Source organism: Pseudomonas sp. MS15a(2019), from assembly GCF_013277805.1.
Taxonomy (GTDB): domain Bacteria; phylum Pseudomonadota; class Gammaproteobacteria; order Pseudomonadales; family Pseudomonadaceae; genus Chryseomonas; species Chryseomonas benzopyrenica.
Genome location: NZ_VBTN01000011.1, coordinates 112,243 through 165,791, shown reverse-complemented (window position 1 = coordinate 165,791; position 53,549 = coordinate 112,243). Strand labels below are relative to the sequence as shown.

Here is a 53,549-nt window from a genome sequence, read left to right as displayed (position 1 = left end):
GCCCGAAGGCATCCGGCGGCGGTTGGAGAAGGGGCAGGGGCGATAGGGCTTGCCGCCCCGATGGTCAGCTGAACGCCCTTAGTTTGACGAAGCGTCCGGCAGCATGCCGGCGCTACGCATGAGGTCCGGCAGTCCTTGCTCTTCGATGGCGTAAACGCCGCGCTCAGCTTTCCAGATCAATGCCTTTTCCTGCAAAGCAGCCAGGGCCTGCTGTACGTTCTGCGCGTAGGCGGCCTCTTGGGCCTGGGCCTCGCTCATACCGGCGAGCTGTAGCATTTCTGCGTACTTGCCAAGAGTTGCCAATTCGAAAGGCGCATAGTCCTTGCCCTGGACCGCCATCACCTTCAGTACGGCCGCTTGAATCGGTGTGAGGCTGCGAATCACGGCGAGAGCGCTCTCGGACATCTCTCGCACGTGCTCGTCGACGGCTTCAGCAAAAGCGACATTGCCCACTGCAGCATCATCGATCATTGAGTACTCGAGTAACTCACGGGCCGCTTGCAATGCCTCGGGGCGATAGCCCGCTTCGACGAATTTACTCCAGACTACTTCTGGATCAAGGGTGAAATCGAGCCTGGACTGCGCGCAGAACCAGTCCACATAGCCTCTGTCGAGATGGGGGAAGTTGACCAGGGGCGCATTGAAGAAGGCTTGGTCGCGGCTGTTTCTGAGCATTGCCAGCTTGTCCCGGCTGGAACCGGCGCAGATAAGTCTCAGGCCGTGATGGTGTGAGCCGTTCAATTCGTCGCGAGCCGCCTTGAGGGCGAAGAGCGTGTTGCTGCCAGCCGCGGTGGTCACGGCATGCTGAGCTTCGTCGATAATGAGCGCTATCGGCTTGCCGAGACTGTCGGACAGCGCTGCCAGCGCAGCGGCCAGGGTTACGCCCTTGGCTTTGCCAATGCTGCCGGTATCTATCTCGACCCCACCCACCTTGAGTTTCACCACGCCGCTTTGCTTGGTCAGCTTGGCGATCAGACCAAGATTGCGCTCGATGGCAACCTGAACCGCTTGATTGATCAACTCAGCCGGATCAGTCTGTCGATTCGACCAGAGATCGACGTAGATCACCTCGGCACCTGCGAGCTGGAGTGCGGGCGCCAGATCTTCCCGCATGAAGGTGGTCTTGCCGGTTCGCCGTGGCGCCGCCAAAAACAGACCGGGATGCAGCGGGTCTGCCATGATCTTGGCGGCATAGGTAGTAGCCATGGCGTGTCGGTGATAGAAACGCTCGGGCATCGACAACTCCCAATTCAAGGCGATTAAAGTCGATTATAGATCTTTATAGATCTTTATAGATCGCTGCCCTGAAGCCTACTTTAGTGCTGGTCATGTCCGTGCCGATAGAGCTTGAGCTCCACCATCAGGTCGTCGGTGAGGGTTTCCAGATGGGCCTGCAGGGTTTCGAGGGCCAGGTCCGCCGGCAGTGCCAGCAGGGCGGTGGCATGGAACAGCACCTCGCTGCTCATGGGGGCCGGGCGCGTCTCGGTGGACAGCCGTTCGACGTTGACCCCGACCTGATGCAGCGCCCGGGTGATGTCGCGGACGATGCCGACGCGGTCGTTGCCCAGGAGGTCGAGCTGCACCAGCGGCGCACCCACCGCAGCCGGCTGGCCGGGTTCGCCGACCAGGATGCGCAGACCGGGAATGGCCAGCTGTTGCAGGGCCTCCACCAGGCCATTGCGCAATTCCGGCTCCACTTCCACCGAAAGGATCCCGGCGAACTGGCCGGCCAGATGGGCCATGCGGCTTTCCAGCCAGTTACCGCCCTGGGCGGCCACGCAGTCGGCCAGGGCTTCCACCAGACCGGGGCGATCGGGGGCGATGACGGTCAGGACCAGGTGTTCCATGGTGGGCTCCAGGGCAGTCAGAGAGAGCCCCGAGTCTAGCCCGCCCTGGAGCGCGGGCCTACTGGATGTCTTCGGGTTTGACGATCACCCAGTGCTGGTCGGCGTTGACCGCTACGCTGGCCTTGGCCTGGCCCTCGGCGTTGCTCTTCATCATCGCCTCGATCTGGGTGCGGTACTTGGCCTTGCGGTCGATCCACAGGTGGATGCCGTTCTTGGCGGCGTCCACGCCCTGGAACAGCATGGGACCGTCGCTGACCGGGGTGTCGCCGCCGACCAGGATGGGCTTCTTCCAGGGATCGATGTAGGTGAGGATGGCCGCGTACTTGCCGGCGAACCAGGTGGCCGGGGTCCAGAGGTAGGGGGTGACCTGCAGCCTCAGGTTGGCCTGGGGATCGTACTTGCCTTCGGCGATCTGCTTGCGGGCGGTGGTCAGGGCGCCGGTGGCCGGGTCCTTGAGCAGGGTGGTGACGCCAATGACATTTTCCGGCTTGACGCCATAGCCGTAGCGCGGATCGGCGGCCACCATGCGCACCAGCTCTTCGTGGGCGGCGCTGATCACATAGACCTCGATACCGTTCTCCATCAGCTTGCGATAGAGCTCCTGCTGGCCGGTGAAGGGCTTGGGTGGATTGATCTCCACCGTCTCGACCTTATCGTCCTTGCCGTAGTAGGTGGCGGGGATCGGCTTGCCGTAGGCCATCAGCTCGTCGACATAGCCCTTGAGCTGCTGCAGGGTGAAACCGGAAAACACCTGGGCGACCCAGGGATAGCAGACCAGGTCATCGATCTCGCAGAGCCGGTAGTAGTAGCTGTTGAGGCTTTCCTGGTGGCCGCCGACGTCCTTGAAGGGGATCAGCTTGAGCGAAGGATCAAGGGTCTCGCGGGTCAGCACGCCCTTCATTTCCAGGAAGGGCAGCAGGGCTTCCTCCAGGTCGTAGCGATAGCTGGTGTTGTCCATGTCGAACACCGCGTAGTTGCCCTTATTGGCATTGGCGGCGATCAGGGCATCGAGTTGGCGGGCGGCGTCGGCTGGCCAATGGGTCAGCTCGGTGGCAGCGGCGGTCAGCGACAGCAGACCACCGGCCAGACCGGCGAGAAGGCGAGGAAGGATGGGCATCGGCGGGCTCCGGCACAGCGACCGCCCAGTGCGGTCGCCTGCCGCAACCCTAGCAAAAAGCTGTTACAGATCAGGGTGAGGGACGACCTGTCCGGATGCGAGAGCGGCACAACGTGCCGCTCTGCGACAACCTCCTCAGGCGGTAGCGGCCTTGAAGCGCGGCTGGGCGTTGCCCTTGAACAGGGTCAGGGTCGCGACCAGGCCGAGCACGGCGGCCAGGGTCAGCCACATGCCGGGGGCGGCCTTGTTGCCGGTCTCCTGGATCAGCCAGGTGCAGACCATGGGGGTGAAGCCGCCGAAGGTCGCGGTGGCCAAGCTGTAGGCCAGGGAGAAGCCGGTGGTGCGCACATGGGCCGGCATCACCTCGGTCAGGGCTACCACCATGCCACCGTTGTAGGTGCCATAGAGGAAGGACAACCACAGCTCGACCATCAGCAGGCGCGAGAAGCCCGGGGCGTGGGTCAGCCAGATCATCGCCGGGTAGGCGGTGAGGATGGCCAACACAGTGGCGAAGATCAGCAGCGGACGCCGGCCGACGCGATCGCTCAGGGCGCCCATCACCGGCAGCCAGATGAAGTTGGACACGCCCACGCAGGCGGTCACGATGAGGCTGTCCAGGGCGGTCAGGTTCAGCTCGTGCTTGCCGAAGGTCGGGGTGTAGGCGGTGATCAGGTAGAAGGAGGCGGTGGTCATGGAGACCATGGCCACACCGGCCAGCACCACGCCGAAGTTCTGGCGGATGGAGGTCATGGTCTCGCGGAAGGTCGGGCGATGCTTGCGCGCCTCGAATTCCGGGCTCTCTTCCAGGGAGCGGCGGATCATGAACAGGAAGGGCACGATCAGGCAGCCGATCAGGAAGGGAATGCGCCAGCCCCATTCACCCATCTCGGCGGGCGACAGCCAGTGGTTGAGCAGCGCGCCCAGCACGCCGGCGAAGACCACCGCGACCTGCTGACTGGCGGATTGCCAGGAAACGAAGAAGCCCTTGCGGCCCGGAGTGGCGATTTCCGACAGGTAGACGGACACGCCGCCCAGTTCGACGCCAGCGGAGAAGCCTTGCAGCAGGCGGCCGAGCAGCACCAGCAGCGGGGCGGCGACGCCGAGGGTGGCATAGCCCGGCACCACGGCGATCAGCAGGGTACCCAGGGCCATCAGCGCCAGGGTGACGATCAGGCCGTGACGCCGACCGTGCCGGTCGATGTAGGCGCCGAGGAAGATGGCCCCCAGGGGACGCATCAGGAAGCCGGCGCCAAAGGTGGCCAGCGACAGCATCAGGGAGGCGAGTTCGTTATCGCCGGGAAAGAAGGTCTTGGCGATGGCCGTGGCATAGAAGCCATAGACCATGAAGTCGTACATTTCGAGGAAGTTTCCGCTGACGACGCGGAACACGGATTTGGCTTTCGAGGTGGTGGCCATGACTGCTAGCTCGGATTGGGTTTGTTATGGAGACAGCTCGCGCAAGGCGCCCAGACCTCTCATGGGTGGGTCGCACTATTTGTAACCTTATGTGTTGCAAAAGCGCGCTGGCAAGCTGAATCGGACCGCAACTCCCGAATTTCATGGGTTTGAAAGGTTATTGAAAGCTTCGCGACATTACGTCTGGAAATTATTGTCCAGTTGACAAGATGTCGCAGTTCAAGATGAGAGCATCTGCCAGAAGGCCGCCCCGACACCGGCCAGGCTTTCCCCGGCGATGAGTCCCGCCGCGGCCGCCAGGGCGAAGCGCTCGGCTAGGCGCGGCGCCCGCCAGCGCACCAGGGCGGTGAGCAGGGCGCCGAGGGTCATCATCAGCGACACCGAGGCCGGCAGGATGAAGGCCAGGCCCAGGGCCGCCGAGCTGGGCAGCCAGTGCGCGCGTCTTGCAGGCAGCAGGGCTTCGGCCAGGCCCAGCAGCACGCCGGCCAGGGCACCCAGGACGATGCCCAGGCGCATGGCGTCATCCAGGGCGCCCAGGCCCTGGGTCAGGGTTTCCGCCACCGCCTTCCACTGGGCCACCGCCGGTGCCGGCCAGGCGGCACTGAGCAGGAGTGCCTGGGGGTCGGGAATCAGCAGCCGATAGGTAAGCACCCCGGTCACCGCGCCCAGGGCGATGCCCAGGCACTGAGCCACCACCTGCTTGGCGGGCGTGGCGCCGATGGCCTGGCCGACCTTGAAATCGTTCATCAGGTCGGTGCTCTGGCCAGCCGCGCCACCGGCGGTGTTGGCGCCCATCAGGTTGATGTTGACCTGGCCAGGGGCAGCCAGGCCAAAGGTCAGCTGCGACAGCTGGCCGATGGCGCCGATGGGGGGAATGCCGGTGGCGCCCACCACCCGCGCGGCCATGGCGGCGAGAAACAGCGCCAGGGGCAGGGCGAGCAGGGCCAGCCAGGGATCGATGCCGAACAGCCGCACCTGCAGCACCACCACCAGCAGAGCCGCCACCAGCAACAGCGCCAGTGGCCAGGCACGGGGTCGCTGCCAGCCCTGGCGCTGCCGTTCGCCGCGCGGCAGGGTGATCAGCCGTACCGCCAGGGAAGCCAGGGTGGCGCTGACCATCAGGCTCACTCCCGGCCAGAGCAGCCATTGCACCAGGAAGGCGTATTGCGGGCCGCTGGCGTCCGCCGGTAGCGCGGCGACGCCGCTGGCCAGCAGCCAGGGCGCTACACCGCCCCAGGCCAGCAAGGTGCCGAGCAGCAGCGACAGTCCGACCCTCAGGCCGATGATGCCGCCAAAGCCGAGCAGCAGCAGCGAGGGATCGAAGCTGAAGGTCAGCCGCTCCAGGGCGGGCGAAGGCGCCGCTCGCGGGAGCATCCAGGCGAAGGTGTCCACCAGTTTGACCGCCGCCGACAGCGTCAGGGCGCCCAGGAGCACCCGCAGCCGGGCCAGGGCCTCGGCGCCGCTGGCATAGACCTGGCGCAGCGCCTCCAGGGTGGCCAGGCCCTCAGGGAATCTCAGACTGGCATCGGCCAGCAGCAGGGGGCGCAGATACCAGGCCACCCAGATGCCGAGAAAGCTCACCGCGAACACCCAGCCCATCAGCGGCAGGGTCGGCAGTTCCTGGCCGGTCAGCAGCGTATAGGCGGGGATGGGCGCCACCAGCCCGCCGGAGACGATGCTGGCGGCCGCCGAGGCCACGGTCTGATTGATGTTGCTCTCGTGCAGCGTCCAGCCCGGTTGCTGCAGGCGGCGACCCAGGCGGTGCCAGAGGCCGTAGCTCACCAGCAGGGCGATGATCGACATGTTGAACGACCAACCGATCTTGAGCCCGGCATAGACGTTGGCCGGGGTCAGCAGGATGCCCAGCAGCGCGCCGGTGAGCAGCGCCCGCGGACTGAGTTCGCGTTCCACGGGCAGCGGCAGGTCGGATGCGGCGGCGTTGGCAGCGGGCAAGGGGGCCTCCTCGGTCAGGCGATCACGGCGTGGTCAGGGGACCTCTCTCCGCGCCGGTTGGTTCGCCCGTTCAGGGATGCCGCTCGATCCAGGTCTGCCGCACCGCCTCGATCAACTGGCGCAGCCCTGGTGGGGGCTGGCGCCGACTCGGGTAGTAGATGCACAGGGGCGCACCGGGCGAGGCCCAGTCCGGTAGTACCTGCTCCAGGCGGCCGTCGCGCAGCTCCGTGGCCACCCGCCATTCCAGACAGTAGGCCAGGGCCAGGCCATCGAGGGCGGCCTGGATCGAGGTCTCGGTCTCGTTGACCGTGAGCGGGCCTGGCACGTCCAGCGTGCGGGTCGTGGCGCCGCTGCCCAGTTCCCAGCGATAGAGGGCGCCATTGCCCAGCCGCAGCCGCACGCAGCGGTGCTCGACGAGATCGTCCGGCCGCTGCGGCCGACCGTGGCGGGCCAGGTAGTCAGGGGCGCCCACCACGATCCAGCGCAACTCGTCGGTGAGCGGCAGGGCGACCATGTCCTGGGGCACGGTGTCGCCATAGCGGATGCCGGCATCGAGGCCGTCGGCGACGATGTCCACCGGACGATCCTCGACGCTGATGTCCAGCTGCAGTTGCGGATAGGCCGCTAGTAGCCGAGGCAGGGTCGGGGTCACCAGCAGGCGCGCCGCATCCCGCGGCACGCTCAGGCGCAGGCGGCCGACCGGGGCGTCGCGGTGCTGGTCCAGCTCGCCCAGGGCCTCGCCGATGAGGGTGAAACCCTGTTCGAGCTTTTCCGCCAAGGCCGCGCCGGCCAGGGTCGGCACCACCGAGCGGCTGGTGCGATTGAGCAGCTTGACCCCCAGGCGGGTCTCTAGTTGGCGCAGGGCATGGCTCAGCGCCGACGTGGTGACGCCCAGTTCGATGGCGGCCTGGCGAAAGCTGCGCCGGCGCACCAGGGCGACGAAGACGTTGAGATCGGCCAGTTCGCCGCGATTCAGCGTTGGCATGCACAACCCTCACGCGATAAGGATCAAGAGTTCGTTGAGCCCCATTCAACGCCTTTTGAATTAGCCTCACAAGGCTAACCCTTCCGACTGGCGTCTTCGCCTGGAGCTCCCTATGACTGAAACCCTGCGCATCCCCGGTATCGATACCCCTGTTTCCCGTATCGGCCTCGGCACCTGGGCCATTGGCGGCTGGATGTGGGGCGGTACCGACGAGGCCCGCTCCATCGAGACCATCCGTGGCGCCGTCCAAGGCGGCATCAACCTGATCGACACCGCCCCGGTGTACGGCTTCGGTCGTTCCGAGGAGATCGTCGGCAAGGCCCTGGAAGGTATCCGCGACCAGGCGGTGATCGCCACCAAGGTGGCCTTGGAATGGCCGAACGAAGAGGTGCGTCGCAACGCCAGCGCCGCGCGCATCCGCCAGGAGGTGGAGGATTCCCTGCGGCGCCTGCGCACCGATCGTATCGACCTCTATCAGGTGCACTGGCCCGATCCCCAGGTACCCCACGAAGAAACCGCGCGTGAACTTGAGCGCCTGCGCCAGGAGGGCAAGATCCTCGCCATTGGCGTGAGCAACTATTCGCCCGAGCAGCTGGAAGCCTTCCGCCAGTTCGCCAACCTGTCCACCGTGCAGCCGCCCTACAATCTCTTCGAGCGCGCCATCGAGACCGATGTACTGCCCTATGCTCAGCGTCACGGTCTGGTGGTGCTGGCCTATGGCGCCCTGTGTCGCGGGCTGCTGTCCGGACGCATGAACGCCGAGACCCGCTTCGACGGCGACGACCTGCGTCAGGGCGATCCTAAGTTCCAGGCCCCGCGCTTCGCCCAGTACCTGACCGCGGTGGAGGCCCTGACCGCCTTCGCCCGCGAGCGTCATGGCAAGTCGGTGCTGGCCCTGGCGGTGCGCTGGATCCTCGATCAGGGGCCGACCATCGCCCTCTGGGGTGCGCGCAAGCCCGAGCAGCTGCAGGGGTTGGACGAGGCCTTTGGCTGGCAGCTGTCCGCCGAGGACCTGGCGGCCATCGACGCCCTCCTCGCCGAACACGTCAAGGATCCGGTGGGCCCGGAATTCATGGCGCCGCCCTTACGTTGATCTGCTGGCGCGGGCACCCTAGCCCCGCGCCGTTGCCTAACCTACTCAGCCACAAGAGGTGAGCATCATGGCCAAGCGCGACGATCTCGACCATAAGCCGGAAAACGCCGGCAAGGTCGGCGAGACCCACAAGGAACTCAATCAGGGCGGTGAAGAACAGCGCCCGCAGAACGACAAGCGGCCCGAGCAGCCCAAGGAAAATCCGGATCCGGGTTACTGAGGCGGGTACTGAAACAAGCAAAGGCGCACGGGCCAGACCTGTGCGCCTTTGCTGTTTGTGGCCGGGGTCCTTTGCTGACCCCGGCAGTCTTGCCGGGTTAGACGCTGCGCGGCGGGGTGGCCATGCCGGTCTCGTCGCCCACGGCACCAGGCGTATTGCCGTGGGCAGCGGTACGACCGACGTTCATGCCCGCGGTCGCCTGAGTGGCTCCCAGGGTACTGCCGGTGCCAGCGGTTGGGGAGCCCGCCATGGACTCGACGCCTGCGTCGGGATCGTTACCCAGGTGGCTGGACGACGGTCCTGTACTGGCGTGCTGATCCCGGTCATGACGGGTCTGGCGCGCATCGCTCGCCACGTCGCGCCCCGCTGCCTTGACCTGCTCATAGCCGCTGCTCGCCGCCTGCTTGGCCTTGGCGGTCAGCTTGTCGCTGTGCTTGCCTAAGGCGCGATCCTCGGTCTCGGTGCGCGGCAGCGAGGCTCCCAGCAGCGCACCGAGGGCGATGCCCAGTGCTCCTACCACCAGCGGCTGTTCGCGCAGCAGGGTATCGAAGGTGCCCTTGAGCTGTTGCGCCTGGGCGCCCAGGGCGTCCTTGGTCTGAGCCGCGGTATCGCTCAAGCGCTCACCCGTCTGAGAGGCCTTGGCCGATACGCTTTCGCCCAGGCCGGTCACCTTGTCGCGTACGTCGTGACTGCCGCGGTTCAGAGAATCGCGGGTATGGCCGGCACTGCTGGCCACTGAATCCATGGCCCCCGTCAGCTTGTCCTTGAGCGGGGTGCCCGGCGTAGCCGGCGCCGGGGCGCGGTTCTGGCCCAGGGCCAGCCACAGCAGACCCACCGAGGTCAGCACCGCCGGGACCGGATTGGCCTTGAGAGTATTGCCCAGATTATGGGCGAACTCCCCGCTGTGCCCCTTGGTGTAGGACAGCGCCTGGTCGAACAGCTGGCCCGGCGACAGGCGGCTTTCCAGGGCGCCCACCAGGTCTTCGATGTGTCCGCGCTTCTGGTCGATCTCGCGTTCGAGTTCCTCGGGATTCTTGCGGGATTCCTGATCGATATGATCGGTGATGCTCATTGTGCGGCCCTCCGTACGGCGTCCTTGTCCTTCTGCAGGCTGTTGACGGTGCGATCAGGGGTGAAGTGGGACGGTTCGAACTGCTTCTTGCCCGACTGCAGCATGATGAAGCCGATCACCATGACCACGGCGCCCACCAGCAGGGCGGCGGCCCAGGGCGTGAGGTACTGGGAGAGGAAGTAGACGACACCCATCAGCAGCACGATGAAGCCGGCCAGCAGCACGATGGCACCCGCGGCGACCCCGGCCACACCGGCCTTGGTGGTGCGCAGGGATTCGCCCAGTTCGGCCTTGGCCAGCGCCAGTTCCTTGGTGAACAGCGCCGGGACCTCATGGACCAGCTGCTTGACTAGGCCGACGACCGAGGTATCGCCTTCGGTGGGGCGCGGAGTGGGATTCTCGTTGATCATGGCTGCTTGCCTCCGCTCAGGGTGGGTCGATCCAGCTGGCTGGACGAGGTACCGGTGTTCAGGCTGCTGTCGCTGCGCGCTGGATTGATCGCCGCGCCGCCGATGGGGTCGCCGCCACGGGTCGTGGTCGGGGTATGGAGGTCAGGACCCTTGGGAATGTTGTTGGTGTGGATGACATCGGCACCCGCCGCCGGCTCCGCCAGTTCGTTTTCCGCCGCGACCGAGGGCGTGGTCAGCGAAGGCACCTCGTCGGGGCCGCTGACGCGCGAGCTGCTGCCGGTATCCGGCTGGCTGGAAGCCTTGAGAAAACGCGACAGTCCAAAGCCGATGGCGATGCTGCTGGTGAGGAACAGGGCCGGATTGTCCCGCGCCAGGGTGCCGGCCTGGTGCAGCAGCTGCTCGGCGCTCTTGCCGCGCAGGTCCTCGGCCAGGCCGGTCAGGCTTTGCGCCATGTCGCTGACATAGTGCGCCAGGCCCAGGGTGTCCTTGTCTTCCAGTTCGTCGGCGGCCGCCTGGGCGCTCTGGGCGATGGCGCCGAGCTGGTCGGCCGCGCTATCGCGATAGTGTTCGTAATGCGCAGCGCCTTCTTGCTTGGCGTCTTGCACCGTGTCCCGAGCGACCTCCTTGAGGTCGTGCAGATGGGCTTCTGCCGTAGAGCCGTCCTTGGCCTGCGAGGGGTGTCCCTGAGCGGAATCGAGAGGCGTCGTCATACGCTGGTACCTATGTGCAGAACCTTGTCTTGGCCGGCAGAGAACTCTCGGCGACCGTTCGTGTGCCTTGCCTTTAGGTGACCGGGTAGAAGGAGTGACGGTTCTCCCACAGCGCCGGTTTGATGGCGGAGCTGACAAACGGTTTTGCCTACAGAGCAAGCTACAAGCGCAACGGCAGCGGTGGCGGGCGGGCTCTAGGGCGGGCAATGAAACGCAGTCGCAACAGCGGCAACCATTCGTCATGCCCATGGTGGCGATATGCAAATTCGATGAACGAATTTTCGCCTGGCGCGGTCGATTTCTGCAGACGTTGATGTTCGCGCCAACCTAAGCGAACCCCTTTTTTCTCTCACGTCCTGACAGGAGATCTCTCATGGCCGTTGCCAATGCCAAGCAAGAACTCAAGACCGTTTCCAGCGTCAAGCAGAAAGCCCATCAAGGCGAAGACGCCACCCTGCAGAACCAGCAGGCCGTAGGCGAAGCCCTGGCCGTGCTGCTGTCCGATGTCTTCGCGCTGTACATCAAGACAAAGAACTACCACTGGCACATGAAGGGCTCGCATTTCCGCGACTACCATCTGCTGCTGGAAGAGCAGGCCACCCAGCTGTATGGCATCACCGACCTGATCGCCGAGCGTGCGCGCAAGATCGGTCAGCCCACCGTGCGCTCCCTGGAGCAGATGGTGCAGCTCAAGCGTCTGGCCAGCAGCGATGCCACCGATCTGTCGGCGGATCAGATGCTGACCGAGCTGCACGACGACAACCAGTCGCTGGCCGCCTACATGCGCACCACCCACACCCTGACCGACGACGCCAATGACGTCTCCACCACCAGCCTGCTGGAAGAGTGGATCGACCAGGCTGAAGAGCGCGCCTGGTTCCTGGGTCAGACCGTCGGCAAATAAGCCGCGGTCGCTTCCCGAAAGCCCGTCTCCGGACGGGCTTTTTCATGGGCGTTCGCCAGCATGCGGGGTTGCTGCTGGTACTGGCGCGGAGTGCAACCGAACTCGCGCCGGAATACCGCGTGCAGGTACTGCGCCGAGGTGAAGCCGCAACGCTTGGCGACTTCCGCCAGGCTCGGCGCCTCTTCCTGCAGCGCCACGGCTGCCGCGGCCAGCTTGAAGCCGAGGATCTCATCGTGGACGCTGCGCCCCAGTTCGCGGCGAAAGGACGTCTCCAGCGCCGACCGGGAGATGCCCACGTAGCTGGCGACCTGCTCGGTCTTGATGCCCTGGCAGGCGTACTGGCGGATGAAGTGCAGGGCGCGCATCACCTGGGGATGGCGCACCGCCTGGTGGCGACTGGAGGCCTGGACATTGATGCCCTCCGGCGGGATCAGCACCCGCGGGGCGCCCAGCTCGACGCCATGCAGCCGCTGATGCAGCAGGCGCGCTGCCTCGCGACCGATGGCCTCAGTGCCCTGGATCACCGAGGTCAGGGGGACGCGGGTCAGGGTGCGCGCCAGGGGATCGTTGTCGATCCCCACCAGCGCCACCTGTTCCGGCACTGGGATGCCGGCGGTGAGGCAGGCCTGCAGGAGTTGCCGCGCCCGGGCGTCGGTGACGGCCAGGATGCCCACCGGCTTGGGCAGCGCCTCCAGCCAGGCGATCAGCTGTTCCACGGCCGTGTCCCATAGCGGCGCGCTGGTCTCCAGGCCGCGATAGATTTCCACCGGCAGGCCATCGCGGCGGAGCAGGGCGGCAAAGGCCGCCTCGCGCTCGCCGGCCCAGCGATTGGTCTCGGCGGCCGGCAGGCTGAAGCAGGCGAAGCGGGTCAGCCCGGATTCGATCAGGTGGTCATAGGCCAGGCGTACCAGGGCGGCATTGTCGGTGGCCACATAGGGGATGCCGGGCGGGTAGTCCCCAGGGGTCGCGTAGGAGCCGCCGACGGCCACCACCGGCAGGGTGCTGTGAGCCAGGGCGGCGCTCACCGCCGGATCGTCGAAGTCGGCGATGATGCCGTCCCCCTGCCAGCGCTCGATGCCCTTGAGTCGACAGAGGAAATCCTCTTCCAGGAACAGATCCCAGCGCGCCCGGGTGCCGCTCAGGTAGTTGCCGATGCCGGCCAGGATGCCGCGATCATAGATCTTGCTGCCGTTGAACAGCAGGGCGACGCGGTGGACGGGCGGCTGGCTGGGCATGGCGGATTTCCGGCGGGAAGCGCGGGTGGGGCTCCAGACTACGACCGGCGCCTGGACTCCTCAAGCGGCAAAATCGCACCTGGCTCTGGTGATTTTCACAATAGGCAGTCCAGGTGGCGGCGCTACCATCGAGACAAACCGGTACGCCGTATCGGGTGCGACAGATAAGAACAAGGACAACGTCATGGCTTATTTCCCCAATGTCGAAAAGGTCCGCTACGCCGGGCCCGACAGCGATTCCCCGCTTGCCTTCCGCCACTACGAGGCCGATCGCCTGGTCATGGGCAAGCCCATGCGCGAGCACCTGCGGATGGCGGTCTGCTACTGGCACACCTTCGTCTGGCCAGGTAGCGATGTCTTTGGTCAGGGCACCTTCCAGCGGCCCTGGCAGGCGGCGGGTTCGCCCCTGGAACAGGCACGCGCCAAGGCCGCCGCAGCCTTCGAATTCTTCAGCAAGCTGGGCGTGGACTACTACTGCTTCCACGACACCGACGTCGCCCCCGAAGGCGCCAGCTTCACCGAGTACCGCGAGAACTTCGCCCGCCTGGTGGACGAGCTGGAGCGGCACCAGAGCGAGTCCGGCCTCAAGCTGCTGTGGGGCACCGCCAACTGCTTCAGCCATCCGCGTTACGCCGCCGGCGCCGCCAGCAATCCCGATCCGGAAGTCTTCGCCTGCGCGGCTACCCAGGTCTGCACCGCGATGAACGCCACCCACCGCCTGGGCGGCGAGAACTATGTACTGTGGGGCGGTCGCGAAGGCTACGAGACCCTACTCAACACCGACCTCAAACGCGAGCGCGAGCAACTCGGCCGCTTCATGCAGATGGTGGTGGAACACAAGCACCGCATCGGCTTCCAGGGCGATCTGCTGATCGAGCCCAAGCCCCAGGAGCCGACCAAGCACCAGTACGACTATGACGTGGCCACCGTCTTCGGTTTCCTGCAGCAATTCGGGCTTGAAAAGGAGATCAAGGTCAACATCGAGGCCAACCACGCCACCCTGGCTGGGCACAGCTTCCAGCACGAGATCGCCAGCGCCGTGGCCCTGGGCGTCTTCGGCAGCATCGACGCCAACCGCGGCGATCCGCAGAACGGCTGGGACACCGACCAGTTCCCCAACAGCGTCGAGGAGATGACCCTGGCGATCTACGAGATCCTCAAGGGCGGCGGCTTCACCCGTGGCGGCTTCAACTTCGATGCCAAGGTCCGGCGCCAGAGCCTGGACGACGTCGACCTGTTCCACGGCCACGTGGCGGCCATGGACACCCTGGCGCTGTCCCTGGAACGCGCCGCAGCACTGCTGCAGGACGACCCCCTGGGTAAGTTCAAGAGCGAGCGCTATGCCGGCTGGGACCAGTCCCTCGGTCAGCGCATCCTGGGTGGCCAGCTGAGCCTGGAACAACTGGCCGAGCACACCTTCAGCCAGGGCCTGGCGCCCCAGCCGGTGAGCGGTCGCCAGGAGCTGCTCGAAGGCGTGGTCAATCGCTATCTGTATCGCTAGCGACCGCGCGAGCGGGTCGGCAGAAATGCCTGCCTGACCCGCTTGTGCCAGCCCGCTGAATCGTTACACTCGAATCCGTTCGCCCGCTCCACAACAACAATAACCAAGGACGCCACCATGAACTTCAAGACGACCCTGCTCGCCGGTCTGCTCGCCCTCTGCACCACCGGTTTCGCCCAGGCCGACGCCCAGCATCCCAAGATCGGTTTTTCCATCGACGACCTGCGCCTGGAGCGCTGGGCCCGTGACCGCGACTATTTCGTCGCCGCCGCCGAGCAACTCGGCGCCAAGGTCTATGTGCAATCCGCCGACGCCAACGAACAGCGCCAGCTGTCGCAGATCGAGAACCTGATCTCCCGCGGCGTGGACGCCATCGTCATCGTGCCCTTCAACGCCACGGTGCTGAACAACGTGGTGGCCGAGGCCAAGAAAGCCGGGGTCAAGGTGATCTCCTATGATCGCCTGATCCTCAACGCCGACATCGACGCCTACATCTCCTTCGATAACGAGAAGGTCGGCGAGATGCAGGCCGGTGGCGTGCTCAAGGCCCAGCCCAAGGGCAACTTCTTCCTGCTCGGCGGTGCGCCCACCGACAACAACGCCAAGATCCTCCGCCAGGGCCAGATGAAGGTCCTGCAGCCGGCCATCGACAAGGGCGACGTCAAGGTCGTCGGCCAGCAGTGGGTCAAGGAGTGGAATCCGACCGAGGCCCTGGCCATCGTCGAGAACGCCCTGACCGCCAACGACAACAAGATCGACGGCATCGTCGCCTCCAACGACGCCACCGCCGGCGGCGCCATCCAGGCCCTGGCGGCGCAAAAGCTGGCCGGCAAGGTCGCCGTGTCTGGTCAGGACGCCGACCTCGCCGCCATCAAGCGGGTGATCGCCGGGACCCAGACCATGACCGTCTACAAGCCGCTCAAGCTGATCGCCTCCGAGGCGGCCAAGCTGTCGGTGCAACTGGTGCGCAACGAGAAGCCGGCCTTCAACTCCAGCTACGACAACGGCACCAAGAAGGTCGACACCCTGCTGCTCACCCCCACCGAGCTGACCAAGGCCAACGTCGACCTGCTGGTCAAGGACGGCTTCTACACCCAGGCCCAGATCGACGGCAAATAACCACTGGCCACCGGCTGGCCGTCTGACGCCTGGCGTCGGGCGGCCCCTGGGCAAGGAGCGGCCATGGCCGACTATCTGCTGGAAATGCACGGCATCGCCAAGAGCTTTGGCGGGGTGCGGGCGCTGGACGGCATTGATCTCAAGGTGCGTCCGGGCGAATGCGTAGGGCTGTGCGGCGAGAACGGCGCTGGCAAGTCCACCCTGATGAAGGTGCTCTCGGCGGTCTATCCCCACGGTACCTGGGAAGGCGAGATCCGCTGGGACGGGCGGCCCCTGGAAGCCCAGTCCATCGCCGAATCCGAGGCGGCCGGCATCGTCATCATCCACCAGGAACTGACCCTGGTACCCGATCTGTCCGTGGCCGAGAACATCTTCATGGGCCACGAACCGCGCCGCTTCGGCGGGCGGCTGGACTACCCGACCATGCTGCAGCGCTCGGCCGAGCTGATGCGCCGGCTCAAGGTGCCGGACATGAACGTGGCCCTGCCGGTGTCCCAGTACGGCGGCGGCCTGCAGCAACTGGTGGAGATCGCCAAGGCGCTGAACAAGAACGCCCGGCTGCTGATCCTCGACGAACCGACCTCGGCGCTGACCACCTCCGAGATCGCCGTGCTGCTGGACATCATCCGCGACCTCAAGGCGCAAGGTGTAGCCTGCGTCTACATCTCGCACAAGCTCGACGAGGTGGCGGCCATCTGCGACACCATCACGGTGATCCGCGACGGCAAGCACATCGCCACCACCCCCATGGCCGAGATGGACATCGACCGCATCATCACCCAGATGGTCGGCCGCGCCATGACCAACCTCTATCCGCAGATCCCCCACCAGATCGGCGAGGTAATCTTCGAGGCGCGTCGCTTCACCTGCCTGGACGTCGACAATCCCCAGCGCAAGCGCGTCGACGACGTCTCCTTCGCCGTGCGCGCCGGCGAGATCCTCGGCATCGCCGGGCTGGTGGGGGCCGGGCGCACCGAACTGGTCTCGGCCATCTTCGGTGCCTACGACGGCCGCTACGAGGGCGAGGTCTGGCTCCATGGCCAGCGCATCGACACCCGTACCCCACTGAAATCCATCCGCGCCGGCCTGTGCCTGGTGCCGGAGGATCGCAAGCGCCAGGGCATCATTCCCGACCTGGGGGTGGGCTCCAACATCACCCTCACGGTGTTGGACAGATTCGCCCACCTGAGCCGCATCGACAGCGAAGCGGAACTGTCCTGCATCGACGCCGAGATCGCCCGGCTGCAACTCAAGACCAGCAGCCCCTTCCTGCCCATCACCGGCCTTTCCGGCGGCAATCAGCAGAAGGCGGTGCTCGCCAAGATGCTGCTGGCCCGGCCTAAGGTGCTGATCCTCGACGAGCCCACCCGCGGCGTCGACGTCGGCGCCAAGTTCGAGATCTACCGGCTGATCGGCCTGCTCGCGGCGGAGGGCGTGGCCATCGTCATGGTCTCCTCGGAGCTGGCCGAGGTGCTCGGCGTCTCCGACCGGGTGCTGGTGCTCGGCGAAGGCCGACTGCGCGGCGATTTCCCCAATGAGAATCTGACCCAGGAGCGGGTACTGGCCGCGGCCCTGGGCACCACCGAACGGGCGGTCGCCCAAGCCCGGGAGCACTTCTGATGCACGCCGTGAAACAGCTGTTCACCCGTTACAAGATGCTCGCCCTGCTGATCGCCGTGGCCCTGATCTGGCTGTTCTTCAGCTGGCAGACCGAAGGCGGCTTCGTCACCCCGCGCAACCTTTCCAACCTGCTGCGGCAGATGTCCATCACCGGCATCCTCGCCTGCGGCATGGTGCTGGTGATCATCGCCGGCGAGATCGACCTGTCTGTGGGCTCGCAACTCGGCCTGCTCGGCGGGGTGGCGGCGGTGCTCGACGTCACCTACCACGTGCCCCTGCCGATCACCCTGCTGGCGGTGGCCGCCGGCGGCCTGCTGATCGGCCTGGTCAACGGCTACCTCAGTGCCTATCGGGGGATACCGTCGTTCATCGTCGGCCTTGGCGGCATGCTGGCCTTTCGCGGCGTGCTGCTGGGGCTCACCGGCGGCGTCACCGTCGCGCCGGTATCGCCGGAGCTGGTCTACCTTGGCCAGGGCTATCTGCCGCCGGTGGTGGGCAGCGTCCTGGGCGTGCTGCTGTTCGCAGTGGCCGTGGTGCTCACCTGGCGCCAGCGCAGCAAGCGCAAGACCCTGGGGCTGAGCCTGGCGCCGCTATGGCGCGACGTGCTGCGGGTGGTGGTGATCGGCGTGGTGCTGGCGGCCTTCATCCAGACCCTCAACCGCTACGACGGCATCCCGGTGCCGGTGCTGATCCTGCTGGTGCTGCTCGGGGTGTTCAGCTACATCACCAGCCAGACGGTGTTCGGTCGGCGCATCTATGCGGTGGGCAGCAACCTGGAAGCCACGCGGTTGTCGGGCATCAACGTCCGGGCGATCAAGCTCGGCATCTTCGGCCTCATGGGCGTGATGTGCGCCCTGGCCGGCCTGGTCAACACCGCTCGCCTGGCCGCCGGCTCGCCCTCGGCCGGCACCATGGGCGAACTGGACGCCATTGCCGCCTGTTTCATCGGCGGCACCTCCATGCGTGGCGGCTCGGGCACCGTCTATGGCGCCCTGCTCGGCGCCCTGGTGATCGCCAGCCTGGACAACGGCATGTCCATGCTCGACGTGGACAGCTACTGGCAGATGATCGTCAAGGGCAGCATCCTGGTCCTGGCGGTCTGGGTCGACGTCAGCACCCGCACCAGCCGGCGCTGAGCGGGATGGCCAGCGGGAGATGAGGCTGCGTCGTCATCCACCCTACGGCAGGCTAGCTATTGCTCCGAATGACCCCCTCTTCCCTTGGGAGAGGACCGGGGTGAGGGCCGACGCCTCGTGGATCGCGGCCATGGGCCGCTCCTACAGGGGAGGCATCCCGCGATCACTCCTCTGTCTGCCTCGCGCTGTGTTGCCCCCTCTCCCTCAGGGAGAGGGCTGGGGTGAGGGCGGCTCAACAGGCGCTTGATCCCCCTGCGATCTCCGCTCAGCTCTCGAACCGCTTCACCCGTGGACCGCGCTGGCGCAGGTCGGCGAGGCTTTCCGGACTCAGGGTGCCGATCGCACGATCGAGGTCGCGCTGCAGATCCTTGATCACGGTGGCCAGGGTGGTCTGGCATTCCAGGTTGCACAGGGGGATGGCCTTGGTGACCGTGACCGCGCGGACCGTGTCGGTGACGGTGAACAGCAGGGTGCGGTCGGCGCGGCGGGGGACGGCTAGACAGGAATGCGGGCTGAACGCGGTAATCAGCATATCAATGGCGTTTTGCATGGGCAGCTCGTCCTTGTTGTGACCGTGAAAGCGTGCGACTCAGACGTCACCGTGCGCTGAAAGGTTCAGTCCAGAGCGATTGCGCGATGCCCCTTTCATCCTATGAGCCTACCCCAGCACTTAATCGGTCTTGGTGGCTGACGTAGTTGCAGGCAGCTGCCGCCGCCGTGCTCGGGGGTAAGCCAGGCGCCGCGCCATCCATCCCGCGCCTTTGACGCCCGCACCGGGCTGCGGCAGAGTGCGCGCCCTTCTGGTGGTGCGGAGCTGGCGATGAATGCGGTGGTGGTAGCGGTAGGACTCATGCTGGTCTTGAGTCTGGCCCGGGTGCACGTGGTGGTGGCGATGATCGCTGGCGCGGTGGCCGGTGGCCTGGTGGGCGGCCTGGGGCTGGAGGGCACTCTGCTGGCCTTCAACGCCGGGCTGGGCAATGGCGCCAAGGTGGCACTCTCCTATGCGCTGCTGGGCGCCTTCGCCGTGGCCATCAGCCAATCGGGTTTGGCCCATATGCTGGCCGATCGCGCCCTGGCGCTGATGGAGCGTCAGGCTGCCCAGGGCGGACGCTCGCTGCGCTGGGCATTGCTCGGCCTGCTGCTGGCGGTGTCCATCGCCTCGCAGAACATCCTGCCCATCCACATCGCCTTCATCCCGCTGCTGGTGCCACCGCTGCTCTATGTGCTGACGCGCCTGGAGCTGGACCGGCGGCGGCTGTCCTGCGTCATGACCTTTGGCCTGATCGCCCCCTACATGTTCCTGCCGGTGGGCTTCGGCAGTCTCTATCTGCACGACATCCTGCTGGCCAGCGTGGCCCGCGCCGGGGTGGACGTCAGCGGCGTCGATCCCAGCCGCGCCATGTTCTTGCCGGCCCTGGGCATGGTGGTCGGCCTGCTGCTGGCGGTCTTTGTCAGCTATCGCCGACCGCGCCAATACGACCTGAGTCTGGTGGCGCGCACCGAGCGGGCCGACCGCCCCTACAACGGCCGCACCCTGCTGGTGGCGCTGGTCGCCGTGATCGCCGCCTTTGGCGTGCAGCTCTGGCTGGACTCCATGATTCTTGGCGCCCTGGTCGGCTTCGTGGTCTTTACCGCCACCGGCGTGGTGCGCTGGCGCGAGGCGGACGATCTGTTCAGCGAGGGCGCGAAGATGATGGCGGTGATCGGCTTCATCATGCTGACCGCCGGCGGCTTCGCCGAGGTGCTCACCGCCACCGGCCAGATCAAGGACCTGGCCGCCACCGCCGCCGGGCTGATCGGTGACAACCGCGCCCTGGGCGCGCTGCTGCTCCTGCTGCTGGGCATGCTGGTGACCCTGGGCATCGGCTCGTCCTTTTCCAGCGTGCCCATCCTCGCCGCCATCCTGGGTCCGCTGTGCCTGCACCTGGGCTTTTCGCCGCTGGCCATCGTCTGCCTGATCGGCACCGCCGGTGCCCTCGGCGACTCGGGCTCGCCGGCCTCGGATTCCACCCTGGGCCCCACCTCGGGCCTCAACGTCGACGGCCAGCACAGCCATATCTGGGACACCGTGGTGCCGTCGTTCCTGCACTTCAGTCTGCCGATGCTGCTGTTCGGCTGGGCCGCGGTGCTGCTGCTGTAACCGGCGATTGCCGCCTGGGCGCAAAGCCCCAGCCGGGCGTGTCCAAGGCCTATAGCCCAGGAGCCGCCCATGTCCACCCCCGCTATCCGTATCGAACCTCTCACCGAAACCGACCTGCCCGTCACCACCGAGGTGGTGCGGCTGGCCTTCGCCACCTGGATGGGCGCTGCCGAGCCAGGCGAATTCTGGAACGACCGCGACTATGTGCGCAGTCGCTTCGCCGCGCCCCACACCGCCTGGTTCAAGGCCCTCGACGGCGAGCGACTGGTTGGCGCGGTCTGCGTCACCCGCTGGGGGCGCCACGGCATCCTCGGGCCGCTGGCCGTGCATCCGGACTATTGGAACGCCAAGGTGGCCAAGGCCCTGATGGGCGCCGCGGTCGAGCAACTCGATGCCTGGCAGCTGCTGCATGCCGGACTCTTCACCTTTCCCGACAGTCCGCGCCACCTGGGGCTCTACCAGGGCTTTGGCTTCTGGCCGCGCACCCTGACCGCGGTGATGGCGCGTCCACTGCAAACACAGGCGGCGCCGCCTGCACTGCGCTTTTCCCTGTCGGCCGAGCCCGACCGGCTGTTGGCGGCCTGCGCCGAGGTGGGCCGGGCCAATGCGCCAGGGCTGGATGTCTCCGCCGAGATGGCCACGGTGCGCGAGCAGGGGCTGGGCGAGAGTCTGGTGCTGGAAGACGAGGCGGGACGGATGGAAGGCTTCGCCGTCTGCCATTTCGGTCCTCACAGTGAGGCGGGTACCGGCGTCTGCTATGTGAAGTGCGCTGCTGTCCTGCCGGGAGCGGGTGCGGAGGCGCGCTTCGCCCGATTGATCGCCGCCTGCGACGGCCTGGCCCGGGACCATGGCCAGCAGCGCCTGCTGGCCGGCGTCAACACCGCCCGCCTGGGGGCCTACCGCTGGCTGCTGGCGCAGGGATTTCGCAGCGAGATCCTCGGCATCACCCTGCACCGGGGCGAGGCTCATTACGATCATCCCAAGGTCTGGTTGCTGGACGACTGGCGTTAGGCCTTGGTGCTGTCCTCAGCGGTCTTCTTGCGCGACCGGCTGCGCGGCTTGGGTGCCGGCGGGGCGACGCTGCTCTGGATGCCGCCGACCTGGGTCAGGTTGTCGTTGGGCTGGTCTTCCAGTTCGCGATTGGCCTGGAACCAGTGCTCGAAATCCTGGCCATGGGGACGACCTTCGCGTTCCCAGATTTCATAGGCGCGCTGGCGGATGCGTTCTTCGAGTGTCATACCGGTAACCTCTGGCAAAAGGGCAAGGGAGAGCGGTCGGCAGGACCGGCGCTCATCCTGACTAGGCCCGGGACGACAGCGGAAAGTTTCTCCAAGATCCCAGCCATCCCGGCCCTCTTGCCGCTTGCAGGGCTCTGGCATGCCGCTTCAGCGGCCAAGACCGTTCGTCGGTATTGGCTAGCCTTGCCAGGCGCGGCGATAGGCACCCGGTGCCACCCCGTAGGCCTGCTTGAACTGCCGATTGAGATGGCTCTGGTCGGCGAAACCCAGCTGCAGGGCCACTTCCAGCGGCGCCCAACCGGCCCGCAGCAGGCCCTGGGCGCGGGTCAGGCGCTGCTGCTTGAGCCAGGCGTGGGGCGGCAGGCCCGTGGCCCGGCGGAACACCCGCAGGAAATGAAAGGGCGACAGCCCCACCGCCTGGGCCAGCTCTTCGAGACTGGGCGGTTGCTGCAACCGCTGGCCGAGCAGTTCGCGGGCGCGCTGCACCGCCAGGGGTTCGCGACCCGGTTCTGCCGGGGTGCCCAGACGGGCGTGGCGGCCGAACAGCAACAGCAGCGCCTCGCGCCAGGCGGTCTGCTGTTCCAGGGCCTCGGCGTCACCATCGGCCAGTCGATGCAGCTGGCTGAAGGCCGCGCTCACCTGGGGATCCTGCAGCACACTGGTGGCGAAGGCCGGGGTGGCATCGAGCGGGCGTCCCAGCTCGGCGAAGACCGGCGCCAGCTGCGCCAGCGTTGGATAGAAGCCGCGGTACTGCCAGCCTTCCTCCACCGCCGTCGCCCCGGTGTGCAACTCGTCCGGATTGATCAGCACCATGCTGCCGGTCGCGGCCAGGTGTTCGGCGCCGCGATGACGAAAGCGCTGGGCGCCGCGTTCGATCACGGTGAACACATAGCCTTCGTGCACATGGGGGGCGAAGCGTTGGCGGCGGTACCGGGCATGCAGCAACTCGACACCGCCCAGTCCGCGCGCCGCCCAGAGGCGGGCGTTTTTTTGTGGTCCGTTCATGAGACTCTCAGGGCATCGACCGTGCCCGATTCCACCTTACCGCGCTACAGCAGCCAGCGCAGCAGATAGAACACCCCCATGCTCAGGATCACCGTGGTCAACACCTGCCGGGTCCACAGCATCAGCCCCACCGCGGCCAGGCCCGCGAGCAGATAGGGATCGACTAGGGTGGCAACCAGCGACTTTTCGCCCGAGAACAGGAGGGGACCGCAGATGGCGGTGAGCATCCCCGGCACGGCGAATTCCAGGAAGGTGCGCAGGTGGCGCCCCAGGCGCAGTGGTAGGCGCGGTTCGAGAAAGAGATAGCGATTGAAGAAGACCAGGGCGGCCATGCCCAGCACGGTGGCGAGGATCATTGCAGGCGCTCCCGCAGACGCCGCACCAAGAAGCCCACGCTCATGCCCGCCAGCCCGCCCAGCACCAGGGCGCCCTGCCACTGCAGGTGATGCAGCCAGACCGACACCAGCAACGCGGTGAGCACGCAGGCGACCGTGGCCAGATCCCGCACCAGGGGCACCACCAGGGCGATGAAGGTGGCGGCGATGGAAAAATCCAGGCCCAGGGCGCCCAGGTTGGGCAGCACTCGCCCCAGCAGCAGGCCGGCCAGGGTGAAGAGATTCCACAGCAGGTAGAAGCTCAGGCCCATGCCCAGGGCGCGCCAGCGGCGAAGCCCGCCGGTTGTTCGGCATGGTTAAGGGCGAAGAATTCGTCGGTGAGCAGAAAGCCGAAGCCCAGGCGCCAGGGCAGTGGTTGGGGCGCCAGCACCCGTCGCATATGCAGGCCATAGAGCAGGTGCTGGGAGGTCAGCAGCAGCGTGGTCAGCAGGATGGCGGCCAGGCCCGCGCCGGCCTTGAGCATGCCCAGGGCCACCAGTTGCGCCGCGCCGGCGAACACCAGCAGGGAGAAGGCCTGGCCCTCCAGCACGCTGAGGCCGGTCTCGATGGCCAGGGCGCCGACCAGGATGCCCCAGGGCGCGCAAGCCAGCGACAGCGGCATGATCTGCCAGGCGCCCTGCAGGAAGGCGCGGCGGCGCGAAGCGGTCATCGGCAGGGCTCCGGATAGCGGGGAAACCCCAGAGTGACGCGCCGCGCCCCGGCCTGTCTTGAACGTTCTTGCGCTACTTCTCCAGCAGGGCGAAGAGTTCCAGGTACTGCTTGGTCAGCTTGTGGCCAGGCTCCAGATGGATCAGCGGACGATGCTGCTGGTGGGACTCGCGCATCTTCACCGAGGCCATCAGCGGCGCCGCCAATACCGGCAGGTCGCGCGCCTGGAGTTCCTCGATCAGCTGGCGTGGGGTGCTGGCCTGGGCGTGGTACTGGTTGATGACGATGCCTTCGACGGTGAGCCTGTCGTTGTAGTCCTCGCGGATCTCGTCCAGCTCCTCGATCAGGTCGTACAGCGCCTGCTGGGCGAAGACATCGCAGTCGAAGGGGATCAGGCAGCGATCGGCGGCGATCAGTGCCGAGATGCTGTAGAAGTTCAGCGCCGGCGGGGTATCCAGGTAGATGCGGTCATAGTCTTCGCCGAGCTTGTCGAGGTACTTGGCGAGCTTCTGGATCTTGTACTTGGATTCGAGCTTGAACTGCAGCTCGGTCAGCTCGCCCGAGGCGGCGATCAGATCCAGATTCGGCCAGGCGGTGGCATGGATGTTGGCCTGGGCCTTCTTGCCGCCGCTCAGGGTCTGCTTGAAGAAGTCGGCGATGCCGTGGGGCAGGTCGTCGCCTACCTGGCCGGTGAGGTACTGGCTGGAGTTGGCCTGGGGATCGAGGTCCACCAGCAGGGTGCGATAGCCCTCGTGGGCGCTGATGGCCGCCAGGTTGCAGGCGATGCTGGATTTGCCGACGCCACCCTTCTTGTTGAAGACCACGCGGCGCAGGGCATGACCGGCTGGAGAGCTGTGTGCGTTCATTGAGTCGTCCCGACAGAAATGGAAAGCCAGAGGCACAAGGCCCGATCGACCGTTTCGCTTATACCGAAACGCCACGCTCGGACGATGACGAATTTATGGCCATTGCATGACAGCTGTATGACGAGACTAGCGCAACGGTGGAACCTTGGCGCCTGCTCGCCCTTCGAACTCGGCAAGCTTCCGCCGAGAATCCACCATGAATACCCGTCGACTTTCCGCCTTGCTACTACTCGCCTGTGCTCCCCTGGCCCAGGCCGCCAACGATACCCAGTCGCCGGTACCGGTACCGGGTGCCCCTGCCCAGACCGATACCCGGGTGCTCGAAGCCGGCGCCGATGTCTTGCAGCGCAAACCGCCCATCACCGCCCTCAACACCTACCTGGACGGCTTCCATTTCTACAATGGCCATCCCCACGGCCAGATGGAAGCCCACCACTATTGCAGCGTCCTGGGCGAAGAGATGTTCCAGTGCGTGATCTACGACGGCAACGTCGCCGACGCCAAGCTGATGGGGGTCGAGTACATCATCAGCGAGCGGCTGTTCAAGACCCTGCCCGAGGCCGAGAAGGCGCTCTGGCACAGCCATGTACACGAGGTGAAGTCGGGTCAGCTGGTCGCGCCCGGCGTGCCCCAGGTAGCCGAGCACCGGCTGATGGACAAGCTGGTGCACACCTATGGCAAGACCTGGCACACCTGGCATACCGACCAGGATCTGCAGCTGCCCCTGGGCGTCCCCCAACTGATGATGGGCTTCACCGCCGACGGCCAGCTCGATCCCAAGTTGCTCGCCGAACGTGACCGCCGCCTGGGCATTTCCAGCACCGAAACCAAGGCCGCCCGCGCCGATCTGCCAACCCCCACGGTCGCCCCCGGCGCCGACGCCTGGCAGCAGGGCAAGGTCATCCAGCTGCAGGACCCCACCGGCCAATTGCACAACCACGATGGCGAGCACACCGAGCAGGGCGTCAATACCAGTTCGAACAAGCCCTGAGGCTTGGGTTAGGCTCCGGTCAGGTAACCCTCTGGAGTCCGCCCGTGTCCTTGCCCACGTTGTATACGCCCCGCCTGCTGCTGCGGCCCTTGCAGCTGGAGGATGCCGGGGCGATCCAGCGGATCTTTCCGCAGTGGGAGATCGTGCGCTACCTCTCGGCCAGGGTGCCCTGGCCCTACCCCGCGGACGGTGCCCTGAGTTTCGTCCGTGATCTGGTCCTGCCCGGCATGGCCGCGGGTACTCACTGGTGCTGGACGCTACGGCTGCAGGCGCGACCGGACGAGCTGATCGGCTTGGCCAGTCTGCAGGAGGAGCCGGACAACCAACGCGGCTTCTGGCTTGATCCCGGATACTGGCGGCAGGGTTTCATGAGCGAGGCCTGTGTCGAGCTCAATCGCTACTGGTTCCAGACACTCGCACGACCGAGTCTGCGGGTGACCAAGGTGATCGCCAACGAAGGCTCCCGCCGGCTGTCGCAGCGCGAAGGCATGCAGCGTATCGCCTGCCTGGAGATGGACAGCGTGAGCGGACGGCTCCCCGCGGAGTGCTGGGCGCTCACCCGGGCGCAGTGGTTGGCGCAGCAGGGGTAGTCACGGGCCCACGCGCCACCGTCCCACACGCCTGGCAGAAGTGTGCGAAGGCGCTCTTGCGCGTCTGGCAGGCGCCGCAGTGGTCGTGCAGGCCGATGCCGCAGTGAGGGCAGAAGTCGATCCCCGCATCCTTGAGGTCCACCGGTCGCTCGCAGCCCGGGCAGACGCCCTTGGCCAGGCGCGCCAGGGCGGTGTCGTAGTGCAATTCCTCGCGGCGCACCGTATCCGGCTGGGCTTCCTTGAGCGCCAGGCGGGCGCGGTAGTCCTGCAGCGCGCGGATGGCATAGCGTCCACCCAGCACCGTCAGCAGGATGCCCACCAGATAGCGCACATAGCCGCCATAGCTGGGCAGATAGGGCACCAGCTCGACGAAAAAGGCGAACAGCGCGAAGAAGATGAAGCCCCAGACGAAGGGCCACCAGGTGCTCTTGCGCTGTCGGACGAACAGCCAGGCCGCCACCGCCAGCAGTGGCAGGGTCAGGGCCAGACGATAGAGAAAGACCCGCAGCTCGGCCTGCTGGCTGGCCTCCAGCCAGGCGGACTGCGCCGACTCGCCAAGGCTGGCCAGGGTACGCTCGGCGGCGTTGGCGCGCTGCTCGGCATCCAGCAGCGCCTGTTCCTGGCGTTCGACCTGCTGCTCGGCTCGGCGCTCACCGGCCTTGAGCTCGTCCAGGGCGCGACTGCGGGCGATCAGCTCGGCGTCCTGCTCGGGGCGCTGGGTGCTCTGGCGGGTGGCCAGCCAGTTGTCGAAGGTCTCGCGGTTGGCCCGGTAGCTGCGTGCCGCCGCGGTCTGCTGCAACTGGGCCTGGTCGAGGGCGTCCTGGGCCGTGCGTCGAGCCTGGTGCGCCTGGCGCTGGTCCCCACGGGCCGTGGCGGTGGCCACCGGGTCCATGAAGTCTTCCAGACCTTGCTGGCGCTCGACCTGGGGCAGATCGCCGACCAGGGTGCCACCCAGGCCGATCAGAAAGCCGGCGAACACCAGCGCCAGCAGCCAGAGGCCGCGATTGAACCACTTTTCCGAAAGCCGCAACGATTTGCCCATGGATCCCTCCTGGTCGAAAGAAGGCTCAGCTTAGCCGCTCCCTGGTCCTCTCGCTCAGGCCAGCTTGATCGCCACCAACCCGGCGGCGAGGCCGGCGCCGATCTGGATCAGGCTGGCGGTGAGAAAGCGATCGAGACCGATCTTGAGCAGGGCGTTCCAGCCGGCGTGCAGCAGGGCGGCGAGCAGTACCAGGGCGAACAGGGGCGTGGTCACGAGGCCTCCGGCCAGGCGGATCCATCAGTCTAGCCCAGGGCGCCTTCCAGGAGGCCGCCCATGGCGCCAGGATCCCCGACGCCGCACACTGGCGGTCGTTTTCGCTGCCGCGCCAGGATGGCCGCCATGAATCCCTCTGCTGCTCTTCCGCCCCTCGCTCCGCCCGTGACGCCACGCCACGGTGCGGTCGGCCTGGCGCTGGTCGCCGGGCTGTCACTGCTGGCTGGCATGACCGATGCCATCGGCTTTCTCGCCACCGGCGATTTCGTTTCCTTCATGAGCGGTAATACCACCCGTCTAGCGGCCGATGTGGCGGCGGGTCGTTGGGCTGCCGTGGGGCACCTGGCGTTGGCCATCGCCACCTTCGTGCTGGGCAACGCCGGCGGCGTGCTGCTGCAGCGGCTGACCCGCCAGCGCGCCTGCCTGCTGCTCGGCCTGCTGGCCCTGCTGCTGGCCCTGGCGGCCAGCCTGCCCGCAGGGCGCCTGGCGCTGCTGACCGGGGTGTTCGCCATGGGCATGGTCAATGCGGTGGTGGAGCAGGTCTATGGCCTGCCCATCGGCCTCACCTACGTCACCGGCGCCCTGTCGCGCTTCGGGCGCGGTCTGGGTCACTGGCTGCTGGGCGAACGCCGTCGCGGCTGGCGCATCCAGCTGGTGCCCTGGCTGGGCATGCTGCTGGGCGGGGTGCTGGGCGCTGCCCTGGAGGCGGGCCTGGGTCTGGCGGCCTGGTATGCCTGCGCGGCACTGGCGGCAATTCTGGCGGTGATCTTTCGCCTGATCCCGCGAGCCTGGCAACTGGGTTATCTGGCGTCATGAGCGAAGCGACCCCTGCCCTGGGCGTCCGCGATCCCGAACTCGGCCAGGCCAAGGTTCGCCTGGCCTTCATCCTGCCGGCCTCGGCCTACATCATCGGCGCCTGGGCCTGCGGCCTGTTCGGTACCGCCGTCCTGCTAGCCAACCTGCTGTGCTACGCGCTGTTCGCCGTGGTGGCCATCGGACTGTTCTTCGAGGTCCGGCAGTGGCCGGGGGTGAAGCCCTGGCGGCGCCTCCTGGCCATGAGCCTGGACTTCAGCGCCATCACCTTTTCCTCCATCACCAGCGGCGAGGCCCTGCTGCCACTGTTCGGCGTGCTGCTCTGGGTCACGGTGGGCAATGGCCTGCGCTATGGGCGTGGCTACCTGTTGCTGGCCACCGGACTGTCACTGACCGCCCTGGCCGCCATCATCGCCGGGATGCCCTTTCTGCAACGCTATCCCACGGTGGCCCTGATGATGCTGGTGACCGCCCTGCTGGTGCCCGGCTACGTCTATTTCCTGCTGACCCGCATCCAGGATTCGCTGCGCGAGACCCAGGCCGCCAACCTGGCCAAGGCGCGCTTCCTGGCCCAGGCCAGCCATGACCTGCGCCAGCCGATCCATTCCATCGGCCTGTTCACCGCCTGCCTGCGCGACAGCCAGCTGAGCGCGGATCAGGGGCAGCTGGTGGACAACATCGACCGCTCGCTGCTTGGCGTCGAGCAGCTGTTCCGTTCGCTGTTGAACATCTACACCCTCGATCAGAAGCAGGTCAGCCCGCGGCGCACGGTGGTCGACCTGGATACCCTGGTCGACGACCTGATCCGGCAGAACGCCGAGGCGGCGCGCTGGGCGGGGGTGGAGATCCGTTGGCGCCCTTGCGGCCTGCAGGTCTACAGCGATCCGGCGTTGCTGCTCACCTCGCTGCAGAATCTGCTGTCCAACGCCCTCAAGTACGCGCCCGGCCAGCCCCTGCTGCTGGCGGTGCGCCGCCGTCAGGGCCGGCTCGCCCTGGTGGTCTACGACCAGGGCCCCGGCATCGCCGCCGAGCACCTGCCGCACCTGTGCGAAGAGTTCTATCGGGTACGGGAGACACGGGATCGCGACATCGAGGGGGTCGGCCTTGGCCTATCCATCGTGCAGCGCATCGCCACCTTGCTGCAACTGCAGCTGATCATCCGCTCGCGGCCTGGGCGGGGCACGGCGGTCAGCCTCCAGGGCTTGCCACTGGCCGCCGTGCCGCTGGAGGCGCGGCCAAGACCGGCGAGCGGTCCCCAGCACCTGCTCGCCGGCTGGCGGGTGCTGCTCATCGAAGACGATGCCAATGTGCTGCTGGCCACCGCGACCCTGCTGCGCAGCTGGGGCTGCGAGGTCGCCACCGCCACCAGCATCCCCGCCGGTGCCGTGGCCTGCGATCTGGTGATCACCGATTTCGATCTGGATCGCAGTGCCTCGGGTGCCGACTGCATCGCCTATCTCAACCGGCTGCAGGGCCGACGCATTCCGGCCATCGTGGTGACCGGCCATGACATCCCGCAAGTCCAGCAGGCGCTGGGCGATGCCGAGATTCCGGTGCTGGCCAAGCCGGTACGACCGGCGGAGTTGCGCGCCCTGCTGCTGGCCTTTCGCGTCGCGGCTACCTGAGCGAACGCTGGGCGCCGAGGCCGGTCTTGGCACCAAAGGCGGCCGCTGCGGCGCGGGTGCCGACGCCCAGGGTGCGCAGCAGCGCGGACACATGGATGCGCACGGTAAAGGGCGAGATGGTCAGGACCCGCGCGATCTCCTTGTTGCTCAGGCCCTGGGTGATCAAGCCGAGTACCTCCAACTGCCGCGGCGTCAGCGCCTGCAGCCGGTTATCGGGTGCCAGGCTGGCCGGGGCCAGACTCGGCGTGGCGTAGCGCACCACCGGTTGCCCGGCGAGACAGTCGGCGATGGCCTCGGCCATGGCCGTCGGCGGCAGGGCCTTGCCGATGAAGCCATCCACGCCCGCCGCCAGGATGTGCTCGATCACCGTGGCGTCTTCGAGCATAGAGACCACGATCAGGGTGCTGCGCTTGAATTCCTGGCGCAGCGCGCGCAGCGAAAAACTCAGGTCCTGACCGGGATAGAGCAGGTCCAGCAGCAGGCCGCTGGGCGGCTCGCCCTGGCGCGCCAGTTCCAGGACCTGTTGCAGGCTGTCGGCCTGCTCCACCTGTGCCTGCGGCTGCAGCTGGCGCAGGATGCGCACCAGGCCTTCACGAAACAGCGGATGGTCGTCGGCGACGATGAAACGTTGCATCTCTGGCTATCCTGGGGCCGCAGACGCCGGTCGCAACTCCGGGGTGGCCCAAAGCCTTTAGTCTAGCGCAGCGGTCGAAAGTGGACCACTTGGTAAAATTCCTGGGCCGCCGCGGCGCTCACCCGTTTTGCGCCATGCCGCGCGTGGCGGCCAGCGGCTCCGGCGGGGCCTGCACAGGGCCTGCGCCCAGCTGCCGCCGCATCAGCCACTCGAAGGCGGCGGTCAGCAGCACGGCCGCGCAGGCCAGTCCCAGCGCCAGCCCCCACCACACCCCGTGCGGACCGAAGCCTGCGTGCACTCCCAGGAGCCAGGCGCTGCTGGCGCCGATCAGGCAATAGCAGAGCAGCCCGCCATAGAAGCCCAGACGCGCCTGGCGGATGCCGCGCAGGGCGCCCTGGGCGATGCTCTGGGTGCCGTCGAAGATGACGAACAGCGCAGCGATCAGCACCAGCTGCCGCGCTAGCTCGCTGACCGGACTGTGGGCATCTGGCAGGAACAGTCCCACCAACCATGCGGGAAAGCTCCAGAACAGCAGGGCGATGCCCAGCATCACCAGGGCGCCGCCGCCGATGGCCAGCCGCCCCACCAGCAGCGCCTCCCGTGGCCGGCCCGCGCCCTGATGCTGGCCGATGCGAATGCTGGTGGCATAGGACAGCCCCGCCGGCAGCATGAACACCAGGTACACCAGCTGGTTGGCGATCTGATTGGCCGCCAGCGCCGTGGCACCCAGGACGCCCATGCACAGGGCCGCGGCGAGGAACAGGCAGGCCTCCACCGCATAGGTGCCGCTGATCGCCAGGCCCTGGCCGAGGGTGTCGGCGAGGGCGCGGCGATCCGGGCGGCGCAGATAACGACGCAGGGGATAGGCGGCATAGGCCGGGTGCCGGGCGATATACAGCGCCAGCCCAAGGGCTGCGCCATTCATCACCACGGCGGTCACCGCGCCGATGCCCGCGAGCCCGGGCTGCGGCAGGCCGCCCCAGCCGTGCAGCAGGGCGAGGTTGAACAGGGCGTTGAGCACCGCCGCACCCAGGACGATGGTCAGCACCGGCCCGGGTCGTTCCAGGGCGCTGGTGAAGCCGCGCAGGGTCATGAACAGCAGGTGGCCGGGCAGGGCGAAGGCCAGGCAGCGCAGGAACACCCCAGCCGCCTGACGACTTTCTTCCGGCTGGCCGGCCAGGGCCAGCAGCGGCTCGATGTGCCACAGCAGGGTGCCGGCCAGCAGCGCCAGCACCCCGGCGATCCAGATTCCCGCCGCGGTCACCGCCGCTACCCCTTCGCTATCCCCCGCACCCCGGCGCAACGCCGCCAGGTTGGCCACCGCGGTGATCACCCCCACGCAGATCACCGAGACGAAGGAATAGACCGCAGCGCCCAGGCCGCCACCGGCCAGGGCGGCAGGCCCCAGGCGCCCCATCATCAGGGTGTCGGTGAAGACCATGGCCACATAGGCCAGCTGGGCGCCGATCAGGGGCAGGGCGAGACGCAACAGCGCGAGCAATTCGTGACGCGGCAGGGACATGGGGCGATCTCGCTGAACGGGAGGCGACTTTGACAAGAACTCATTGTTGGATGCGGTCGCGCCGCCCACAATCGGAAAATAGCCATGTCATCCATGAGTCTGAGTCATGCCTGAAGTCTCCACGCGGCTGCCGCCGCTGTACGCCTTGCGCGCCTTCGAGGCCGCCGCCCGCCATGGCTCCTTCACTCGCGCGGCCCAGGAATTGTCGCTGACCCAGAGCGCGGTCAGTCGCCATGTACGGACCCTGGAAGAGACCTTTGGCTGCCGCCTGTTCGAACGCGCCGGGCGTCAGCTGGCGCTGACCGAGCCCGGCAAGCTGCTCTTGCCCGGCCTGAGCGAAGGCTTCGAGGCGCTGGCGCGGGCCTGCGGCAATCTCGTCGTGGCGGAGGGCACCCTGAGGCTCAAGGCGCCCACCACCCTGTCGCTGCGCTGGTTACTGGCACGTCTGGCGCGCTTTCGCCAGCTCAGCCCGCAATTGGACGTCCAGCTCACCAGCGTCTGGATGGCCAGTGACCGGGTCGACTTCGTCCATGAGCCCTTCGATTGCGCCGTGTTGCTCGGCGATGGCCGCTTCCCGGCGGACTGGGAGGTGGTGCCGCTGTTCGAGGAGTGGCTGGTGCCGGTCTGCTCGCCGGCCGCCGCGCGCGAGGGCGTCTGGGACCTGGCGCGGCTGCAGGGGGAAGAACTGCTGCATCCCACCTTCGACCGCCGCGACTGGCGCCGCTGGCTGCAGGCCATGGGCCTGACCCAGGCGGTGCCCCTGAGTGGCGGCCAGGTGTTCGACACCCTGGAGCTGGGCATGGCCGCCGCCGCGCGTGGCTACGGGGTTTCCATCGGCGATCTGGTGATGCTGGCCGAAGACGTGGCGGCCGGACTCATCGCCTTGCCCTGGCCCGAGGCGGTGGCCAGCGGCGATGCCTATTACCTGGTCTGGCCACGCAATCGCCGGGGGCAGGCGCGCCTTCGCCAGCTGGCTGACTTCCTGCAGCGGGAAGTGGTGTCCCAGAGCCTTCCCGAGGTCATACGCCATAAATAAGGCGCCAGACTGCTGCCATTCGCTTTAGTTCATCGTACCTCTGCCGATAAAATAACCGTTAACCGCTAAGAAGACCGCCCTAGAGCGGTCGGTCCCCTGATCTAGCCCTTGCCCTCAAATTCGTACTGCCCTACAGGGATGTAGGCGCTTTGGAGCCCCCTATGGTCATTTCCCCGCGTCGTAGTATCGCCCGACAACTTGCCTTGGCCCTCAGTCTGGTACTGATTGTCGTGATCGCCGGCAGCTGCCTGTTCGCCCTGCATGCCTTGAGCGTGTCCATCGAAGGCACCCAGCGCAAGCACCTGGGCAGCGAGGCCCGGCTGCTCTCCGATCAGCAGCAGACCTTCCTCGGTACGCTCAAGGTCAGCACCCAGCGCCTTGCCAATCTGTTCGAGCGCCGCTTCGATGGCGGCCTTTCCCGCAGCAGCGAGCGTACCGTCGTCGCCGGCACCGATACCCCGGTACTGCTCTACAAGGGCGAGGCGCTCAACAATGACTTCACCCAGGTCGATGATTTCACCCGCCTCACCGGCGGTACCGCCACCATCTTCGTGCGCGATGGCGACGACTTCACCCGCATCACCACCTCGCTGAAGAAGCAGGACGGCAGCCGCGCCATCGGCACTCGCCTGGACCGCAAGCATCCCGGCTATGCCGGTCTGCTGCAGGGCCAGACCTACGTGGGGCGTGCCCAGCTGTTCGGTCGCTCCTACATGACCCAGTACAGCCCGGTACGCGACACCCAGGGCCAGGTCATCGCCGTGCTCTATGTCGGCTTCGACTACACCGACGCCCAGGCCCAGCAACTGGCCCAGCTGACCCAGCTGCGCATCGGCGAGACCGGCTCCCTGGCCCTGCTCGACGAACAGGGCAACTGGCTGGTCCCGCCGGCCAATGCCAAGCAGACCGACGAATTGCTCGCCGACCTCAAGAGCGATCCCAAGCAGCACGTACATGGCTGGCAGGACGGCAATCAAGCCTTCCTCAGCGTCAGTGCGCCAGTCGCCGGCGAAGGCTGGACCGTGGTCGCCACCCTGCCCAAAGCCGAACTGGACGCCCCAGTGCATGCCGTTGGCCTGCGCCTGGCCATCGGCAGTCTGATCGCCCTGGTGCTGGCAGTGGTCGCTTCGGTCGTGCTGCTGCGCCGCAAGCTCAGCCCGCTGGGCCAGCTGGTGGAGCGGGCCCAGGCCCTGGGTCGCGGTCAGCTCAGCGTGCGCGTCGAGGCGCGCAGTCACGACGAGATCGGCGAACTCGCCCAGAGCTTCAACCAGATGGCCGATGCCCTGGCCTCCACCGTCGAGCAGGTTCGTGGCTCCTCGCGCGCGGTCACCGAGCGCTCCCAGCAACTGAGCCAGCTCTCCGACCAGACTCTCAGACGCTCCGCCGAGCAGTCCACCCAGATCGACAGCATGGCCAGCGCCGTGGAGGAATTCAGCGCCACCGCCCAGAACATCGCCGATGGCATGCAGCGCACCGAGCGCCTGGTGCAGGAAAACGCCCAGCAGACCCGCACCGGTACCCAGGCCATGCAGGGCGCCTCGGGTGCCCTGGAGCAGATTGCCGATTCCCTTGCCAGCACCGCCGAACTGATCAAGGGCCTGGATGGCCGCTCCCAGCAGATTGGCGGCATCATCGGCGTCATCAGCGGGATCGCCGAGCAGACCAACCTGCTGGCGCTCAACGCGGCCATCGAAGCGGCCCGCGCCGGTGAGCAAGGCCGTGGCTTCGCCGTGGTCGCCGATGAAGTCCGGCAATTGGCCGGTCGCACCAGCGAGGCCACCCGCGAGATCTCCCAGATGATCGGCGCGGTGCAGGGCGAGACCCAGCGCGCCATGGGCGCCATCGACGAAGGCAATCGCCTCATGGAGCAGGGCCTGGCGCGTAACGCCGATGTGGCCCAGGCGTTGCGCAGCATCGACCAGCAGGTCGCCGAGGCGGTGGAACAATTCTCCGGCATCGCCCAGGCCACTGCCGAGCAGAGCACCACCGCCACGGCGCTGAGCCGCAACATCCAGGCGATCGCTGTGGACAACGCCGCCCAGCGCGATGCCGCCGAGGTCCTGGCCGGTACCGCTGGCGAGCTGCGGCACCTGGCGGAAGACCTGAGCGCCGAGGTGGGCCGCTTCAACTAGCCGGATCTTTCTGGCAGAACCGAAAGGGAGGCTCAGGCCTCCCTTTTTCATTCCTGCGCACCTTGGCGCTTGCCTGGCTGCAATACTCTGACTACTGTATGCAAATACAGTATAAGAGGAGGGGTGTCATGGGCGTATCCAACGAGGCGGTGCAGGCCGTCGAACGCATGCTGACCACGCTACGGGCGGAGCGCGACGACTATCGCGAGCTGGCCCACCAATGGCGGGCCATGTGCTTCGAGCTGGCGCAGGAAAACCAGGCGCTGCGAGATCGGCTGCAGGAGCCGCCGCGGCACTATGGTCCGCCTGCCGGCGCCTAGTGACTCGCCCGATACTGCAGCGCTTCGGCCAGCTGCGCCCGCTGGATCTCGGCCTGGCCGGCCAGATCGGCCAAGGTGCGGGCCACCTTGACCACCCGGTGCAGGGCGCGCAGGGACAGATTCAGGCGTTCGCCGGCGCCTTCCAGCCAGCGCTGATCGGCTTCGCTCAGGACACATACCTGATGCAGCTGATCGAGGCCGAGCAGGGCGTTGGGGCGGCCCTGGCGCGCCAGTTGGATGGCCCGGGCCTCGGCGACCTGGCGTGCGGCCTCCGCCGTGGTGAGCTCGGCAGCCGGTGAGGCGCCCAGGCGCAGGTGCTCGCGGGCCACGGTCAGGTGCAGGTCGATGCGGTCCAGCAGCGGACCGGACAGCTTGCCCCTATAGCGCTGGATCTGCTCCGGACTGCAGCGACAGCGGCCGCTGGGGTCGCCCAGGTAGCCGCAAGGACAGGGATTCATCGCCGCCACCAGTTGGAAGCGCGCCGGAAAGCGTACCCGCTCGCGTGCCCGGGCGATGACGATCTCGCCACTTTCCAGGGGCTCGCGCAGCACCTCCAGCACCTTGCGATCGAATTCCGGCAACTCGTCGAGAAACAGCACCCCGCGATGGGCCAGGGTGATCTCGCCAGGCCCGGGGCGGCTGCCACCGCCCACCAGCGCCGGACCTGACGCCGAATGGTGCGGCTGACGAAAGGGTCGCTGCGGCCAGTGTTCCAGCGGCTCGGGTCCGGCCACCGAATGGATGGCGGCCACCTGCAGCGCCTCTTCCTCGTCCAGGGGCGGCAGGAGCCCTGGCAGGCGGCTGGCGAGCAGGGTCTTGCCGGTTCCTGGCGGTCCGGCGAGCAGCAGGTTGTGGGCACCGGCTGCAGCCACCACCAGGGCACGCTTGGCCGCCTGCTGTCCCTGGACCTCGGCGAGATCGGGATAGGGCAGCGGGGTGCGCAGCAGGCCGCTGGGCTGATAGGGCGCCAGCGGCGCCTGGCCGCTCAAATGGCCGGCGAGCTCCAATAGGTGATCGACCGCCAGCACCGTCAGGCCGCTGGCCAGGCAGGCTTCCTCGGCATTGGCACGAGGCACCACCAGGATACGGCCCGCCGTTCGGGCGGCCAGCGCCGCCGGCAGTACGCCGCGAATCGCCCGCACCGCGCCCGACAAGGCCAGCTCCCCCAGGCATTCGTAGCCGTCGAGGCCTTGCGCCGGCAGCTGCCCGCTGGCGGCGAGGATGCCGATGGCCAGGGCAAGGTCGAAGCGCCCGCCGTCTTTAGGGAGATCGGCGGGAGCGAGATTGAGGGTGATGCGGCGACTGGGGAATTCGAAACCGGCTGTGAGGATGGCGCTGCGCACCCGATCCTTGGCTTCGCGCACAGCGGTCTCCGGCAGGCCCACCAGGGTGAGGGCGGGCAGGCCATTGGCCAGGTGCGCCTCGACGACCACCGGCGGCGCTTCCACGCCCACCTGGGCGCGGGTATGAACGAGGGCAAGCGACATGATCTCTCCTTGATCGTGCTTCGCTAGACAGCAGGCTGCACCATCCTGGCGCGCCTTCAAGGTCAGTCGGCGGCGGCGACATCCGTGGCCGGGGTCACCGGCGGCTTCACGTCCTGGGTCTGGCTGTTCTCCAGCTCGTTCAGACGCGCTTCGAGGGCCTCCAGGCGCGCACGTGTGCGGGCCAGCACCGCCATCTGCGCATCGAATTCATCACGGCTGACCACATCGAGCTTGCTCAGCGCACCCTGGAGCAGGGCCTTGAACTGGCTCTCGATTTCCGCCTTGGGCAGCGGCGAGTCCTGACCGAACAGCCGGCTGGCCTGCTGAGTCAGGGAGTCGAACAGCGAACGGGTCGTGGACATGGTTATTCCCTGCCTGTAATCAAAGCCCGAGTGTAGCACAGCGGCTCCCGTGCCCCGGACAGCCACGACTGCACCGCTTTGGTGCCATCTCCGTGCCAGAGCTGTTCGCTGTTGGTGCAAAGTCCTGCCCCATGACCGGTGGTCTGCCCTGTCAGGAGGCGCGCCAGGCCCACCGGCCCCGGTAATACGGTCCCCTTCACAAACCTGGCAAGCTTTCTGCTACTGCCGAAGCAGAGACGGGCGTCAGCGGACGCCTGGGGTAGAGGCGCGCTCTGGCCGCTTCTGCCGTAACCACGGCGATTACCACGCCGACGGTTAAACAGACGGTCACTGCGCTAGACTTGGGCCGGGGTTTGTTTTCCTGGGGCAAGTCAACTCAATCGGGAGAAGTTTCATGAAACTAGTCACCGCCATCATCAAGCCGTTCAAGCTCGACGACGTGCGTGAGTCGCTGTCCGAGATCGGTGTGCAAGGCATCACCGTTACCGAGGTCAAGGGCTTTGGCCGTCAGAAGGGCCACACCGAGCTCTATCGCGGCGCCGAATACGTCGTCGACTTCCTGCCCAAGGTCAAGATCGACGTCGCCATTGCCGACGATCAACTCGATCGCGTCATCGAGGCCATCACCAAGGCCGCCAACACCGGCAAGATCGGTGACGGCAAGATCTTCGTGGTGAATCTCGAGCAAGCCATCCGCATCCGTACCGGCGAAACCGACACAGACGCCATCTGACGCGTTAACCGACCGCCCAACCCCACACGAGCCCCAGGAGAAACAACGATGACTCTGCGCACCTACGCAGGGCTAGGAGCCCTCATGTCTTTCGTAGCGCTGCCGGGCCTGGCCATGGCCCAGGAAGCGGCTGCGGCACCAGCAATCAACAGCGGCGATACGGCCTGGATGCTGATCTCGACGGCCCTGGTGCTGTTCATGACCATCCCTGGTCTCGCGCTGTTCTACGGCGGCATGGTGCGTGCCAAGAACGTCCTCTCGGTGATGATGCAGTGCTTCGCCATCACCGGTCTCATCAGCATCCTGTGGATGGTCTACGGCTACAGCCTGGCCTTCGACACCACCGGCATGGAGAAGGGCGTCACCAATCTGAATTCCTTCATCGGTGGCCTGAGCAAGGCCTTCCTGTCCACCCTGGAACATGATGCCGTCACCTCGGCTACCGCACTGTTCCCGGAAAGCGTCTTCGTCACCTTCCAGATGACCTTCGCCATCATCACCCCGGCGTTGATCGTCGGCGCCTTCGCCGAGCGCATGAAGTTCTCCGCCATGCTGGTCTTCACCGGCCTGTGGTTCACCTTCGTCTACGCCCCCATCGCCCACATGGTCTGGAGCGGTGACGGCGGCCTGATGTGGGACTGGGGCGTACTGGACTTCGCGGGTGGCACCGTGGTGCACATCAACGCCGGTGTGGCCGGCCTCGTCGCGGCCCTGGTCCTGGGCAAGCGCAAGGGCTATCCCACCACTCCCATGGCGCCGCACAACCTGGGCTATACCCTGGTCGGTGCCGCCATGCTGTGGGTCGGCTGGTTCGGCTTCAATGCCGGTTCCGCCGCCGCTGCCAACGGCACCGCCGGCATGGCCATGCTGACCACCCAGATCGCCACCGCCGCTGCCGCCCTGGGCTGGATGTTCGCCGAGTGGATCACCCACGGTAAGCCGAGCGCCCTGGGCATCGCCTCCGGCGTGGTCGCCGGTCTGGTGGCCATCACCCCGGCCGCCGGTACCGCCGGTCCCATGGGCGCCCTGATCATCGGTCTGGTTTCCGGTGTGGTGTGCTTCTTCACCGCCACCAGCCTCAAGCGCAAGCTGGGCTACGACGACTCCCTGGACGCCTTTGGCGTGCACGGCATCGGCGGCATCGTCGGCGCCCTGCTGACCGGGGTCTTCGCCGCCCCGGCCCTGGGGGGCTTCGGCACCGTCACCGACATCGGCGCCCAGCTGTTCATCCAGTTCAAGGGTGTGGCCTTCACCATCGTCTACACCGGCATCGTCACCTTCGTGATCCTCAAGGTGCTGGACGTGGTCATGGGTCTGAGAGTCAACGAAGAAGAGGAAACCGTGGGTCTGGACCTCACCCTGCACAACGAGCGTGGCTACAACCTGTAAGCCGCCGCTCTGGAAAAAGGCGCCGCGAGGCGCCTTTTTCACGTCTGCCGTACGGCCGGAACAACCGTCGTCCTGCTGTGTCTAGACTGCACGCCAGCGGTGTGCAATCACCGCTTTGCTTTTCCGATCGTCGCGCTAGAATGCGCGCCCAGTCAGTCGGCGGGGGTTGTTCATGTGGCTGCAGCGGACCTTTTCCCTGCGCGCGCGCGCGCGTGGTTTCCATCTCGTCACCGCTGAGGTGCTGGAGCAACTGCCTGAGCTTGGCGAGTGCCGGATCGGCCTGCTGCACCTCTGGCTGCAGCACACCTCGGCCTCGCTGACCATCAATGAGAATGCCGATGGAGCGGTGCGGCGCGACTTCGAGCGGTTCTTCAATCAGCTGGTGCCCCAGGGGCAGGCCGGTTATGAACACGACTACGAAGGGCCGGACGACCTGCCTGCGCATTTCAAAAGCAGTCTGCTCGGCTGCAGCCTGAGCCTACCGGTCCAGGCCGGGCGCCTGGCGCTGGGAACCTGGCAGGGCATCTACCTGGGCGAGCATCGCGACCAGGGTGGCGCGCGGCGGCTGATCGCGACGCTGCAAGGCGAATAGCCAGGAATTTTTTTTAAGAGGCCGCGTCAAAACGCGCGGTCCGATTTTGCCAAAGTCTGTGGAGGCGGTTTATGAGCGACGAAGATCTGGAGCAGGACGACCTGGAGACCGGGGCGGAAGAAGAGGGCGATAACGAAGACTTCGCTGCCGCAACCGACGACGCCGAGCAAGAGGAAAGCGGCGAAAGCGAAACACCCGCGTCCGGCAGCAAGGCCAAGAAGAAGCGCGAAGCCGAGCCCGAGGAACTGCCTTCGGTGGAAGCCAAGCAGCGCGAGCGGGATGCGTTGGAAAAGGCCATGCAGGACTTTCTGGCCCGCGGTGGCAAGGTGCAGGAGATCGACGCCAATGTGGTCGCCGATCCGCCCAAGAAGCCCGACAGCAAGTATGGCAGTCGGCCCATCTAGGACCACGCCATACCGCCTTCGAAACCCCGCCTCGGCGGGGTTTCGTCTATCTGGCAGTTACAGCAGCGCCATCACCATGATGAAGCCGGTAAAGGCCGCAGCCATGGTCGCAAGGCAGGCCATGCAGATTACATCATCTCTCTCATACATGTTGGCAACGCCCTAAAGCCTAATGGGGTGATGGCATTTTGCTCCTCTGGCAAACATCTCCCTGTGTGGCTCATCGCAAAAGGCCGCCATCTCGCCGCCGCGATGCCAAGCAGTTCACCAATGCCGGGGTGGTCCGTAATAGGGTCGCGCCTCATAGGCCGGCGGATAGGCGTAGTAGCCCGGCGGTGCCGGCCGCCAACGCGGCGCGGCATAACCCGGTTGCGGATAGGGCTGGTAGTAGCTGTAGGGGTAGCGATCCCTGCGGTAATAGGGGTGGTGCCGGTGATGCCGTCGAAATTCGCCCGCCGGCAGGAATTCGCCGCCCTCGGCGACGGCTGCGGCGCCGCCCGCCCAGGGTTGTCCTCGATCGGGGCCTTCATGGGCGGCGGCCAGGCCGCTGGCGGTCAGGGTGGCGGTCAACAGCAGAATCAACGACGCTCGCGATGCCATGGTGTTCTCCTCGCGGCGCTCGATAGGCCGCGTCACCATGAAACACCTTTGGCGGTCAGCGGACGTCAGGCCAGGTAAAGGTCCGGTAAGCCCGCCCGTCCACTCAGCTCCAATCGAGGCCCTGCATGCCCACGGCGACGATCAGCGCCATGGCCAGCAGGCCGATACCGCACATCAGGATGGTCAGCTCCAGTTGATCCAGACGTCGCTTCATCCCTGCCACCAGTGCCAGAGGGTAAAGCCGACCAGCGCCAGCACCAGGCCGAGAAACAACCGGTTCAGCCACAAGCTGACGCCGCTCAGCACCCTGAACCAGAGGGGTACGGTCGGCTCGGCGGCACGCGGGCCGGGCTGGTCGATGGCTGGTTGAGGCAGGGCGCCGGACAGGGCAGGGGCGATGAGGGGAATCGAGGGAATCGGCATGCAGTAAGCGCCTCCGTGCGCCTGGTGCGAGGTCTGGTTGACCGTAGCGGCCAACCGGGGGCGAGCGGCGCCCTTGATCGGCGGCCACCTCTGCGATCGATCATCGCCGAAAATCTTGGCGATCGGGTGACGGGCTCCCGAAAAGGTCGGGCGGATCGCACTCTTGACGGCAAATGGCAGAGCACCTGGGGCCATGGCGGCGACTCCTGGATGGCGCGGATCCCTTAGAGACTTGAGCGCCTGGTCGGACAGGCGCAGTCTGGATGACCTTAGCGCACCCTGGCGCGAGGCCCTGTGGGAAAACGTCATGACCAATCTGTTTCGCGACCTGCCCGATGCCTCCGCCGCGGAGGTGTTCACGTCCCTGCTGGCGCGGCCCGGTTGCCGCATCGAACGCATCGTTTCCCAGGGCCAGACGACGCCAGCGCAGACGCCCTATCGGCAGGCCCATGAGGAGTGGGTGCTGGTTCTGCAGGGCGCCGCGCGGATCGCCCTGGAAGGGCGGGAGGTGGCGCTCGAGCCAGGGGATACGCTGCTCATCCCCGCCCACGCCGAGCACTGGGTGACCTATACCCATCCCACAGTCGCCACGGTGTGGCTGGCTCTTCATCTCGGCGTGGTGGACGGAGTCCCGGCGCCAGCGTGAGGGCGATGGCGCCTGGCGCTCTTTCGACACCCGCCGCTAGCGGACCAGGGTCACCGGGCCATGGTCGTCGCAGTGGCCGTCATGGACATGATGCAGCCGGCCATCCACCAGGTAGTCGACATGATCGCCGTGGGGCACGGCTTCATGACCGCAATCGGGCCCATGGACGTGGTCGGCCGCATGGCCGCTGCTCTGGCCATGGGTGCAGTGATCCGGATTGGTCGCATTGACCTCCAGCACGTGCTCGTCCACGTGATCGCCATGCATGTGGTGCAGATGGCCGTCGTGGAGATAGTCGACGTGGCCCGCGTGCTCGATGGCGGTGTGGCCACAGTTCGGACCGTGCTGGTGGCTGTGATTGGCGTGATGCTTTTGGCTGCAGGTGCTCATGGTGCTGACTCCAGAAAGGGTGGGTGTCGGGCGACGCCGTGCCATTAAAAAGTCTGAAGTGGGTAGAGAGTCAAGATCGTCTGGGCAGGTTTCGCAAAGGGTTGAGGCGGTCTAGGACGGGGCTTTGCGCCTTTGAGACGGGAGCAGGAGGACGGTGCTGGGCCGCAAGGGAAGGGGCGTGACGAGACGGCGAGGCCTGCAGGCTGGCTTGCCCATATCGCAGGCACAAAAAAACCGGCGCTAGGCCGGTTTCTCTGATTTCCAGATCCCGCAGGATCTGGAAGCTTGTCTTGGTGCCCAGGGACGGAATCGAACCGCCGACACGGGGATTTTCAATCCCCTGCTCTACCAACTGAGCTACCTGGGCAACGGGGCGCATTAAAAGCGTTTCTCGACCCTGTGTCAACAGCGAGCCCAAAAAAATTTAGATTTTTCGGGCGCTTAGGCGTCGATTCAGGCGCTGGGGGGCACGTAGCCCTCGGCCTGGGCGTAGTCTTCGCCGGACAGGAACTTGTCCATCTCGGCTTGCAGGAACTTGCGATCCTCGGCGTTCATCATGTTCAGCCGGCGCTCGTTGATGAGCATGGTCTGGTGCTTCTGCCACTCTTCCCAGGCCTGCTTGGAGACGTGTTGGTAGATGTCTTCGCCCTTGGCGCCGGGGTAGGGCGGACGATCGAGGGCGGGCAGCTCCTGCTTGTGCTTGCGGCACATCACGGTGCGGGTCATGCGGGTTCTCCTTTGAGCGCCTGCTCGGCGCGCTTGAGCAGTTTCTGCACCGGGGCGGCGAGGCCCAGGCGCGGCGGGGACGCGAGGTTATACCAAAGCCAGTCGCCCTCGGCCACGCGGTGCTGGCGGTGGTCCACCTGCACCAGCCAGGGTTCGATGGCCAGTTGGAAGTGGCTGAAGGTGTGCACCAGGCCGGGCAGCGCCTGGCGTTCGTCGATGGCGAGGCCCTGGCGTTCGGCGAGGGCTTCGAGTTCGGCCACGTCGGCCACCTCCGGCGGACCCCAGAGACCGCCCCAGAGGCCGGTCGAGGGGCGGCGCTGGAGGAGCACGGCATTGGCGTCGTTGACGAACAGCGGCATCAGGGTGCTGCGCTGCGGCAGTGTCTTGCGTGGCTTGGCGGCGGGAAAGTCGGTTTCCTGGCCCAGCAGGTGGGCACGGCAGCCGGGCTTGACCGGGCACAGCAGACAGCTGGGTTTGCTGCGGGTACAGAGGGTGGCGCCCAGGTCCATCATCGCCTGGGTGTAGTGGCCGACCCGCTCGTGGGGCATCAGTCGGTCGGCCACCTCCCACAGACGGCGGGCCACGGCGGGTTCGCCCGGATAGCCGGGAGTGGCGGTATAGCGGGCCAGGACGCGTTTGACGTTGCCATCGAGGATGGGCGCCCGGATGCCCATGCTCAGGCTGGCGATGGCGCCAGCGGTGGAGCGGCCGATGCCGGGCAATTCGGCTAGGGCCTCGACGCTGCGCGGGAACTCGCCGCCATGGCGCTCGACCACGGTCTTGGCGGCCTTGTGCAGGTTGCGCGCGCGACTGTAGTAGCCGAGGCCGGTCCAGAGGTGCAGGACCTCGTCTTCCGGCGCCGCGGCCAGGGCCTCGACGGTGGGCAGCGCCTGCATGAAGCGGTCGAAGTAGCCCAGCACGGTGGCGACCTGGGTCTGCTGGAGCATGATCTCCGAGACCCAGACGCGATAGGGCGTCACGCCCTGTTGCCAGGGCAGGTCCTTGCGGCCGTGCAGGTCGTACCAGGCCAGCACGGCGGTACCAAAGGCGTCGTCAGTCATCGGCGTTGCAGCAGCCCTCGGATGGCGTTCTGGATGTCGGGGCTGATTTTATCACCGAGCTTCTCTTCGATTTTTTCGTTCAGACGATTGCCAGCGGCGCGGGCGATGATCTGGCCCATGGCCTCGCGATCCAGGCGGCAGGCCTTGGCGCCCAGTTCCAGGGGGCCGCGGCACTGCAGCGGCCACTCGATATCCGCATAGCGCTCGCCGACCCGGCAGCCGGGATCGGCGGCGGCATTGGTGTCGCCCTGCACGGTGATGCCCAGGCGGTAGTCGAGGCCGAGGGTGCGCAGGTCGATGTCGCCCGCGCCCTTTACCGCCAGGCCCGGCACGCTGACGCTGAGGTCCTGGTTGCGGGCCACGCCGTTGACGATGTTGAGGCTGCCGCTCAACTGGCGGAACGGGGTGTTCTGGCCGCCATGGGGCAGCTCCAGCGGCTTGCGATTGAGCAGGGCGATGCCCTGGCACAACTGGCTTTCGACATTGGCGTCGATCAGCTGGCCATTGCGCAGGGCGAAGCGCGCGGTGCCGCCTAGGTTGTCGATCAGGGTGCGCTGGCTGGCGCCCGAGCTGCGCAGATCGGCGTCCAGGTCGAGCAGGCCTTCCACCGGCGGCTTCTGGCCCTGGGCCTGGAGGATGCGCTCCACCGGTACGCCCTTGATGCGCTCGCGAGCGGTCAGTTGCGGCTGGGCGCCACGTACGTCGAGGGCGCCATTGGCCTCGAAGCGACCGCCGAACAGCTCGCCTTCCAGGGCGCTGAGCTGCAGTTGGCCATCGGCGGCCCTGGCCTTGAGGCTGGCGCCTTCGAAGGGCAGGCGATTGAGGGTCAGGTGTTGCAGGCTGAGGTCGACATCGGCGTCCAGGCTGCGCAGGCGCTCCACTGGCAGCAGGGTTTCCTGGCTCCAGGCGTGCTGGGTCGGGGCTTCCGGCAGCGGCGAGTTGCCCTGGGTGGCGATGGCATCGACCTGGGCGACCTCTTCCTGGCGCGCGCCATTGGCCTGGCGCGCCGCGGCGGCCTTGGCCGGCAGATAGCGATCCAGGTCCAGGGCGTCGCCGCTGACCTGGATACGCAGGGCGCGGCGGGCGATGTCGGCGACGGCGACGCGGCCCTTGAGGGTGCTGTCGTCGAGCTGGAAGTTGAAGTCGTCCAGTGCCAGGGCGTTGCGGCTGGCTTGCACCTGGGCATTCATCTCGAAGCGCTGCAGGGTCTTGGCATCGGCCATGACCGGCAATTCGACGCCGATACTGTCGAGGAAGGCGCGCAGGTCCAGGCGGGCGATGGAGACGCGCCCGGCCAGCTGCGGATCGCTCTCCAGACCGGTGAGCTTGAGGTCGCCCAGGGCCTTGAGGTCATTGGCAGTGAGCTTGAGGCTGGTCCATTCCGCGGTCTGGGCGCGGCGGTCGACGGCCAACTGGCCGCTGGCGGAATAGTTGACCAACTTGCCGTTGAAGGGCTCGCCACTGGCGTCGCCGGTCAGCTGGAGATTGTCCAGGGCGTATTGCTGGCTGGCCGGATCGAAGCGGAGTTCACCGTTGAGCAGCACCGTGGCGTTGACCGGCGGCTGGGTGGTGCTGGCGGTGCCGGCCAGCTTGATGGGAATGGGCGTGCCGGCGTAGATGGCGCCGGTCTCCAGGTCGATACCCTCGAAGGCATAGCGGGCGCCGTTGCGGGCATCGCTGTATTCGACCCGGGAATTGCGCACGGTCAGGCTCTCGACATTGAGCTTGAGCGGCTGGCGTCCCGCGGTCGGCTCGCCAGACGTGGACGTGTCGGCGGGGGTGTCGGCCGGCGCGGCGCCAGCGTCCGCCTTGGATGCGGGGCGGCCGATTTCGGCCCAGTTGGTACGGCCCTGCTCATCGCGGCTGGCGGTGAGATCCAGGCCGTCGATCTTGATGTCGCTCATCTCCAGATCACGGCGCAGCAGCAGCGGCAGTAGGCGGACCGAGAGGATCAGCCGCTGCACCTGGGCCAGCTGGCGGTCGGGGGTGGCGGCGCTGGCCAGGGTGGCGTCGTGCAATTCGACGCCCAGCCAGGGAAACAGACTCCAGCCGATGTCGCCCTTGAGTTGCAGGTCGACGTTGGCCTTGTCGCGCGCCAGCTGGCGGAGCTCGTCCTTGTAGTCGTTGGGATCGACCAGATGGGTGAGGGCGAAGCCTGCGGCGACCAGCAGGAGCAGCAGGCCGACGAGGACGATACCCAGCACTTTGGCGAAAGCTTTCATGACGAGGAAATTCCTGTTCCGGCGGGCGATGGCGCGACTGGCCAGTATAGGGGCTTGGGCTGGCCGCGATGACATCGAGGTGTCGGCCCTGTGACAGCGGTGGTACTCGCCCGTTTCGTCGGCGGTCTTGCACCGCCCGTACCCTGATAAATGAGCAGGGGTGGCAGTACGCCAGGGTGCGCTTTAATGTCGCGCACCTCTGGTCGGTTGGCGCCGTTTCTTTGACTCGTTTACGGGGAAGCGTGCAGGGAATGTCTACCGGCCTGGACGCTATACACTAGAAAAGGGCTGAACCCATGAGCACTACTCTCACCGCTGGCGGCGCCGCTTCGGCACGTCCGGCTTTCCTGTCCAAGGAGCGCATCGTCGCCCGGCCCGGTTTCAACCGCTGGCTGGTCCCGCCGGCCGCTCTGGCCATCCACCTGTGCATCGGCATGGCCTATGGCTTCTCGGTCTTCTGGCTGCCGCTGTCCAAGGCGATCGGCATCACCGCCGCCGTGGCCTGCCCGGTCGAGATGGGCTTCTTCGAACAGATCTTCAGTGCCACCTGTGACTGGAAGATCTCTCAGCTCGGCTGGATCTACACCCTGTTCTTCATCTTCCTCGGCTGCTCGGCCGCCCTGTTCGGTGGCTGGCTGGAGCACGCCGGTCCGCGCAAGGCCGGCGTCGTCTCGGCGCTGTGCTGGTGCGGTGGTCTGCTGATCTCCGCCCTGGGCATCTATACCCACCAGATCTGGATGCTGTGGCTGGGTTCGGGCGTAATTGGCGGTATCGGTCTGGGCCTGGGCTACATCTCGCCGGTGTCGACCCTGATCAAGTGGTTCCCGGACAAGCGCGGCATGGCGACCGGCATGGCCATCATGGGCTTTGGTGGCGGCGCCATGGTGGGTGCACCTCTGGCCGATGCCATGATGCGGCACTTCGCGTCGGCCACCGAAATCGGTGTCTGGCAGACCTTCCTGGTCATGGCGGTGATCTACTTCGTGTTCATGATGAGCGGCGCCCTGGGCTACCGCGTGCCGCCGACCGGCTGGAAGCCCGCCGGTTGGACGCCGTCCACCAAGAAGGCCGGCAGCAACATGATCACCAATCGCCACGTCCACGTGAGCAAGATCTGGGGCATCCCGCAATTCTGGCTGGTCTGGGCCGTGCTCTGCCTGAACGTGACCGCCGGCATCGGCATCATCGGCATGGCTTCGCCGCTCCTGCAGGAAGTCTTCGGTGGTCGTCTGCTGGGCAACGGCCTGGCCTACGGTGAACTCAGCGCCGATCAGCTCAAGCAGATCGCCGCCATCGCCGCCGGCTTCACCGGTCTGCTGAGCCTGTTCAACATCGGCGGGCGTTTCTTCTGGGCATCCTTCTCCGATTACATCGGTCGCAAGATGACCTATTTCGTCTTCTTCACCCTGGGCTTCGTGCTCTATGCCATCGTGCCCTGGACCGGCCACCTGGGCAGCGTGGCGTTGTTCGTCTTCGCCTTCTGCCTGATCCTGTCCATGTACGGCGGTGGTTTCGCCACCGTGCCGGCCTACCTCGCCGACCTGTTCGGTACCCAGATGGTCGGCGCCATTCACGGTCGCCTGCTCACCGCCTGGGCCGCCGCCGGCGTCTTCGGTCCGGTGCTGGTCAACTACCTGCGCGAGTACCAGCTGAGCATGGGCATCCCCCGTGCCCAGGTGTACGACATCACCCTGTACATCCTGGCCGGTCTGCTGGTGCTGGGCTTCCTCTGCAACCTGATGGTGCGCCCGGTGGCCGACAAGCACTTCATGACCGAGGCCGAACTCGCCGTCGAGCGCGCCAATGGCCACGACAGCAATGCTGGCAGCGCCCAGGTGCTGGAGTGGAGCGCCGATCCCAAGACCAAGCCGCTGGCCATCGCCGCCTGGCTGGCCGTGGGCATCCCGCTGGCCTGGGGTATCTGGATCACCCTGCAAAAGACCGCCGCGCTGTTCAGCTGAGTCACAGCCGAATCGAGCGGTAACGGGGCGTCCCCACGCGGGCGCCCCTGGCGGTGGGACGCCTCGTCCCGCCGCGCTTTCGATCCAGTCCTCGCGCCTCTATAATATCGGCCCTTTCGCCCACCGATTTTCGCGGAGCAGGCTATGGCCGAACGCAAGGCAACCGTCGAGCGCAACACCCTGGAAACCCAGGTCAAGGTATCCCTGGATCTGGACGGCACGGGCGCGGCGCGCTTCGACACCGGGGTCCCCTTCCTCGAGCACATGCTCGACCAGATCGCCCGCCATGGGCTGATCGACCTCGATATCCACTGCCGCGGCGACCTGCACATCGACGACCACCACACGGTGGAAGACATCGGCATCACCCTCGGCCAGGCCTTCGCCAAGGCCGTCGGCGACAAGAAGGGCATCCAGCGCTATGGTCATGCCTATGTGCCCCTGGACGAGGCCCTGTCACGCGTCGTCATCGACTTCTCCGGCCGGCCCGGCCTGCACTGGAACGTGCCCTTCACCCGCGCCACCGTGGGCCGCATGGACGTCGATCTGTTCCTCGAATTCTTCCAAGGCTTCACCAACCACGCCCAGGTCACCCTGCACATCGACAACCTGCGCGGGGTCAACAGCCACCACCAGATCGAAACGGTGTTCAAGGCCTTTGGCCGCGCCCTGCGCATGGCCCTTAGCGAAGACCCGCGCATGGCCGGCGTCATGCCCTCCACCAAGGGGTGCCTGTGATGCAGACGGTAGCCGTCATCGACTATGGCATGGGCAACCTGCACTCCGTGGCCAAGGCCCTGGAGCATGCTGGTAGCCATCAGGTGCTGGTGACCGGTGATCCCGCGGTGATCCGCGAGGCGGACCGCATCGTCCTGCCCGGCGTCGGCGCCATCCGCGACTGCATGGCCGAGATCCGCCGCCAGGGCATCGATGAGCTGGTACGTGAAGTCAGCCAGGACCGGCCCTTCCTCGGCGTCTGCGTCGGCATGCAGGCGCTGATGCAGCGTAGCGAAGAGAATGGCGGGGTGGACTGCATCGGCCTGTTCCCCGGCGCCGTGCGGCGTTTCCCGGGCGGCATGCAGGAAGAGGGCGAGACCCTCAAGGTGCCGCACATGGGCTGGAACGAGGTCAGTCACGTGCTCGACCATCCGCTCTGGCACAGCATCCCCGATCGCGCCCGTTTCTATTTCGTGCACAGCTTCTATGTCGAGGCCGGCAGTCCGCGCCAGGTGGTCGGTCGCGGCCACTACGGCCTGGACTTCGCCGCGGCCCTGGCCGACGGCTCGCGCTTCGCCACCCAGTTCCACCCCGAGAAGAGCGCCGACTGCGGTCTGCAGCTCTATGCCAACTTCCTCGCCTGGGACGGCCGCTGGTAATGGCGCGCAAGCCGTCCGCGCCGCTGGTCAGGCTCGAACCCGAGCAGACCCAGCGCGTGGTCACGGCGTTGCAGACCCTGCTGGACGATCGCTTCGAGGTCCGCCTGGGGCGTTTCGAAGTCGAGGAACTGCTGGATTTCTTCGCCCGCGAGTGCGGGCCGCTGTACTACAACAAGGCGGTTGCCGACGTGCAGGCCCTGCTCAGGGAGCGTGTCGACAGCCTGGAAAGCGACATCTGGGCGCTGGAAAAGCCCTAGACCGCCCTCACCCCCGAGCCAAGGTATTGCCATGCTGATCATCCCCGCCATCGACCTCAAGGACGGCGCCTGCGTCCGCCTGCGCCAGGGGCGCATGGAAGACTCCACCGTGTTCTCCGACGATCCCGTGGCCATTGCCGCCCAGTGGGTCGACGGCGGCTGCCGTCGGCTGCATCTGGTGGATCTCAACGGCGCTTTCGAAGGCCAGCCGGTCAATGGCGAGGTGGTCACCGCCATCGCCAAGCGCTATCCCGGCCTGCCGATCCAGATCGGCGGCGGCATCCGCTCGCTGGAGACCATCGAGCACTATGTGCGTGCCGGCGTCAGCTACGTGATCATCGGCACCAAGGCGGTCAAGCAACCGGAATTCGTCGGTGAAGCCTGCCGCGCCTTCCCGGGCAAGGTCATCGTCGGCCTGGATGCCAAGGACGGCTTCGTCGCCACCGACGGCTGGGCCGAGGTCAGCGAACTGCAGGTCACCGACCTGGCTCGCCGCTTCGAAGCCGACGGCGTCAGCGCCATCGTCTACACCGACATCGCCCGCGACGGCATGATGCAGGGCTGCAACGTGCCGGCCACCCGCGCCCTGGCCGAAGCCACCAGCATCCCGGTGATCGCCTCCGGCGGCATCCACAACCTGGGTGACATCCAGAACCTGCTCGACGCCCGCAGCCCGGGCATCATCGGCGCCATTACCGGCCGGGCGATCTACGAGGGCACCCTCGACGTCGCCGAGGCCCAGGCGCTGTGCGACAACTTCAAGGTCTGAGGGCGCAGCGGTGATCGAATGCTCTTCTCTCGATGAGGTCCGCACGGCGATCGACGGACTCGATCAGCAGATCGTTCAGTTGCTGGCGGCGCGCGGCGCCTATGTCAGCCAGGCCGCGCGCTTCAAGAAGGACGATGACGCCGTGCGTGCGCCACAACGCGTCGAGCAGGTCATCGCCAAGGTCAAGGCGCTGGCCGTCGAGGCTGGCGCATCGCCTGTGGTGGTCGAGCAGGTCTATCGGGCGATGATCGCCGCATTCATCGACGCGGAGCTGGCGGAACACGCCACCTTGCAGCAACGTACCTGACTTCGTTTTCTGGAGAGAAACATGGCGCTGGCGAAACGCATCATCCCCTGCCTGGACGTGGACAATGGCCGTGTGGTCAAGGGCGTCAAGTTCGAGAACATCCGCGATGCCGGTGATCCGGTGGAGATCGCCCGCCGCTACAACGAGCAGGGCGCCGACGAGATCACCTTTCTCGACATCACCGCCAGCCACCAGGGCCGCGACACCACCCTACACACCGTGGAGCGCATGGCCAGCCAGGTGTTCATCCCGCTGACCGTGGGCGGTGGCGTGCGCACCGTGCAGGACATCCGCAACCTGCTCAACGCCGGTGCCGACAAGGTGTCGATCAACACCGCGGCGGTCTTCACCCCGGAATTCGTCGGCGAAGCCGCGGCGCGCTTCGGTTCCCAGTGCATCGTGGTGGCCATCGACGCCAAGCGCGTCAGCGGCCCCGGCGAAACCCCGCGCTGGGAGATCTTCACCCATGGCGGACGCAAGCCCACCGGCCTCGACGCCGTGGCCTGGGCGCAGAAGATGGAAGGCCTGGGCGCGGGCGAGATCCTGCTCACCAGCATGGACCAGGACGGCATGAAGAACGGCTTCGACCTGGGCGTGACCCGCGCCGTCAGCGAGGCGGTGGGTATCCCGGTGATCGCCTCCGGGGGCGTTGGCAACCTGCAGCATCTGGCCGACGGCATCCTCGAAGGCAAGGCCTCGGCAGTGCTGGCCGCGAGCATCTTCCATTTCGGCGAATGCACCATTCCCGAGGCTAAACGGTACCTGGCCGAAAAAGGGATTGTGATACGCTCCACAAAATCTTAAGCACCGGCGGGGCCGGCAGGGAGAGGGGCGTGCGCAAGGGAATCTGGGCCTGCTTGGCCGGTTTGCTGCTGGTATCCACCACGGTCAGGGCGGAGCTTCCGGCGGGTTATCAGCTGACGCTGCTGACGGAAAACTTCCCGCCCTACAACTTCTCCGTCGATGGCAAGAACTTCGCCCGCGAGGGCGAGCTCAAGGGCATCGCCGTCGACATGGTCCGCGAGATGTGCAAGCGGGCCGGCATCTCCTACAACCTCACCCTGAGATTTCCCTGGGAGCGGATCTACGGCATGGCCCTGGATCAGCCCGACCACGGCGTCTTCGTCACCGCCCGGCTGCCGGAGCGCGAGGCCCTGTTCAAATGGGTCGGTCCCATCGGCCCGGACGACTGGGTCCTGCTCGGTCGCGCCGACAGCCACCTGCAGCTGCGCAGCCTCGACGACGTCCGCAAGCAGCAGCTCAGGATCGGCGCCTACAAGGGCGACGCCATCGCCGAGAGTCTCGTCCAGCAGGGCTTCCAGCCGGATCTTGCGCTGCGCGATCAGGAAAACGTGCAGCGCCTGGTCAAGGGACAGATCGATGTCTGGGCCACCGGTGATCCCGCCGGCCGCTATCTGGCCCGCCAGGAAGACGTGACCGGACTCAAGATGCTGCTGCGCTTCAACAGCGGCGAGCTGTTCCTGGCGCTGAACAAGCAGACCCCCGACGAGGTGGTACAGAAGCTGCAGAAGGCCCTCGACGAGATGCGCCAGAGCGGCGCGGTTCAGACCATCTTCAATCGTTATCTGTGATCCCGGCGGGCCGAGCGATCGGCGCGGACGGTCGCCTGAGGAGAGAGCTATGCGCAAGTCCTGGTTGGCCATCGCCGCCGTACTGTTGAGTTGCACCCTCGGCCTGGAGACAGCCCGGGCGGAATTGCCAGCGGGCTATCGCGTGGTACTGCTGACCGAGAACTTCCCGCCCTTCAACATGGCGGTGGACGACAAGAACTTCGCGCGTGACGATGCCATCGACGGCATCAGCGCCGATCTGGTGCGCGAGATGTTCAAGCGCGCCGGGATCGACTACAACCTCTCGCTGCGCTTTCCCTGGGATCGCATCTACAACCTGACCCTGGAAAGCCCCAACTACGCGCTGTTCTCCGTGTCGCGCACCGAGTCCAGGCTGCCGCTGTTCAAGTGGGTCGGACCGCTGGGCAAGACCCGCAAGGTGTTCATGGCGCTGGCCGGCAGCACCCTCAAGGTGCCAGACCTGGCCACGGCAGCCCGGCTGCGCGTCGGTGCCTACAAGAATTCCGCCGTGAGCCTGATGATTCAGGAAAAGGGCATCGTCCCCATCGATGCCCTGCGTGATCAGGAGAACATCGCCAAATTGCAGAAGGGTGAGATCGACGTCTGGGCCACCACCGACGTGGTCGCCCGTTACCTGGCCAAGCAGCAGGGCGTCAGCAACCTGCAGACCCTGCTCAGCTTCCAGGAATCCGACCTCTACCTGG

57 protein-coding genes, 1 tRNA gene and 2 pseudogenes (2 of these 60 only partly in view) are annotated in these 53,549 nt (G+C 66.6%); 31 read left to right on the top strand and 29 right to left on the bottom strand.

Annotated features, from left to right (window positions below; translation table 11 throughout):
* Nucleotides 1–46, top strand: the final stretch of a protein-coding gene (locus FEZ61_RS17940; protein ID WP_173149791.1) for a UPF0158 family protein. It extends 443 nt beyond the left edge of the window; 46 of the gene's 489 nt are visible here — the last part of the coding sequence; its start codon lies beyond the left edge, outside the window; its stop codon occupies nt 44–46.
* A 32-nt stretch (nt 47–78) separates the two neighbouring features.
* Here FEZ61_RS17940 and FEZ61_RS17935 read toward each other — a convergent pair whose 3' ends face one another.
* The 6 genes from FEZ61_RS17935 to FEZ61_RS17910 form a co-directional block, all read right to left on the bottom strand.
* Nucleotides 79–1,236, bottom strand: coding sequence for an ATP-binding protein (locus FEZ61_RS17935; RefSeq protein WP_173149789.1), 1,158 nt, complete (start codon nt 1,234–1,236; stop codon nt 79–81).
* An 80-nt stretch (nt 1,237–1,316) separates the two neighbouring features.
* Entirely contained in the window at nt 1,317–1,847 is a 531-nt protein-coding gene (locus tag FEZ61_RS17930) for an ACT domain-containing protein (protein ID WP_017639869.1), read from the bottom strand.
* A 58-nt stretch (nt 1,848–1,905) separates the two neighbouring features.
* Complete coding sequence (locus tag FEZ61_RS17925; RefSeq protein WP_017639868.1) at nt 1,906–2,964, bottom strand: phosphorylcholine phosphatase; 1,059 nt, start codon at nt 2,962–2,964, stop codon at nt 1,906–1,908.
* A gap of 135 nt (nt 2,965–3,099) precedes the next feature.
* A complete protein-coding gene (locus FEZ61_RS17920) occupies nt 3,100–4,380 on the bottom strand; it encodes an MFS transporter (protein WP_017639867.1) in 1,281 nt (426 codons plus the stop codon).
* 219 nt (nt 4,381–4,599) lie between these two features.
* Nucleotides 4,600–6,333, bottom strand: a complete 1,734-nt coding sequence (locus FEZ61_RS17915; protein ID WP_173149787.1) for an OPT family oligopeptide transporter — start codon at nt 6,331–6,333, stop codon at nt 4,600–4,602.
* Between the two features lie 70 nt (nt 6,334–6,403).
* Nucleotides 6,404–7,318, bottom strand: a complete 915-nt coding sequence (locus FEZ61_RS17910) for a LysR family transcriptional regulator (protein ID WP_173149785.1) — start codon at nt 7,316–7,318, stop codon at nt 6,404–6,406.
* A 112-nt stretch (nt 7,319–7,430) separates the two neighbouring features.
* On the opposite strand from FEZ61_RS17910, the gene FEZ61_RS17905 reads away from it, so the two are divergent.
* The gene (locus FEZ61_RS17905) at nt 7,431–8,411 is read left to right on the top strand and encodes an aldo/keto reductase (RefSeq protein ID WP_173149783.1); all 981 of its coding nucleotides are present in this window, start codon (nt 7,431–7,433) and stop codon (nt 8,409–8,411) included.
* A 67-nt stretch (nt 8,412–8,478) separates the two neighbouring features.
* A complete protein-coding gene (locus FEZ61_RS17900) occupies nt 8,479–8,631 on the top strand; it encodes a hypothetical protein (protein ID WP_017639863.1) in 153 nt (50 codons plus the stop codon).
* 97 nt (nt 8,632–8,728) lie between these two features.
* Here the strand turns inward: FEZ61_RS17900 and FEZ61_RS17895 are convergent, their stop codons facing one another.
* The 3 genes from FEZ61_RS17895 to FEZ61_RS17885 are packed head-to-tail and all read right to left on the bottom strand — an operon-like array spanning nt 8,729 to nt 10,823.
* On the bottom strand, nt 8,729–9,703 hold the full coding sequence (locus tag FEZ61_RS17895; RefSeq protein ID WP_173149781.1) for a DUF3618 domain-containing protein: 975 nt from the start codon (nt 9,701–9,703) through the stop codon (nt 8,729–8,731).
* Nucleotides 9,700–10,113 carry a phage holin family protein gene (locus FEZ61_RS17890; RefSeq protein ID WP_093255052.1) on the bottom strand — a complete coding sequence of 138 codons (414 nt, stop codon included), beginning with the start codon at nt 10,111–10,113 and terminating at the stop codon, nt 9,700–9,702. The genes FEZ61_RS17895 and FEZ61_RS17890 overlap by 4 nt, the downstream gene beginning before the upstream one ends.
* Nucleotides 10,110–10,823 (bottom strand): hypothetical protein, encoded by a 714-nt coding sequence (locus tag FEZ61_RS17885; RefSeq protein ID WP_026083705.1) that lies wholly within the window; start codon nt 10,821–10,823, stop codon nt 10,110–10,112. The genes FEZ61_RS17890 and FEZ61_RS17885 overlap by 4 nt, the downstream gene beginning before the upstream one ends.
* Nucleotides 10,824–11,196: 373 nt before the next feature.
* Here FEZ61_RS17885 and FEZ61_RS17880 point away from each other — a divergent pair, with 373 nt between their 5' ends.
* Nucleotides 11,197–11,727: a DNA starvation/stationary phase protection protein gene (locus tag FEZ61_RS17880; protein WP_017639603.1), complete on the top strand. Its 531-nt coding sequence runs from the start codon at nt 11,197–11,199 to the stop codon at nt 11,725–11,727.
* On the opposite strand, the gene FEZ61_RS17875 is transcribed toward FEZ61_RS17880, so the two are convergent.
* On the bottom strand, nt 11,709–12,962 hold the full coding sequence (locus FEZ61_RS17875; protein ID WP_064306858.1) for a DNA-binding transcriptional regulator: 1,254 nt from the start codon (nt 12,960–12,962) through the stop codon (nt 11,709–11,711). The genes FEZ61_RS17880 and FEZ61_RS17875 overlap by 19 nt on opposite strands.
* Nucleotides 12,963–13,146: 184 nt before the next feature.
* Between FEZ61_RS17875 and xylA the strand changes: the two genes are divergently transcribed.
* From xylA to FEZ61_RS17855, 4 genes are all read left to right on the top strand, one after another.
* Nucleotides 13,147–14,463: a xylose isomerase gene (gene xylA, locus FEZ61_RS17870; protein ID WP_017639601.1), complete on the top strand. Its 1,317-nt coding sequence runs from the start codon at nt 13,147–13,149 to the stop codon at nt 14,461–14,463.
* Nucleotides 14,464–14,580: 117 nt separating this feature from the next.
* Nucleotides 14,581–15,582 carry a D-xylose ABC transporter substrate-binding protein gene (gene xylF / locus FEZ61_RS17865; protein WP_064306857.1) on the top strand — a complete coding sequence of 334 codons (1,002 nt, stop codon included), beginning with the start codon at nt 14,581–14,583 and terminating at the stop codon, nt 15,580–15,582.
* 63 nt (nt 15,583–15,645) lie between these two features.
* Nucleotides 15,646–17,202: a D-xylose ABC transporter ATP-binding protein gene (gene xylG / locus FEZ61_RS17860; protein WP_173149779.1), complete on the top strand. Its 1,557-nt coding sequence runs from the start codon at nt 15,646–15,648 to the stop codon at nt 17,200–17,202.
* Nucleotides 17,202–18,338 carry a sugar ABC transporter permease gene (locus tag FEZ61_RS17855; RefSeq protein WP_173149777.1) on the top strand — a complete coding sequence of 379 codons (1,137 nt, stop codon included), beginning with the start codon at nt 17,202–17,204 and terminating at the stop codon, nt 18,336–18,338. Before xylG ends, FEZ61_RS17855 begins: the two co-directional genes overlap by 1 nt.
* 265 nt (nt 18,339–18,603) lie before the next feature.
* Here the strand turns inward: FEZ61_RS17855 and FEZ61_RS17850 are convergent, their stop codons facing one another.
* A complete protein-coding gene (locus tag FEZ61_RS17850; RefSeq protein ID WP_173149775.1) occupies nt 18,604–18,888 on the bottom strand; it encodes a hypothetical protein in 285 nt (94 codons plus the stop codon).
* Between the two features lie 270 nt (nt 18,889–19,158).
* On the opposite strand from FEZ61_RS17850, the gene FEZ61_RS17845 reads away from it, so the two are divergent.
* Nucleotides 19,159–20,478 carry a Na+/H+ antiporter NhaC family protein gene (locus FEZ61_RS17845; RefSeq protein WP_017639595.1) on the top strand — a complete coding sequence of 440 codons (1,320 nt, stop codon included), beginning with the start codon at nt 19,159–19,161 and terminating at the stop codon, nt 20,476–20,478.
* 69 nt (nt 20,479–20,547) lie between these two features.
* Nucleotides 20,548–21,489, top strand: a complete 942-nt coding sequence (locus tag FEZ61_RS17840; RefSeq protein ID WP_173149773.1) for a GNAT family N-acetyltransferase — start codon at nt 20,548–20,550, stop codon at nt 21,487–21,489.
* Here FEZ61_RS17840 and FEZ61_RS17835 read toward each other — a convergent pair.
* The 5 genes and pseudogenes from FEZ61_RS17835 to FEZ61_RS17815 all read right to left on the bottom strand — a co-directional run bounded on the left by FEZ61_RS17835 (nt 21,486) and on the right by FEZ61_RS17815 (nt 24,597).
* On the bottom strand, nt 21,486–21,716 hold the full coding sequence (locus tag FEZ61_RS17835) for a DUF2934 domain-containing protein (protein ID WP_173149771.1): 231 nt from the start codon (nt 21,714–21,716) through the stop codon (nt 21,486–21,488). The genes FEZ61_RS17840 and FEZ61_RS17835 overlap by 4 nt on opposite strands.
* A gap of 177 nt (nt 21,717–21,893) precedes the next feature.
* Nucleotides 21,894–22,721 carry an AraC family transcriptional regulator gene (locus FEZ61_RS17830; protein ID WP_173149769.1) on the bottom strand — a complete coding sequence of 276 codons (828 nt, stop codon included), beginning with the start codon at nt 22,719–22,721 and terminating at the stop codon, nt 21,894–21,896.
* Between the two features lie 44 nt (nt 22,722–22,765).
* Complete coding sequence (locus FEZ61_RS17825) at nt 22,766–23,077, bottom strand: AzlD domain-containing protein (protein WP_017639591.1); 312 nt, start codon at nt 23,075–23,077, stop codon at nt 22,766–22,768.
* Nucleotides 23,074–23,765: pseudogene (locus FEZ61_RS17820) on the bottom strand (AzlC family ABC transporter permease). Before FEZ61_RS17820 ends, FEZ61_RS17825 begins: the two are co-directional and overlap by 4 nt.
* A 73-nt stretch (nt 23,766–23,838) precedes the next feature.
* Nucleotides 23,839–24,597, bottom strand: coding sequence for a ParA family protein (locus FEZ61_RS17815; protein WP_173150017.1), 759 nt, complete (start codon nt 24,595–24,597; stop codon nt 23,839–23,841).
* 229 nt (nt 24,598–24,826) lie between these two features.
* On the opposite strand from FEZ61_RS17815, the gene FEZ61_RS17810 reads away from it, so the two are divergent.
* Together FEZ61_RS17810 and FEZ61_RS17805 are read left to right on the top strand one after the other, a co-directional pair.
* Entirely contained in the window at nt 24,827–25,621 is a 795-nt protein-coding gene (locus FEZ61_RS17810; protein ID WP_173149767.1) for an OBAP family protein, read from the top strand.
* A gap of 44 nt (nt 25,622–25,665) precedes the next feature.
* The gene (locus FEZ61_RS17805; protein WP_026083676.1) at nt 25,666–26,211 is read left to right on the top strand and encodes a GNAT family N-acetyltransferase; all 546 of its coding nucleotides are present in this window, start codon (nt 25,666–25,668) and stop codon (nt 26,209–26,211) included.
* On the opposite strand, the gene FEZ61_RS17800 is transcribed toward FEZ61_RS17805, so the two are convergent.
* The gene (locus FEZ61_RS17800) at nt 26,177–27,253 is read right to left on the bottom strand and encodes a zinc ribbon domain-containing protein (protein ID WP_017639586.1); all 1,077 of its coding nucleotides are present in this window, start codon (nt 27,251–27,253) and stop codon (nt 26,177–26,179) included. The two genes, FEZ61_RS17805 and FEZ61_RS17800, sit on opposite strands and share 35 nt — an antisense overlap.
* Nucleotides 27,254–27,313: 60 nt before the next feature.
* Nucleotides 27,314–27,466, bottom strand: a pseudogene (locus tag FEZ61_RS17795) (EamA family transporter); the annotation flags it as partial.
* 126 nt (nt 27,467–27,592) lie between these two features.
* Here FEZ61_RS17795 and FEZ61_RS17790 point away from each other — a divergent pair.
* Together FEZ61_RS17790 and FEZ61_RS17785 are read left to right on the top strand one after the other, a co-directional pair.
* Nucleotides 27,593–28,282, top strand: coding sequence for a YoaK family protein (locus tag FEZ61_RS17790; protein WP_017639584.1), 690 nt, complete (start codon nt 27,593–27,595; stop codon nt 28,280–28,282).
* Nucleotides 28,279–29,904 carry a hybrid sensor histidine kinase/response regulator gene (locus FEZ61_RS17785; RefSeq protein WP_173149765.1) on the top strand — a complete coding sequence of 542 codons (1,626 nt, stop codon included), beginning with the start codon at nt 28,279–28,281 and terminating at the stop codon, nt 29,902–29,904. Before FEZ61_RS17790 ends, FEZ61_RS17785 begins: the two co-directional genes overlap by 4 nt.
* Here FEZ61_RS17785 and FEZ61_RS17780 read toward each other — a convergent pair.
* A complete protein-coding gene (locus FEZ61_RS17780) occupies nt 29,897–30,538 on the bottom strand; it encodes a response regulator transcription factor (protein WP_017639582.1) in 642 nt (213 codons plus the stop codon). The two genes, FEZ61_RS17785 and FEZ61_RS17780, sit on opposite strands and share 8 nt — an antisense overlap.
* Nucleotides 30,539–30,656: 118 nt before the next feature.
* A complete protein-coding gene (locus tag FEZ61_RS17775; protein ID WP_173149764.1) occupies nt 30,657–32,060 on the bottom strand; it encodes a NorM family multidrug efflux MATE transporter in 1,404 nt (467 codons plus the stop codon).
* 106 nt (nt 32,061–32,166) lie between these two features.
* Between FEZ61_RS17775 and FEZ61_RS17770 the strand changes: the two genes are divergently transcribed.
* From FEZ61_RS17770 to FEZ61_RS17760, 3 genes are all read left to right on the top strand, one after another.
* Nucleotides 32,167–33,096, top strand: coding sequence for a LysR substrate-binding domain-containing protein (locus FEZ61_RS17770; protein WP_173149762.1), 930 nt, complete (start codon nt 32,167–32,169; stop codon nt 33,094–33,096).
* Between the two features lie 161 nt (nt 33,097–33,257).
* Entirely contained in the window at nt 33,258–35,228 is a 1,971-nt protein-coding gene (locus FEZ61_RS17765) for a methyl-accepting chemotaxis protein (RefSeq protein ID WP_173149760.1), read from the top strand.
* Between the two features lie 128 nt (nt 35,229–35,356).
* Nucleotides 35,357–35,548, top strand: coding sequence for a hypothetical protein (locus tag FEZ61_RS17760; RefSeq protein ID WP_027597468.1), 192 nt, complete (start codon nt 35,357–35,359; stop codon nt 35,546–35,548).
* Here FEZ61_RS17760 and FEZ61_RS17755 read toward each other — a convergent pair.
* Entirely contained in the window at nt 35,545–37,035 is a 1,491-nt protein-coding gene (locus tag FEZ61_RS17755; RefSeq protein WP_017639577.1) for a YifB family Mg chelatase-like AAA ATPase, read from the bottom strand. The genes FEZ61_RS17760 and FEZ61_RS17755 overlap by 4 nt on opposite strands.
* 62 nt (nt 37,036–37,097) lie before the next feature.
* Nucleotides 37,098–37,397 (bottom strand): accessory factor UbiK family protein, encoded by a 300-nt coding sequence (locus FEZ61_RS17750; protein ID WP_017639576.1) that lies wholly within the window; start codon nt 37,395–37,397, stop codon nt 37,098–37,100.
* 394 nt (nt 37,398–37,791) lie between these two features.
* On the opposite strand from FEZ61_RS17750, the gene glnK reads away from it, so the two are divergent.
* The 4 genes from glnK (at nt 37,792) to sutA (ending at nt 40,515) form a co-directional block, all read left to right on the top strand.
* Nucleotides 37,792–38,130 carry a P-II family nitrogen regulator gene (glnK, locus tag FEZ61_RS17745; RefSeq protein WP_003096476.1) on the top strand — a complete coding sequence of 113 codons (339 nt, stop codon included), beginning with the start codon at nt 37,792–37,794 and terminating at the stop codon, nt 38,128–38,130.
* 48 nt (nt 38,131–38,178) lie between these two features.
* On the top strand, nt 38,179–39,519 hold the full coding sequence (locus FEZ61_RS17740; RefSeq protein ID WP_026083673.1) for an ammonium transporter: 1,341 nt from the start codon (nt 38,179–38,181) through the stop codon (nt 39,517–39,519).
* Between the two features lie 172 nt (nt 39,520–39,691).
* On the top strand, nt 39,692–40,111 hold the full coding sequence (locus tag FEZ61_RS17735) for a secondary thiamine-phosphate synthase enzyme YjbQ (protein WP_093255020.1): 420 nt from the start codon (nt 39,692–39,694) through the stop codon (nt 40,109–40,111).
* Nucleotides 40,112–40,182: 71 nt separating this feature from the next.
* Nucleotides 40,183–40,515: a transcriptional regulator SutA gene (gene sutA / locus FEZ61_RS17730; protein WP_017639573.1), complete on the top strand. Its 333-nt coding sequence runs from the start codon at nt 40,183–40,185 to the stop codon at nt 40,513–40,515.
* A 264-nt stretch (nt 40,516–40,779) separates the two neighbouring features.
* On the opposite strand, the gene FEZ61_RS17725 is transcribed toward sutA, so the two are convergent.
* Together FEZ61_RS17725 and FEZ61_RS17720 are read right to left on the bottom strand one after the other, a co-directional pair.
* Complete coding sequence (locus FEZ61_RS17725) at nt 40,780–41,154, bottom strand: hypothetical protein (RefSeq protein ID WP_231893017.1); 375 nt, start codon at nt 41,152–41,154, stop codon at nt 40,780–40,782.
* Nucleotides 41,155–41,325: 171 nt separating this feature from the next.
* Complete coding sequence (locus tag FEZ61_RS17720; RefSeq protein ID WP_156522257.1) at nt 41,326–41,538, bottom strand: hypothetical protein; 213 nt, start codon at nt 41,536–41,538, stop codon at nt 41,326–41,328.
* A gap of 307 nt (nt 41,539–41,845) precedes the next feature.
* Between FEZ61_RS17720 and FEZ61_RS17715 the strand changes: the two genes are divergently transcribed.
* The gene (locus FEZ61_RS17715) at nt 41,846–42,184 is read left to right on the top strand and encodes a cupin domain-containing protein (protein ID WP_173149758.1); all 339 of its coding nucleotides are present in this window, start codon (nt 41,846–41,848) and stop codon (nt 42,182–42,184) included.
* 36 nt (nt 42,185–42,220) lie between these two features.
* Here the strand turns inward: FEZ61_RS17715 and FEZ61_RS17710 are convergent, their stop codons facing one another.
* The 5 genes from FEZ61_RS17710 to FEZ61_RS17690 all read right to left on the bottom strand — a co-directional run bounded on the left by FEZ61_RS17710 (nt 42,221) and on the right by FEZ61_RS17690 (nt 46,583).
* On the bottom strand, nt 42,221–42,574 hold the full coding sequence (locus FEZ61_RS17710; protein WP_173149756.1) for a hypothetical protein: 354 nt from the start codon (nt 42,572–42,574) through the stop codon (nt 42,221–42,223).
* A gap of 291 nt (nt 42,575–42,865) precedes the next feature.
* A tRNA-Phe gene (locus FEZ61_RS17705) sits at nt 42,866–42,941 on the bottom strand.
* Nucleotides 42,942–43,027: 86 nt separating this feature from the next.
* Nucleotides 43,028–43,300 carry an oxidative damage protection protein gene (locus FEZ61_RS17700; RefSeq protein ID WP_017639567.1) on the bottom strand — a complete coding sequence of 91 codons (273 nt, stop codon included), beginning with the start codon at nt 43,298–43,300 and terminating at the stop codon, nt 43,028–43,030.
* The gene (gene mutY, locus FEZ61_RS17695) at nt 43,297–44,361 is read right to left on the bottom strand and encodes an A/G-specific adenine glycosylase (protein WP_017639566.1); all 1,065 of its coding nucleotides are present in this window, start codon (nt 44,359–44,361) and stop codon (nt 43,297–43,299) included. The genes FEZ61_RS17700 and mutY overlap by 4 nt, the downstream gene beginning before the upstream one ends.
* Entirely contained in the window at nt 44,358–46,583 is a 2,226-nt protein-coding gene (locus tag FEZ61_RS17690; RefSeq protein WP_173149754.1) for an AsmA family protein, read from the bottom strand. The genes mutY and FEZ61_RS17690 overlap by 4 nt, the downstream gene beginning before the upstream one ends.
* A gap of 296 nt (nt 46,584–46,879) precedes the next feature.
* Here FEZ61_RS17690 and FEZ61_RS17685 point away from each other — a divergent pair, with 296 nt between their 5' ends.
* The 9 genes from FEZ61_RS17685 to FEZ61_RS17645 all read left to right on the top strand — a co-directional run.
* A complete protein-coding gene (locus tag FEZ61_RS17685) occupies nt 46,880–48,544 on the top strand; it encodes an OFA family MFS transporter (protein WP_173149752.1) in 1,665 nt (554 codons plus the stop codon).
* Between the two features lie 144 nt (nt 48,545–48,688).
* The gene (gene hisB, locus FEZ61_RS17680; RefSeq protein WP_058761454.1) at nt 48,689–49,282 is read left to right on the top strand and encodes an imidazoleglycerol-phosphate dehydratase HisB; all 594 of its coding nucleotides are present in this window, start codon (nt 48,689–48,691) and stop codon (nt 49,280–49,282) included.
* Nucleotides 49,282–49,920: an imidazole glycerol phosphate synthase subunit HisH gene (gene hisH / locus FEZ61_RS17675; RefSeq protein WP_059313269.1), complete on the top strand. Its 639-nt coding sequence runs from the start codon at nt 49,282–49,284 to the stop codon at nt 49,918–49,920. The genes hisB and hisH overlap by 1 nt, the downstream gene beginning before the upstream one ends.
* Nucleotides 49,920–50,177 carry a DUF2164 domain-containing protein gene (locus FEZ61_RS17670; protein WP_059313270.1) on the top strand — a complete coding sequence of 86 codons (258 nt, stop codon included), beginning with the start codon at nt 49,920–49,922 and terminating at the stop codon, nt 50,175–50,177. Before hisH ends, FEZ61_RS17670 begins: the two co-directional genes overlap by 1 nt.
* A 31-nt stretch (nt 50,178–50,208) precedes the next feature.
* Nucleotides 50,209–50,946 carry a 1-(5-phosphoribosyl)-5-[(5-phosphoribosylamino)methylideneamino]imidazole-4-carboxamide isomerase gene (hisA, locus tag FEZ61_RS17665; protein ID WP_093254984.1) on the top strand — a complete coding sequence of 246 codons (738 nt, stop codon included), beginning with the start codon at nt 50,209–50,211 and terminating at the stop codon, nt 50,944–50,946.
* 10 nt (nt 50,947–50,956) lie between these two features.
* Nucleotides 50,957–51,253, top strand: coding sequence for a chorismate mutase (locus FEZ61_RS17660; protein WP_007159786.1), 297 nt, complete (start codon nt 50,957–50,959; stop codon nt 51,251–51,253).
* 21 nt (nt 51,254–51,274) lie between these two features.
* A complete protein-coding gene (hisF, locus tag FEZ61_RS17655) occupies nt 51,275–52,057 on the top strand; it encodes an imidazole glycerol phosphate synthase subunit HisF (RefSeq protein ID WP_007159785.1) in 783 nt (260 codons plus the stop codon).
* Nucleotides 52,058–52,086: 29 nt separating this feature from the next.
* Complete coding sequence (locus FEZ61_RS17650; protein ID WP_173149750.1) at nt 52,087–52,845, top strand: transporter substrate-binding domain-containing protein; 759 nt, start codon at nt 52,087–52,089, stop codon at nt 52,843–52,845.
* A 49-nt stretch (nt 52,846–52,894) separates the two neighbouring features.
* On the top strand, nt 52,895–53,549 hold the 5' portion of the coding sequence (locus tag FEZ61_RS17645) for a transporter substrate-binding domain-containing protein (RefSeq protein ID WP_173149748.1). The gene runs 107 nt beyond the window's last position; 655 of the gene's 762 nt are visible here — the first part of the coding sequence; the start codon lies at nt 52,895–52,897; the stop codon falls past the right edge of the window.

Bases quoted from the DNA above. Each gene is read 5' to 3' on its own strand.
- FEZ61_RS17935 (WP_173149789.1), bottom strand. From the start codon at position 1,236: ATGCCCGAGCGTTTCTATCACCGACACGCCATGGCTACTACCTATGCC.
- FEZ61_RS17930 (WP_017639869.1), bottom strand. From the start codon at position 1,847: ATGGAACACCTGGTCCTGACCGTCATCGCCCCCGATCGCCCCGGTCTG.
- FEZ61_RS17925 (WP_017639868.1), bottom strand. From the start codon at position 2,964: ATGCCCATCCTTCCTCGCCTTCTCGCCGGTCTGGCCGGTGGTCTGCTG.
- FEZ61_RS17920 (WP_017639867.1), bottom strand. From the start codon at position 4,380: ATGGCCACCACCTCGAAAGCCAAATCCGTGTTCCGCGTCGTCAGCGGA.
- FEZ61_RS17910 (WP_173149785.1), bottom strand. From the start codon at position 7,318: ATGCCAACGCTGAATCGCGGCGAACTGGCCGATCTCAACGTCTTCGTC.
- FEZ61_RS17905 (WP_173149783.1), top strand. From the start codon at position 7,431: ATGACTGAAACCCTGCGCATCCCCGGTATCGATACCCCTGTTTCCCGT.
- FEZ61_RS17900 (WP_017639863.1), top strand. From the start codon at position 8,479: ATGGCCAAGCGCGACGATCTCGACCATAAGCCGGAAAACGCCGGCAAG.
- FEZ61_RS17895 (WP_173149781.1), bottom strand. From the start codon at position 9,703: ATGAGCATCACCGATCATATCGATCAGGAATCCCGCAAGAATCCCGAG.
- FEZ61_RS17890 (WP_093255052.1), bottom strand. From the start codon at position 10,113: ATGATCAACGAGAATCCCACTCCGCGCCCCACCGAAGGCGATACCTCG.
- FEZ61_RS17885 (WP_026083705.1), bottom strand. From the start codon at position 10,823: ATGACGACGCCTCTCGATTCCGCTCAGGGACACCCCTCGCAGGCCAAG.
- FEZ61_RS17880 (WP_017639603.1), top strand. From the start codon at position 11,197: ATGGCCGTTGCCAATGCCAAGCAAGAACTCAAGACCGTTTCCAGCGTC.
- FEZ61_RS17875 (WP_064306858.1), bottom strand. From the start codon at position 12,962: ATGCCCAGCCAGCCGCCCGTCCACCGCGTCGCCCTGCTGTTCAACGGC.
- xylA (WP_017639601.1), top strand. From the start codon at position 13,147: ATGGCTTATTTCCCCAATGTCGAAAAGGTCCGCTACGCCGGGCCCGAC.
- xylF (WP_064306857.1), top strand. From the start codon at position 14,581: ATGAACTTCAAGACGACCCTGCTCGCCGGTCTGCTCGCCCTCTGCACC.
- xylG (WP_173149779.1), top strand. From the start codon at position 15,646: ATGGCCGACTATCTGCTGGAAATGCACGGCATCGCCAAGAGCTTTGGC.
- FEZ61_RS17855 (WP_173149777.1), top strand. From the start codon at position 17,202: ATGCACGCCGTGAAACAGCTGTTCACCCGTTACAAGATGCTCGCCCTG.
- FEZ61_RS17850 (WP_173149775.1), bottom strand. From the start codon at position 18,888: ATGCAAAACGCCATTGATATGCTGATTACCGCGTTCAGCCCGCATTCC.
- FEZ61_RS17845 (WP_017639595.1), top strand. From the start codon at position 19,159: ATGAATGCGGTGGTGGTAGCGGTAGGACTCATGCTGGTCTTGAGTCTG.
- FEZ61_RS17840 (WP_173149773.1), top strand. From the start codon at position 20,548: ATGTCCACCCCCGCTATCCGTATCGAACCTCTCACCGAAACCGACCTG.
- FEZ61_RS17835 (WP_173149771.1), bottom strand. From the start codon at position 21,716: ATGACACTCGAAGAACGCATCCGCCAGCGCGCCTATGAAATCTGGGAA.
- FEZ61_RS17830 (WP_173149769.1), bottom strand. From the start codon at position 22,721: ATGAACGGACCACAAAAAAACGCCCGCCTCTGGGCGGCGCGCGGACTG.
- FEZ61_RS17825 (WP_017639591.1), bottom strand. From the start codon at position 23,077: ATGATCCTCGCCACCGTGCTGGGCATGGCCGCCCTGGTCTTCTTCAAT.
- FEZ61_RS17810 (WP_173149767.1), top strand. From the start codon at position 24,827: ATGAATACCCGTCGACTTTCCGCCTTGCTACTACTCGCCTGTGCTCCC.
- FEZ61_RS17800 (WP_017639586.1), bottom strand. From the start codon at position 27,253: ATGGGCAAATCGTTGCGGCTTTCGGAAAAGTGGTTCAATCGCGGCCTC.
- FEZ61_RS17790 (WP_017639584.1), top strand. From the start codon at position 27,593: ATGAATCCCTCTGCTGCTCTTCCGCCCCTCGCTCCGCCCGTGACGCCA.
- FEZ61_RS17785 (WP_173149765.1), top strand. From the start codon at position 28,279: ATGAGCGAAGCGACCCCTGCCCTGGGCGTCCGCGATCCCGAACTCGGC.
- FEZ61_RS17780 (WP_017639582.1), bottom strand. From the start codon at position 30,538: ATGCAACGTTTCATCGTCGCCGACGACCATCCGCTGTTTCGTGAAGGC.
- FEZ61_RS17775 (WP_173149764.1), bottom strand. From the start codon at position 32,060: ATGTCCCTGCCGCGTCACGAATTGCTCGCGCTGTTGCGTCTCGCCCTG.
- FEZ61_RS17770 (WP_173149762.1), top strand. From the start codon at position 32,167: ATGCCTGAAGTCTCCACGCGGCTGCCGCCGCTGTACGCCTTGCGCGCC.
- FEZ61_RS17765 (WP_173149760.1), top strand. From the start codon at position 33,258: ATGGTCATTTCCCCGCGTCGTAGTATCGCCCGACAACTTGCCTTGGCC.
- FEZ61_RS17760 (WP_027597468.1), top strand. From the start codon at position 35,357: ATGGGCGTATCCAACGAGGCGGTGCAGGCCGTCGAACGCATGCTGACC.
- FEZ61_RS17755 (WP_017639577.1), bottom strand. From the start codon at position 37,035: ATGTCGCTTGCCCTCGTTCATACCCGCGCCCAGGTGGGCGTGGAAGCG.
- FEZ61_RS17750 (WP_017639576.1), bottom strand. From the start codon at position 37,397: ATGTCCACGACCCGTTCGCTGTTCGACTCCCTGACTCAGCAGGCCAGC.
- glnK (WP_003096476.1), top strand. From the start codon at position 37,792: ATGAAACTAGTCACCGCCATCATCAAGCCGTTCAAGCTCGACGACGTG.
- FEZ61_RS17740 (WP_026083673.1), top strand. From the start codon at position 38,179: ATGACTCTGCGCACCTACGCAGGGCTAGGAGCCCTCATGTCTTTCGTA.
- FEZ61_RS17735 (WP_093255020.1), top strand. From the start codon at position 39,692: ATGTGGCTGCAGCGGACCTTTTCCCTGCGCGCGCGCGCGCGTGGTTTC.
- sutA (WP_017639573.1), top strand. From the start codon at position 40,183: ATGAGCGACGAAGATCTGGAGCAGGACGACCTGGAGACCGGGGCGGAA.
- FEZ61_RS17725 (WP_231893017.1), bottom strand. From the start codon at position 41,154: ATGGTGACGCGGCCTATCGAGCGCCGCGAGGAGAACACCATGGCATCG.
- FEZ61_RS17720 (WP_156522257.1), bottom strand. From the start codon at position 41,538: ATGCCGATTCCCTCGATTCCCCTCATCGCCCCTGCCCTGTCCGGCGCC.
- FEZ61_RS17715 (WP_173149758.1), top strand. From the start codon at position 41,846: ATGACCAATCTGTTTCGCGACCTGCCCGATGCCTCCGCCGCGGAGGTG.
- FEZ61_RS17710 (WP_173149756.1), bottom strand. From the start codon at position 42,574: ATGAGCACCTGCAGCCAAAAGCATCACGCCAATCACAGCCACCAGCAC.
- FEZ61_RS17700 (WP_017639567.1), bottom strand. From the start codon at position 43,300: ATGACCCGCACCGTGATGTGCCGCAAGCACAAGCAGGAGCTGCCCGCC.
- mutY (WP_017639566.1), bottom strand. From the start codon at position 44,361: ATGACTGACGACGCCTTTGGTACCGCCGTGCTGGCCTGGTACGACCTG.
- FEZ61_RS17690 (WP_173149754.1), bottom strand. From the start codon at position 46,583: ATGAAAGCTTTCGCCAAAGTGCTGGGTATCGTCCTCGTCGGCCTGCTG.
- FEZ61_RS17685 (WP_173149752.1), top strand. From the start codon at position 46,880: ATGAGCACTACTCTCACCGCTGGCGGCGCCGCTTCGGCACGTCCGGCT.
- hisB (WP_058761454.1), top strand. From the start codon at position 48,689: ATGGCCGAACGCAAGGCAACCGTCGAGCGCAACACCCTGGAAACCCAG.
- hisH (WP_059313269.1), top strand. From the start codon at position 49,282: ATGCAGACGGTAGCCGTCATCGACTATGGCATGGGCAACCTGCACTCC.
- FEZ61_RS17670 (WP_059313270.1), top strand. From the start codon at position 49,920: ATGGCGCGCAAGCCGTCCGCGCCGCTGGTCAGGCTCGAACCCGAGCAG.
- hisA (WP_093254984.1), top strand. From the start codon at position 50,209: ATGCTGATCATCCCCGCCATCGACCTCAAGGACGGCGCCTGCGTCCGC.
- hisF (WP_007159785.1), top strand. From the start codon at position 51,275: ATGGCGCTGGCGAAACGCATCATCCCCTGCCTGGACGTGGACAATGGC.